Below are 41,943 nucleotides of genomic sequence, written 5' to 3'. Positions count from 1 at the left end.
CGCACCATCCCGGACCTCTGGGCCGCCATCGCCGATGCGCTCCCGCAGTTCACGCCCGCCGAGTGCGCCAACTACTTCACCGCGTGCGGATATGAGCCGGAATGACCGGAAACTGCTCTAGGTCAGCTGCAGCGCTGCCAAGTGGCCCGGAGCACCTTGTCATCCCGGCTTGTAGCTCCTGTATCTCCCGATTGCCGTCCTTGGTGGCTCAGCGAGGGTGGCAGCGGCCGGGAGCCCGTCAGGCCCTCGGGTGGATATGCCGAGCCAGGACGACGTTCCGCCAAGCACGCAGCTAGGAGGCGCGACACCGGTGGCGCTTAAAGCACTTCCTGCTTGTACGGACTCATACCGACCCTCAGCTCAACCACCTGCCGTCGTGTTGCCATGCCGAACTATGCCCACGATCAAAGGCGGCGCAAAAGCTACAACAGAGTCGCCTTACGCTCACCGCGGCCTAAACTTTGTGCGAACGCTTACAGATTAGGCGTGCCGATCTCAGCTTCTTGGTTTTTCAAACAACTTGCATGGTGATCGGGCATGCGGCACTACTAAAGGGGTGTTCCGCTTAGCAGAGATACGCTGCTCATCTGTCGACCGCCGCCTCCGCGACGCGGCTGCGGGGAACTATGCGTAACCGCGACGGCCGCTGGCGGTCGCAATCCTGTCGTCAGTTTGTGACGATGCTGGCATCCACCGAACGCACCTGGGGCTAAACCGGCGCGGGTGCTTGGCGCTCGCCGCATGATCGGTCTAGCCATGTCGCCAGCCGCATCGCACCAGCTTGGAAGGGCCTGCCACTCCCCGCCGCACGTTCTTCCTCGTCCAGCACCCGTTTCCATTGGAAGCACTCCGTGCGCATCACCCGACGCCAGTTCCTTGCCGGAACTTTCGGTAGCCTCGCCTCTGCGACGCTAATCCGTCCCACTGCCGCTACTGCGCAAACCGCGCGCGAGCTGGTGGTCATCAGTTATCCCGGCCAATTGAGCGAGCCGCATCGTTGGCTCGCGGACCGGATGGAGGCGCGTCATCCCGGGCTGCGCATCCGCCTCGTGCCCTCCGACAGCCAGGACGTCGTGGCGCAGATCAAGGCGGGGCAGGGCTATTCGCCCTACGACGTCATGCCCAACGACGAGCCGCCGCACCTGATCGGCATGGGCGAGAACTACCTGCTGCGTCGTGAAGACGCGGCGCTGCCCAATCTCGGCAACGTGGTGCCGGAGCTGCTGGCGAAGAGCGGCGGCTACGGCGTGCCGGCGACCTACTCGCTGATCGGCATCGCGTACAACACGCAGCTGGTGCGCACGCCGCCGCGTTCCTGGGCCGATCTGTGGCGCCCGGAATACCGCGGCAAGGTCGGCATCGCCCGCACCTCCTCCAACCTCGGCCTCGCGACGCTGGTGCAGGCGGCCAAGACCTTCGGCGGCTCGGAGGACGCACTGGACGTGGGCTGGGCGAAGCTGCGCGAGATGGAGCCGCGCGCGGCGCGTTCTCCCGCGGCGCTGACTCAGATGCTGGAGCGCGAGGAGATCGCCCTGGCGCCGCTGTGGAACAACAACACTGCCGCCGCGGCCGGCAAGGGCCTGCCGATCGGCTTCGCGAAGCCCGAGCCGGGTGCCATCGCCATCCTGTCCTTCTTCTCGACCATCGCCGGCACGCGCGAGCCGGCGCTGGCCAACGAGTGGCTGAACGGCATCATCGGTGCCGACTATCAGGCGCGCGCCGCTGCCGCCCCCTACTACTTCGGCCCCACCGTGCGCGGCGTCAGCGTGCCGGAGGATGCGCGCCCCTACACGCCGGCGACGCCGGCGGAGGTGGCCGCGCTGCAAACCGTCGACTGGACCAAGATCGTGCCGGTCCGCGGCCAGCTCGTGGAACGCTTCGACCGTAGCTTCTCGATGTGAGCCGGATCATGGAGAACCGCATGTCCCTGTCCAACACGACCCGCCGCGCCCTGCTCGGGGGCGCCGCCACGACGCTGGCCCTGCCGTCCCTGCTTCGCGCGCAGGAAGCGCGCGAGCTGGTGATCGTGAGCTTCGCTGGCGAACTGCAGCAGCCGCACCAGTGGCTGGCCCGCCGCATGGAGGCGGCGCATCCCGGGTTGCGCATCCGCCTCGTGCCGTCCGAGAGCCAGGACATCGTGGCGCAGATCAAGGCGGCGCAGGGCTACTCGCCCTTCGACGCCATGCCCAATGGCGAGCCGCCGCACCTGACCGCGATGCGCGAGGGCTACATCCAGCGCCTCGACCCCAGCAAGGTGCCCAACACCGCCAACCTGATCCCCGAGCTGGCGGCGAAGAGCGGCGGCTACGGCGTGCCGGCCTCCTACTCGCTGATCGGCATCGCGTACAACGAGAGCATGGTGCGCGAGGCGCCGCGCGCCTGGACCGACCTGTGGAAGCCGGAATACCGCGGCAAGGTCGCCATCCCGCGCGCTTCTTCCAATCTCGGGCTGGGCGTCCTGGCCATCGCCGCCAAGGTGTTCGGCGGCGCCGAGGATCGGCTCGACCCCGCCTGGAGCAAGCTGCAGGAGCTGAAGCCGCAGGTCGGCCGCTCGCCCACGCAGCTGCTGCAGATGCTGGAGCGCGAGGAGGTGGCGATGGCGCCGCTGTGGAACAACGACGCCGCCACCGCCGCCGCCAAGGGCCTGCCGATCCGCTTTGTGCAGCCCGATCCTGGCCCGGTGTCGCTGATCTCCTTCATGTCGGCGATCAGCAACACCCGGCACCCCGAGCTGGTGAACGAGTGGATGAACGGCATCCTGTCGCCGGAGTACCAGGCGATGGCGGCGGGGGCGCCGTACTTCTTCGGCCCCACCGTGCGCGGCGTGGCGATCCCCGACGCGGCCAGGCCTTATACGCCGAACACGCCGGCGGAGGTGCTGCGCCTACAATCCGTGGACTGGGGCAAGATCGCCCCGGTGCGCGGCCAGACCCTGGAACAGTTCGACCGGGTGATGGGCGGATGAGCGAGGCCGCCGATCCCGGCCCGATGGGGCGCGACGTCGCGCGGCAGCCCGAAGTGCTGCGCGCCCTGGCGGCGCGGGCAGAGGCGTTCATCGCGGCCGGGCAGTCCGTGCTGCGGCCGGGACCGGGCGGGCGCCTGATCGTGTGCGGCTGCGGCGACGGGGTGTTCGCCGGTGCCGCCGCGGCGGGCTGGGCGGCGACGCTGGGGCTGGACTGGCGCGCCGCCGGCGCGCTGGAGATGGTGCTGGGCGCCGAAGGCCTGCGCGAAGCGGACCGGGTGATCGCGGTATCCATGTCCGGCAACGTGGACCGCACGGTGGAGGCCGCGCGGGCGGTGGAGGCGCGCGGCGTGCCGATCCTGGCGCTGGTGAACGGCGAAGGCGGCCGGCTCGGCGCCATCGCCGCGGCCAGGGTGTCGCTGGACTTGCCCGACGTGGCGCCTTTCCTGTGCGGCACCTCCTCCTACACCGCGACACTGGCGGCGCTGATGCTGCTGGCCTGCGGCGCGGCCGGCAGCGATACGCGCCCGGACCTCGGTGCCGTGGCCGCCGCGCAGGAAGCGGCGCTGGACGCCGCCGCGGCGGTGCTGCCCGCGATCGGGCTGCCCGCCGGGGTACGCGTGCTCTCGGCCGGAGCGGAGCTGGGCACGGCGCAGTACGGCGCGGCGAAACTCGTGGAGCTAACCCATATCCCGGCTTGGCACGGCGAGCTGGAGGAGTTCGCCCACAGCCAGTACTGGGCCATGCCCGCGGGCGACCTCGTGGTGGTGGTGGCCAGTGATCCCGTGCTGGCCGGCTACGCCGACGAGAGCTGCCACGCCCTGGAAGGGCTGGGGGTGCAAACCCTGGCGGTGGACACCGCCGCGGCGCCGGTAACGCGCGCCACCCACCGCATCACCCTGCCGGCGATCGGCCCGGCCCTGGCGCCGCTGGCCACGGCCCTGCCGCTGCAGCTGCTGGCGGCCTCGCTGGCGCGGCGCGGCGGGCTGGACCCGGACACCCGCGCTCACCTGAAGCAGGATGCCGTGCGCTTCCGCGTCAGCCGCCAGCTCACCCGCCGTTCTCTCCTGGGGACGGGGCAGTGAGGCGGGCTGGCGGGGACGGGCTGCGGTGAGGGACGCGCCGCGCCTGCTGGTGGTGGGCTACCTGTCCATCGACGCCCTGGCCGTGCCGGGCGCGCGCTGGGACAGCATGCCGGGTGGGGCGGCGCTCTACGCCGCGCTGGGCGCGCGCCGCGCCGGGGCGCGGGTGACACTGGCCGCCGCAGTGGGGGAGGACTTCCCGCCCGCCTGGTTGGACATGCTGGCGGCGATGGGCCTGGACCTGTCCGGCGTGCAGCGCCGCCCCGGCGCCACCCGCCGGGCGCGGCTGCAGCACGGGACGGCGGGTGAGCGCGCTTCCCCGCACCACGGGGATCCCGCCTGGCACGAGCGCTCGGAGGCGATGCTGCCCTGCCTGCCGGCCTCGCTGGACGGCTTCGACGCGGCAGTGGCGGGGCCGGTGCCGCCGGTGCTGCTGCCGCAGCTGCTAGCCGCGGCCACCTGCCCGGTGGTGGCGGATACCAGCGAGGTCTTCGCCGCGCTGGAGTGCGAGGCCGTGCTGGCGGCGCTGCCCGGCCTTACGGCTTTCGCCCCCAGCATCGCGGAAACCCGCCTGCTGCTGCCGGAACTGGACGACGACGCGGCGGCGCGCTCGCTGGCGGCGCGCGGCCCATGCGTGCTGCAGAAGCGCGGCGCGGCTGGCGCCTTGGCGGTGGCGGGCGGCGTCGCCACCGCCATCCCCGCCCCGCCCGCCCGGGTGGTGGACCCGACCGGCGCCGGCGACGCCACCGTGGGGGCGCTGGCCGCCCTGCTGGCCGCCGGGCTGCCCTTCACCGCCGCGGCGCGGCAGGCGATGGAGGTCGGGGCCGCGGCGGTGTCGGCCCCCGGCCCGGCGGCGCTGGGCTTCGCGCCATCCCCCCGGAACCCCGAACCGACCGGCCGGAGGCCCGCATGAGCCACCTCCTCGTGGATGCCGTGAGCCTGAGCTACGGCCCGCTGGCGGTGCTGCGCGCGTGCAGCCTGTCGGTGGAGCGCGGCACCGTGCTGACGCTGCTGGGCCCTTCGGGCTGCGGCAAGACCACGCTGCTGCGCGCCATCGCCGGCTTCGTGGAACCCGGGGCGGGGCGCATCCGCGTCGCCGGGCACGACATCACCACCCTGCCGCCCGAGCGGCGCCAGGTCGGCTACGTGTTCCAGAACTACGCGCTGTTTCCGCACCTGACGGTGGCGGACAACGTCGCATACGGGCTGCGCATCCGTCGCCGTCCGCGCCGCGAGGTGGCCGAGCGCGTGGCCGCGGCGCTGGAGTTGGCGGCGCTGGGCCGCTTCGCGGACCGCTACCCCGCGCAGCTCTCGGGCGGGCAGCAGCAGCGCGTGGCGGTGGCCCGCGCCCTGGTGCTGGAGCCCTCCGTGCTGCTGCTGGACGAGCCGTTCAGCGCGCTCGACGCGCAGCTTCGGCTGACCATGCAGGTCGAACTGCGCAAGCTGATCGAGCGCGTCGGCATCACCGCCGTATTCGTGACCCACGACCAGGGGGAGGCGATGGCGCTGTCCGACACCGTGGCCGTGATGCGCGACGGTCGGGTGGAGCAGGTCGGGCCGCCGCTGGAGATCTACGACCGGCCGCGCACGGACTACGTGGCGGGCTTCATCGGCCAAGCCAACCTGCTGCCAGTGCGGGTGCGCGGCGGCGCGGTGCTGGAGCTGGGCGGTCTCGCCACGGCGCTGCCCGATGGCGCGGCGACCCTGGTGGTGCGGCCTGAGAACCTGCGCCTGGAGCTAGGCGAGGGCGCGGGCTGGCCGGGCACGGTGAGCTTCAGTACCGCGCTCGGCCCCACGGTGGAATACGAGGTGCTGCCGGGCGGCCCCCTGGCCGGCGCGCCGCCGCTGCGCGCCGCGGTGCCGCGCCGCGCCGGGCAGCCCCCCATCCCGGCCGGCACCGCCGTGCGCGCGGTGCTGGCCGACCCGACGGCGGCGGTGTTGCTGCCGCGCGACGCGGCGGGGGTGCCAGCATGAGCGGCGCGGCGAGCGCGGGACCGGGCGCGCTATGGCGCCGGCCGCTGCGCGGCGGCGGGTTGTGGCCGGCGGTGCCGGCGCTGCTCTACCTCGCGGTGTTCCTGGTGCTGCCGATCGTCACGCTGCTGCTGTTCGGCTTCGTGCGGATCGAGCGCGGGCGCTTCGCCGGCGGCGGGTTCACGCTGCAGCCGCTGCTGGCGGCGCTGGGCGACCCCCTGGTGTGGCGTCTGGGCTGGCGTTCCTTCTGGGTGGCGGCGGTGTCCTCCGCGCTGACGCTGGTGCTCGCCTACCCCGTCGCCTTCTGCTACGGCGCGCTGCGCGGCTGGGCGCGCACGCTGATCCTGGTGGCGGTGATCTCGCCGCTGCTGACCAGCGCCCTCGTGCGCGCCTATGCCTGGCTGGTGATCCTGGGCGGGCGGCGCGGCATGCTGAACCAGGCGCTGCTGGGCCTGGGCGTGATCGACGAGCCGCTGCGGCTGCTCAACACCGACCTCGCCGTGCTGATCGGCATGACGCAGATCCACCTGCCCTTCATGGTGCTGCCGCTGCTGGCGGTGCTCAGCGAGCGCGACCGGCGGCTGGAGGAAGCGTCGCGCAACCTCGGCGCCTCGCGCACCGGGACCTTCTTCCGCGTCACCGTGCCGCTCAGCCTGCCGGCCATCGTGGCCGGGCTCGCGCTGGTGTTCGCCGTGTCCTACACCAACTTCATCGTGCCGCAGCTGCTGGGCGGCGGCGCCTATTCCACCCTGGCGGTGCAGGTGTACGAACAGACGGTGGTGGTGCTGGACTGGACCCGCGGCGCGGTGCTGGCGACGCTGCTGCTGGGGTCGTGCTTCCTGTTCGTGCTGGCGATCGTGGCGGCGGGCGCACGTTTCTCGCGCTGGAACGAGCCGCGCCGATGAGCCGCCGCGCCCCCTTGTCCGCCCTGGACCGCTTCGGCCTCGCCGCCCTGGTGCTCGTCACCGGCTTCTCGCTGCTGCTGCTAGTCGGGCCGAGCCTGATCGTGGTGGCGATTTCCTTCGAGCCGCGGGCCTATATCTCCTTCCCGCCCTCCGGCTTCTCCTGGCGGTGGTACGAGGCGCTGCTGGGCCGGCAGCAGCTGATCGACGCCGCGCTGGTGTCGCTGCGCATCGCCGCGATTACCGCGATGGTCTGCCTGGCCCTGGGCGTGCCGGCGGCCTTTGCCGGCGTGCGGGGTCGCTTTCCCGGCAAGGCGGCAATGAACGCCTTCCTGCTGGCGCCGCAGATGATGCCGGGCATGGTGATCGGCATCGCCACGCTGTTCTTCGGCGCCTACTTCGCCTTCCGCGCCTCCGACCTGATGCTGGTGACCAGCCTGTCGGTGTTCTGCATGCCCTTCGTGATCCGGGTGGTAATGGCCCGCCTCGCCGGGCTGGACCCGAAGCTCGACGAGGCCAGCGCCAATCTCGGGGCGCGGCCGCCGGAAACCTTCCTGCGCGTCACCCTGCCGCAGCTGGCGCCGGCGCTGCTGGCCGCCGCCGCCTTCACCTTCATCGAGGCCTTCGACAACGTCACCGTGGCGCTGTTCACCTCCGACGTGCGGGCGCGGCCCTTGCCGGTGGAGCTGTACTACCTCGTGCAGTCCGACGGCTCGCCGCTGATCGCCGCCATCTCGGCGCTGGAGATCGGGCTGTCCTTCCTGGCCCTGCTCGCCATCGCCGCCACCGTGGGGCTGGAGCGGCTCGGCCGCTGAGCGCCCCCCATCACGCCCGGGATTCCATGACCGACTTTTCCGCCCGCACCGCGGCGCTAACCGCCGAGCCTTCGCGCGACGACGCGCACGACCCCGCCCGCCTGGCCCGGGTGGGCCGCACGCGCGAGGAGATGCTGCGCCAGGGTGCGGCGGTTTCCGACACCCTGGCGCGCGAGGCCGGTGCGGTGCGCGCCCTGGCCGGGCGCATCGCGGGGCGCGGCATCGAGCGGGTGGTGATCGCCGGCTGCGGCGACAGCTGGTTCTGCGGCGCCGGCGTGCGGCACGCCTGGGAGTTGCTGCTGGGCTGGCCCACGGAAGCGGCGCAGGCGCTGGACTACGCCTGCTACGGCGCGGCCGCGGCCGACCGGCGGACCCTGGTGCTGGGGCTGAGCTCGGGCGGCAACACGCCGGCGGTGATGAAGGCCCTGGCCGCGGCGCGGGCGCGCGGCGCCATGACGGTGGGCGTGTCCAACACCGCCGGCAGCCCGGTGCTGGCGGAGTCCGAGGCAGGGCTGGTGGTGCACGCCACCCGCAAGGGCTGGCCCACCCAGTCCTCCACCGCGACCATGGCGCTGCTGGCGGCGGTGGCGGTGGCGGTGGCGGACGCGCTGGGGCGCGACGCCGCGGCACTGCGCGACGAACTCGCGCGCCTCCCCAACCTGCTGGACGCCGTGGCCGCGGGCCATGATGCGGCGATGCGGGCGGCCGCGGAGGATTTCGCGGCCGCGCAACTGGTGCTGTTCACCGGGTTGGGCCCGAACGGTGCCGCCGCCAGCTTCGGTGCCGCCAAGCTGCGCGAGTTGTCGCCGATCCACGCCGTCGCGCAGCCGCTGGAGGAGATGCACCACTACCGCGCCCAGAAGCGCGGCGACCCGCTGCTGCTGATCGCCACCGACCCCGCCAGCCGCGAGCGGGCGCTGGACACCGTGCTGGTCAGTGCCGCGCGGGGCGGCCGCACCGTGGCGCTGCTGGCCGCGCCCGACGCGGAGATCGCTGCGCGGGCGGAACGCACGGTGATCCTGCCCGCCGTGCACCCGGCGCTGGCGGCGCTGGTGTCGTCGGTGCCGCTGCACCTCTTCGCCTTCCACTTCGCCACCGCGCGCGACGCCCTGGGGCTGGGCTATCCCGGCGCTTTCCCCGGAACCTGACGTCCGATGGTGGAAGCCTTCGCCGCCGGCGGCATGATCGTGGACAACGTCGTCGCCGCCGACGGCACCGTGCGCACCGGCAGCATGGGCGGCAATGCCGTCTACGCGGCGGCGGGCATGCGGGTCTGGCTGGACCGCGTCGGCATCGTCGCTCTGGTGCCGCGCAACTACCCGCCGGCTTTCCTGGAAGCGCTGGCAGCAGCGGGGATCGACACCGCCGGGCTGCGGGTGATGCCGGAGGACGTGGACCGCTCGGAATGGTTCTTCTACCGCCCCGACGGCAGCCGGGTGGACGGGCTGCACGCGGCCGAGGGCGCGCTGGCACGGCACGGGTTGCACCCGGGACGCCTGACGCCCAACGAGGCCCGGCGCTTCGAGGCGCAGCTGCGCGACGCGCCCGAGGCCGGCCGCTCCTTCGGCGCTTTCCGGCGCGAGCATCCCGTTCAACCGGAACACCTGCCCCACAGCTTCCGCGCGGCACGCAGCGCGCATCTCGGCCCCAACCGGGCGGATGCTGCCTTCGCCCTGGCGACGGCGCTGCGCCGGCCGGGCTTCCGGCTGACGCTGGATCCCGGCGGGCAGGCGGCGGCGCTGCTGCCCTTGCTGCCGGAACTGCTGCCAAGGCTGGACGCCATCCTGCCCAGCGAGAAGGAACTGGCCGTGCTGGTGCCGGAGCGGCCGGCGGAGGCCGCGCTGGCCGCGCTGCGGGCCGGCGGCGTGCCGGTGGCGGCGGTGAAGCGGGGCGGCCGCGGCGCGCTGCTGGATGCCGGGCAGCCCGTGGCGGTGCCGGCGCTGCCGGTGCGGGCGGTGGACCCGACCGGCGCCGGCGACGCCTGGTGCGGCGGCTTCCTGGCGGGCTGGCTGCGCAGCGGCGACCCGCTGCTGGCGGCCTGCTGCGGCACCGTGTCCGCCTCCTTCGCGGTGGAAGCCTTCGGGCCGCTGCACCTGCTGCGGGTGGACCACGCCGCGGCGCTGGCACGGTTGGAACAGCTGCTCGCCCTCCTGCCGCCCGGAACGGCGCCGCGCAACATCGACCTCCTCCGATCGGGAACCATCACGGCATGACACCGGACACCCTCGAAGCACTCGGCGCGAAGCACGGCCCGGTGGTCATCGCCGCCCTGCACCTGCCCGACCTCAGCGTGCGACGCGAGCTGTCGATGGGGTTCCTGGAGGACTACGCGCTGCGCAACGCCGCGGTGTTCGCCGAGGCCGGCGTGCCCGCACTCATGCTGCAGGATCAGACGCGGCAGGTCGGCCCGGCCAGCCCGGCTACCGTGGCCGTCACCGCCGCGCTGGGGCGGCTGATCCGGCGGGAATTCCCGGCCATGGCGCTGGGCATCATCGTGCAGGCACACGACGCCGTCGCGCCGCTGGCCATCGCCCATGCCGCGGGCGCGTCCTTCGTGCGGCTGAAGGTCTTCGTGGGCGCCGCCATGACGGCGGAAGGGCCGCGCAACGGCTTGGCGGTGGAAGCGCGCAGCTATCGCCACGAGCTACGGCGCGACGACGTCGCCATCCTGGCGGACGTGTTCGACCGCACCAGCCGGCCGCTGCTGGACGTGCCCCCCGCCGAAGCCGTGCTGATGGCGGAGAAGCTGGGCGCCGACGGGCTGATCCTGACCGGCGGCTCCTTCGCGGACTCGCTGGACCGCGTGCGCGCCGCCCGCGCCGCCGGGGCGCGCCGCCCGGTGCTGATCGGCGGCAGCGTCACGGAAGCCAACCTAGCCGAGGCGCTGGCCGTGGCTGAGGGCGCGGTGGTGTCCACCTCGCTGATGCGGCCCGGCGCGTCGCCGGAGGACGTGCTGCAATGGGATGCCGACCGCACGCGGCGCTTCATGGACGCGGTGCGCGCCCTGCCGCCGCGCCGCGCGGCGTGATGGCCGGCACGGATCGCGACCTCGCCGGCTATCGCGGCCGTCCCCCGAACATCCGCTGGCCCGGCGGGGCGCGGCTGGCGGTGTCGGTGGTGGTCAACGTCGAGGAAGGGGCGGAACTGTCGATCGGCGCCGGCGACGAGCGCAACGAGCACATCTACGAGGCGGTGGAGCGGGTGGAGGGCGCCCGCGACCTGTGCATGGAGAGCCACTTCGCCTACGGCACCCGCGCCGGCTGGCCGCGCATCCGCGCCCTGCTGCGGCACTACGGCGTGGCGGCGACGCTGAACGCCAATGGCCGCGCCCTGGCCCTGTCGCCCTGGATCGCGGCGGAGGCGGTGGCCGACGGGCACGAGGTGTCCTCGCACGGCTGGCGCTGGGAACGGCACGTCCACATGGCGGAGGCGGAGGAGCGCCGCGTCATCGCCCGCTCCGTGGCGGCGATCGCGGCCGCCGCCGGCACGCCGCCGGTGGGCTGGCACACGCGCTCCGCGACCTCGCTCAACACGCGTCGGCTGCTCGCGGAACATGGCGGCTTCCTGTACGACAGCAACGCCTACGACGACGACCTGCCCTACGTCGTGCAGGAAGCGGGGCGGCCGCACGTGGTGCTGCCCTACAGCTTCGACACCAACGACATGCGCTTCTTCAACAACGGCGGCTTCGTGCAGGGCGACGACTTCGCGCGCTACTGCATCGCCGCCTTCGACCGGCTGCTGGCCGAGGGGGCGGACGCGCCGCGCATGCTGTCGGTGGGGCTGCACCTGCGCATCATCGGCCGGCCCGGCCGGATCGCCGGGCTGGAGCGCTTCCTGGCGCACGTCGCGGCCGCGCCTGGTGCCTGGTTCGCGCGGCGCGACGGCATCGCCCATGCCTGGCGGGACGGGATGGGCCTGCCGCGCTGGGTGCCTAGCCCGACGCCCACGGATTTCGCGCCGGATGCCGCGCCGCCCGGCAGCGCCGTGCCCGCCGCGGGTGACGTGGCGTGAGCCGGCGCGCCGCGAAGGGGGTAGCGCCGTGAGCGGCCGCGACCTGCTGGGCTATGCCGGCCAGTGGCCCGACCTGCGCTGGCCCAACGGCGCGCGGCTGGCCGTGTCCGTGGTGGTGAACTTCGAGGAAGGCGCCGAGCAGCAGGTGGGCGACGGCGACCCGCGCAGCGAGCGCATGGGCGAGGTGCTCAGCGTCGTGCCCGACGGCGTGCGCGACCGGGGGCAGGAGGGGATCTTCGGCTACGGCATGCGCGCCGGGCTGTGGCGCATGCTGGACGCGCTGGACGACGCCGCTATCCCCGCCACCTTCTTCTGCTGCGGCCGCGCGGTGGAGCGGGTGCCCGAGCTGGCGCGCACCGTGGCCAGGCGCGGCCACGAGATGGCGGTGCACGGCTGGCGCTGGCGGCCGCACGCGGACTATGCCGATCCCGCCACGGAAGCCGCCGACCTCGACCGCTGCGTCGCGGTGATCCGCGATGCCACGGGCGAGGTGCCGACCGGCTTCTTCTGCCGTGGCGGCGAGAGCCCCTGGACCCGCGGGCTGCTGCGCGAGCGCGGCTTCCTGTACACCTCCAACGGGCTGGACGACGACCTGCCCTATTACGACCGCGACGGCGGGGCGCCGCTGCTGGTGCTGCCCTACGCCTTCGACAGCAACGACATGAAGTTCTTCCACCCCAACGGCTTCGTCCGCGCGCGCGAGATGGTGGACTACGTGGCCGACGCGCTGGCGGTGCTGGAAGCGGAAGCGGCGCGTGGCCGGCCGCGGCTGCTCAATATCGGTTTTCACCTGCGGATCTGTGGCCGCCCCGGACGCTTCGCCGCGTTTCGCGACGTGCTGCGGATACTGGCCGACCGCGGTGACGCCGTCTGGGTGGCGCGGCGCGACAGCATCGCCCGCGCCTTCCTGGTGGCGCAGCCGCCCGGGGGCTGAGGGCGCGCGCGATGCGGCTGCTGCTGCTGAATCCCAACACCTCGGCCAACACCACCGCGGCGATGCTGGCGATCGCGCGCGACGCGGCGCCGGATGGCGTCACGCTGTCGGGCGCCACCGCTCCGCACGGCGCGGCGCTGATCACCGAGGCGGCGGCGCTGGCCACCGCGGCCGGGGCCGTGCTGTCCCTGGTTCCGGCGCTGCGTCAGGACCCGCCCGACGGGGTGGTACTGGCCGCTTTCGGCGACCCGGGGCTGGAGGAACTGCGCGCGGCGCTGCCCTGTTCCGTCACCGGCCTGGCGGAAGCCGGCATGGCCGAGGCCGCCGCCTTCGGCCGCGGCTTCGCCGTGGTCACCACCACCCCCGGGCTGGTGGACAGCATCACCTGCCTCGCGGCCGGCTACGGCCATGCCGCGGCTTTCCGCGGCGTCTACCTGACCCCGGGCGAGCCGGCGGCAGTGATGGCCGACCCGGCGCGGCTGCGGGAGGCGCTGGCCCAGGCCTGCGAGGCGGCGGTCGCGGCCGGCGCCGGGGCGCTGGTGATCGGCGGCGGTCCCCTGGCCACCGCGGCCCGCGCCCTGGCCGGCCGCTTTCCCGTGCCGCTGGTGGAGCCGGTGCCGGCGGCGATCCGGCTGGCCCTGGTGCGTGCAGGGGGCTGATAGCGCCGGGCCTTCGACGCGGGAGAAACAGTAGAGCCGGAGGGAGGTATCCTCCCGGACTCTCTTCTATCGTCGTGAGTCCTGGGGTGCGCTCATGGCCAGCGGTGTTCTCCTCAGACTCCCGAAAAAAGGAGGGGGTCCGGGGGAGTTCACTCCCCCGGCCTTTCCCGCCGCTTCAGGCGCGTCCGCTCGGGCGGTAATGCGGCTCGTCGCCGAGTCCGTCGAGGTAGCCGTCGTAGAAGCGGCGCACATGCGGCATCACCGCCGCCGCCATCACGCGCCGCGCTTCTTCCGCCGCGGTGAGCGGACGGGCCAGTTGCGCCGCGAGTTCGGCCAGCACGGCGTCACGGTCGATCCGGGTGAAGCGGCCGTCGCGATACACCACCTCGCCGCCGATCATCACCGCGCGGATGGCGGCGGGCCTGGCGCGCTGCACCAGCACGTCCACCAGCGGCAGATCCGGGCTCTGGTAGGGCCAGGTGACCGCCTTCCAATCCAGCAGCACGAGGTCCGCCGCCATGCCGGGCCGCAGCTGGCCGATGCGGCCGGCGAAGGGCGTGGTGGCGGCGCCGTGCTCGGTGGCCATGCGCAGCACGGCGGCGGGGCTGGGATGCGGCGCGTCGATGCCGGGCTCCCGGTGGGCGCGCAAGACCAGCCGCATTTCCTGCAGCATGTCGCGGTCGTCGTTGATGCCGGCCTCGTCGATGCCCAGCGCCACGGGGATGCCGGCGGCGCGGAAGCGGTTCACCGGCGCCATGCCGCTCTTGAGCCGGAAGTTGGAGGAGCAGTTGTGGCAGAGGCGGGTGCCGGAATGGGCGCAGCGCTCGATATCCTCCTCCGTCATCCACACCCCGTGCCCGAGGGTGAGCTGCGGCCCGGCCAAGCCGAGGCGCTCGATGAAGCGGAAGGCGGAGCCGCCGGTGCGCCGGCGCGCGTAGGCCTTCTGGTAGGGCGTTTCCAGCAGGTGCATGTGCATCGGCGCGCCGGTCTGCGCCGCTAGCTCCGCCGCCGTGTGCAGCGCCGTGTTGGAAAGCCAGTGCAGGTTGGCGGGCGCGAGCTGCACCTGCACCAGCGGGTCTGCGACGTGGCGCGCGCGCAGGGCGTGGAACACTTCCACCTGCTGGGCCAACGGCATGGTGAAGCGGCGGAAGTAGTCGGCCATGTCCGGGCGTAGCGCTTCGGGCAGCCGCGCCACGAAATCCTGGTCGTCGGCGTAGACCAGCCGGTTCTGGTCGCGCAACGCCAGCGAGTAGGAGGCGCGCATCCCGACCTCGCGATACGCGCCGGTCACCGCCGCGGCGGCGGCCAGCACCTGCTCGGGCGAGCCGGGCGCGCGGCTGTGCAGGTGCTGCACGGTGGTCACGCCGCTGCCGATCATTTCGAAAGCGGAGAACAGCGTGTCCAGCCGCAGGTCCACGTCGCGCAGCGCGAGACGGCTGGCGAACCACAGTTCCAGCGGATGGTCGGGCGAGCCCAGCTGCAGCGGCGTCAGCCCGACATGGTGGTGCGCGTTGACCAGGCCGGGCATCACCACCGTGTCCGCGCCGCCCAGCAGGGTGGCGTCGGGGTGGGCGCGGCGCAGCTCCGCCGCCGGGCCGACCGCCTGCACGATGCCGTCGCCCACCAGCACCGCCGCGTCCGCGTGCAGCAGGGGGGCGTCGTCGACGCCGAAGCCTTGCAGTACGGTGCTCCCCTGCACCAAGGTCAGCATGGTGCTGCGCCCAACGCGCCTGCCAGTATCTGTCCCGGCGCAGCCCGTTCCAGTGCTTTCTCAAGGGATGGAGCGGGATGGTCCGGATGCCGCGTGGGAGACTGATCATAGGTGTGTTGATGAAGCATTAGGCCCTCGTTCTCCGGCCGCGTCAGGGACCATCTCAGAAGCCTCGTGTCCAGGAGCATCGTCAAGGCTCTGCCAGGTTTGCGGCCTAATCGGGCCCTGGCAGAATTCTTGCGATGATAAAATCTCCAGCCGCTCATTGCCGTGAGCTCGCGGAGGAACTCCTCCTGTCCCGCCAATAGCGGCTTGCGGTAGCCGCCGATCTGGGCCGGGGCCGTGCTGCCGGTCTCGCGCACCCGCCGCACCAGCTTGATCGCGGCTGATGCGCTGACCGCGAAGCGGGCTGCCGCCTCCCGTGCCGAGGCGCCCTCCTCGACAGCCCGCACCAGGCGCTTGCGTAGGTCCTGCGACAAGGGTGGCATCATCACCAGCCTCGCTGCTCCATCAGCAGCGTCGAATCAGAACCCGTGAGTCCGTGCAAGCAGGAGGTGCTCTAGGTGTTCGTGGCGTCGAAGAGGCGGAACACCGCGTCCGGGTACTGTGTCCAGCGCAGACGGCTGCTGGAAGCTTGCAAAATCGCGTCGAAGTGTAGGAACAGCATCGGCGCGTCCTCCACCAGCTTCGTCTGAGCCTGCCGATACAGCACGGCACGTGCGTCGGGCGAGGCTTCGGAGCGGGCACGCTCCAGCAGCGTCGTGACCTCGGCGCTGTCGTAACCTGCGAAGTTGTTGGGCCCACCCTTGGTGAAGTAGTTGAAGGTGTTGCCGTCCGGGTCGTAGCGGCCGCTCCAGGGCGCCATGCACAGGTCGAAGTCGCGTTGGCGTAGGACGGTGATCAGGCTGGTTGGATCGATCTGACGGATTTCGACCCTAAAGCCTGCCGCGCCGGCCTGCGCCTGAAGAACCTGCGCGATTCGCACGAGTTGGGGCGAGTTCGTGACGGTGATCGTCACCGGGACCGGGGCATTCGCCCCTGCCTCCGCCAGCATGGCCTTGGCGCGTACCGCGTCGAAGGGGATGCCCCTCTGCGCCTCGTCGAAAGCCCAGCCCACGGCTGGCGAGAGCGGGCCGTGCGCGACACGGCCGGTGTTGAAGTAGACGACGCGCTGGATGACCTCCGGATCGACGGCCGCCGTGAAGGCCCGGCGGACGCGCGCGTCGCTGAAGGGCGCGCGGGTACAGTTGAAGGCGAAGGCGTTGAAGCCCAGGCTCGGCATCTGCGCGACGCGGACGCCGGCTTCCCGTGCCAGGCCCGCCACAGCCTGGGGCGGAACGCTGTCGATCAGCTGCAGCGTGCCAGAGCGCAGATTGGCCAACCGTACTGTTTCGTCAGGGAGCGGGCGGTATACGAGGCGGTCGAAATTCCTGGGCGGCCCCTGCCAGTAGCCGGGAAAGCGTTCCAGCACGAGTTCGGCGTTCTTGGTCCAACTCGCGAGCTTCCAGGGCCCGGCGCCCACGGCCTGAGAGGCGAAGTCGGCGCCCAGCCGCTGCACCGCAGTGGGCGACACTATCATGCCCGCGCGGTTGGTCAGCACCAGCGGCAGCGGCGCATAAGGAGCGCTGAGCGCGATCTCGAAGCTGCGCGGCCCGGTTACAGTGACATCCTTCAGCGGGCCGAAATCGGCGCGGCGGATGGAGCCGCTAGCCGGGTCCATGTAGCGGTCAACGTTGGCCTTGACCGCCGCCGCGTCGAGCACCGTGCCGTCGTGGAAAACGAGGTTCTCGCGCAGCGTGAACACGTAGCGCAGCGGGTCGGCCATTTCGTAGCTGGCCAGTCCCGGCACCACGGAACCGTCGGGGCGCGCCGCCAGCAGGGTCTCGTGCAGGTTATAGAGCACCTGGGTTTCGAAGAAGGAGGCGGAAAAGGCCGGGTCCAGCGTGACCGGGTCGGACACCACGCCGATGTTCAGCGTGCCGCCCGCTGCGCCCGGGGTAGCACCTTGCGCGGCGGCTCCCCGGGCCGCGAGCAGGGCGGGGGTGGCAAGCGTGGCGCCGAGCAGTGCGCGTCGTGTGGTGGCCATGGCGGCGTCTCCGTCAAGTCGGTTGCGAAAGGGTCCTAGTCACGCGGGTCCAGGCGGTCGCGCAACGCGTCGCCCAGCAGGTTGAAGCCCAGCACGGTGAGGAAGATTGCCACACCCGGGAACCAAGCCAGCCAGACAGCCTGGTCGAGGAAGCCCACCGCGTCGTGCAGCATGTTGCCCCAACTGGGAGTGGGCGGCTGCACCCCCAGGCCCAGGAAGGACAGGTAGCTCTCGGTGATGATGGAGGAGGCCAGCAGCAGTGAGGCTTGCACCATGATCGGCGACAAGGCGTTGGGCAGCACGCAGCGCAGCAGGATGCCGGCCTCGCCGAAGCCCAGCGCGCGTTCTGCCGTCACGAAATCGAGGTTGCGCAGCGCCAGCGCCTGCCCGCGCGCCACGCGCGCCAGAACCGGCAGGTTCACCGCCGCAATCGCCGCCACCGTGACCGGCAGCGAGGCGCCCAGCGCCGCAGTGATCCCCAGCGCCAGCAGGATGCCGGGAAAGGCAAGCAGAACGTCCATGCAGCGCATCAGCATGCTGTCTGTCCAGCCGCCAAGATAGCCAGCGACGAGGCCGATCGGCGTGCCGAGGAGCAGCGCCGCCGCGACGCTCGACAGCCCTACCAGCAGCGACACACGCGCCCCTTCAAGTATGCGCGCCAGCACATCGCGGCCGAGATCGTCGGTGCCCAGCAGGTGCGTGGCCGAGGGCGGCGCCAGGGTCGCGAGGAAGTCTGGCGCGGCCGGGTCGTAGCCGCTCGCTCCCGGACCGAGCAGGCCGGCCAGGAGCACCGCCGCCACCAGCACCAAGCCGAGCAGGCTGCGCGGCTCGCGCAGCAGCCGCCACCAAGCCGAGGCATCGCCCCGTGCCGGCGCTACGGCGCTCACCGCCGGGTCCTCAGCCGCGGGTCGAGCACGGCGTAGAGCAGGTCGGTGGCGAGGTTGATCAGCACGAACAGCGTGGCGGTCACCAGGATCGCGCCCTGCACCACGGGGAAGTCGCGCGCGAAGATCGCGTCCACCGTCAGCTTGCCGATGCCAGGCCAGGAAAAGACGCTCTCGGTGATCACCACGCCGCCCAGTAGCTGCCCCAGTTGCAGCCCCACTAGCGTCACTACCGGCAGCAGGGCGTTGCGAAGGCCGTGCCGCCACACGACGCGCCGGCGCGACAGCCCCTTCGCGCGGGCGGTGCGGATGTAGTCGGTGGCCAGCACCTCGATCATAGCCGCGCGCGTCATGCGCATGGTGGAAGCCGCCATCGCCGCGCCCAGCGTCAGCGCTGGCAACACCAGGTGCGCGAAGGCCGCGCCCGGGTCCTGCAGGAAGGGTGCATAGCCGGAGGATGGCAGGAGCGGCACGCTGATCGACAATCCCAGGATCAGCAGGATGCCCAGCCAGAAGCTCGGCAGGGACAGGCCGAACAGCGCAATCACCGAAGCCGCGAGGTCGGCCAGGCTGTTGCGCCGCGCCGCTGCCACGATGCCGGCGGGAATGGCGATCAGCAGCGAGACCACGGTCGCGGCCAGCCCGAGTTGCAGTGTTGGCACCAGCGCCGCACCCACGGTGGCCGTGACCGGCCGCCCGGTCTGGATGGAGCGGCCGAGATCGCCCACCAGCACCTGACCGAACCAGGCCAGGAAGCGCACCGGCAGAGGGTCGTCCAGCGCGTATTTTGCGCGCAACGCGGCGATCGCGGCAGGATCGGCTTCCATCCCCAGCATCGCCGTGACCGGGTCGCCTGGCACCAGCGACAGCAGCACGAAGGATAGCACGCAAAGGCCGAACAGCACCGGCAGCAGCGACAGGAGGCGGCCCAGGATCATCCGCACGGCAAGGCCTCCTCGCTCATGAGTCCTCCGCCGCCGGCACGCGGTCCCGCGCCCGACGATACGCGGCGATGCGCGCCGCGACCGGCCCGACTTCCAACCCAGGCGTTGCCATCTCCGGCAGGGAGGGCAGCACTTCGGCGAACAGGCAGGCCGATCGCTGCCCCGGCGCCACGGGGCGTAGCGGCGGGTGCTCGCCCTCGCGGCATACCGCGCGCGTCTCCGGGCAGCGCCCGGCGAAGCGGCAGCCGGGCAGCGGGGCCGCGGGGTCGGGCGGCTCGCCCCCGAGCGGCGTGTGGTTCCGCGCGCCAACCTCGGTGCGCGGCGCCGCGGCAAGCAGGGCGCGGGTGTAGGGATGCCGGGGATCGCGGAAGAGCCGCTTGGCGGGCGCGGTTTCCACCAGCCGCCCCGCGTACATCACCGCCACCCGGTGGGCGAGATGACGCACCACCGCCAAGTCGTGCGAGATGAACAGCAGCGCCACCCCGGTGTCGCGCTGGAGGTCCTGTAGGAGGTTCACCACCTGCGCCTGCACTGACACGTCTAGCGCCGAGACCGGCTCGTCGCACACGATCACCTCGGGCTGCACCGACAGAGCCCGAGCGATGGCCACGCGCTGCCGCTGCCCGCCGCTGAACTGGTGCGGAAAGCGGTCGAGCTGGGCGGGCGACAGGCCCACCTGCTCCATGAGAAGGGCGGCGCGGCGCAGGGCCTCCCGCCCGTCGCAGAGGCCGTGCAGGCGCATGGGCCGCACCAGCACGTCCCGGATGCGCTGCCGCGGGTCGAGCGAGGCGAAGGGGTCCTGGAACACCACCTGGATGCGGTGCCGCATCGCCCGCAGCGCCCCGCCCCGCAGCGCCCGCAGGTCGGTGCCGCCGAGGCGCAGCGTGCCCGCATCGGCCTCCTGCAGGCGCAGGATCAGCCGGCCCAGCGTGCTCTTGCCGCAGCCGGATTCGCCCACCACCGCCAGGGTTTCGCCGCGATCGAGCTGCAGGTCCACGCCGTCCACGGCCAGCATCCGGCGGTTGCCGGGCAGCGGGAAGCTTTTCCGCAGCCCCGCGGCGACCAGCAGGGGCTCAGCCGTGGCGTCCCGCGGCCCTGCCGCACCGTCCCCGACCGGCACGGTGCCGGCGGCCCGTGGCGCGGCAGTCACGCTGCCATCCCCGCGGCCAGATCCTCGACCGGGGCGCGCCAGCAGGCGGCACGGTGATCCGGCCCCATCTCGCGCAGCGGCGGCTGCTGCGCGCAGACCGCCGCCACGAAGGGGCAACGCGGGGCGAAGCGGCAGCCGGGCGGCGCGGCGCCGGGTGCCGGCATGCGGCCGGGGATCGGTTCCAGCCGCTCCGCCGTGCCGGACAGCGAGGGCATCGCGGCCAGCAGCGCCAGCGTGTAGGGGTGCTGCGCGGCGCGGAACAGCGTGGCGGCGGGCGCCTGCTCCACCACGCGGCCGGCATACATCACTGCCACCTCGTCGGCGATCTCGGCCACTACGCCGAGATTGTGGGTGATGAAAAGGATTGCGGCGCCGGTGCGCTCGCGCAGTTCCAATAGCAGGCGCAGGACCTGCGCCTGGATCGTCACGTCCAGGGCTGTGGTGGGCTCATCGGCGATCAGTAGGCGCGGCTCGCAGGCCAGCGCCATGGCGATCATCACGCGCTGGCGCAGGCCGCCCGACAGCTCGTGCGGGTAGGCGTCGAGCCGGCGCTCGGGGGCGGGCACCTGCACCTGGCGCAGCGCTTCCAGCGCGCGGGCCCGGGCGGCCGCCGCGCCTAGGCCGCGATGCACGCGCAGCGTTTCGCCGATCTGGTCGCCCACGGTGAAGACCGGGTTGAGCGAGGTCATCGGCTCCTGGAAGACCACCGCCATGCGGTCGCCGCGCAGGCGCGTCATGGCGCGCTCGTCGAGGCCGCGCAGGTCCGTTCCCTCGAACTCCAGGGCCTCAGCGGCCACCTCGTGCGCACCTTCGGGCAAGAGGCGCATCAGCGCCATGGCGGTGACGCTCTTGCCCGAGCCGGACTCACCCACGACGCAGAGGATGCGGCCGGGGTCGAGACGCAGCGACACCTCCTGCACCACGGGAACGCGGCGGCCGGGTGGGCCGAGCGAGACGGTCATCCGGTCCAGGTGCAGGACGGGGTGCGGCCGGGTGGCAGCCGGGGGGCTGCCCGGGGCAGGGGGCGGGTCCTGTGCCGCCGTCATGTCGCCACCAGGGCGCGGAGCTCGGCCGTGCTGGGCAGCGCCGCGAAGGCGCCTGGGCGGGCCACGCTCAGCGCCGCGGCGTGCTGCGCCGGCACCACGGCGGCCTCCAGGCTCCGGCCCGCGGCCAGCAGGGCCGCCAGGAGGCCGCAGAAGGTGTCGCCCGCCCCCGTGGTGTCCACCACCCGCGCGGCAGGCGCCGGGATGTGCCGCGCCGCCTCGCCCTCGTCGAGCAGGCAGCCTTGGCCGCCCAGCGTCACCACGGCGCGGGCGGCGCCGAGGCGGCGCAGCGCGAGCACCGCGGCGGGGCCATCCTCGCCGGTCAGGGCACGGGCTTCCACGCCGTTGGCCACCACCACCGCGCAGCGCGCGAGCAGGCTGCGCGCCCCGGCGCCGAGGAGCGCGGGCTCCAGCGGCGCGGTATTGAGCATCACCCGCGCGCCGCGCGACGCGGCAGCCTCGAGGGCCGCGAGCGTGGCCGCAGCGCCCAGGTTGCCCTGGAGCAGCAGCCAGTCACCGGCCGCGAGCCCCGCTGCGAAGGCCGCCGCTGCCCCAGGGGAGAACCCTGCCGCGCAGCCGCCGGAGGTGACGATGCTGTTCTCCCCATCGGGGGACACCAGCAGCACCGACAGGTCCGTCGCCGCCGCCGTCGCCGGCAGATTCAGCACGGCGAAATCCTCGGCGCGGAGCCGGCGCGCGATCTCCCGGCCCTCGCCGTCCTCGCCGACGGGGGCGCAGAATCCCACCGGCACCAGCCCGCTGCGCGCCGCCACGGTGGCCTGGTTCAGCCCCTTGCCGCCCGGCGCGCGCACCGCCATCCCGCCCACCAGCGTTTCCCCCGGTCCCGGCAGGCGTGGCACCGGCAGGCTGATGTCCAGCCCCGCATTGCCGAGAACGAGGAGACGGCTCACGCGTCGGGCTTGCACGCGGGCCGGGCACGGTCCGCTTCGCGCATGAAGGCGCGCAGGCGCTCCGGGTCCACCGGGTTCCACCACACGCCGTCGTGCTTGAGGGAGCTCGCCACGATCACGCCGTCGGCGGCTTCCAGGATGTCGCCCACATTGTCGGGGGTGACGCCGGACCCGATCACCACCGGCAGCGCCGTGCCGTCGCCGATGGTGCGGATCTCCTCCATGGTAGCAGCGTCGCCGGTTCGCTGCCCTGTGGCGATGGCCACGTCGGCGTCGAAGAACTCCACGTCGCGCGCCAGTTCGGGGATCGAGCGGTCCGCGGTGATGGCGTGGGCGCCGTGCTTGACGTGAACGTCGGCGAAGACCTTCACGTCGCGGGCGTGCAGCTGCGCGCGGTAGCGGGTGGCGAGGGCCGCCGGGCCTTCCACGAAGCCCTCGTTGGCGACGTAGGCGTTGGCCCATTGGTTGACGCGGATGAAGCTGGCCCCGGCCGCTTTGGCCACCGCGATCGCCTGCACCGCGCCGTTGGCCAGCACGTTGACGCCCACCGTCAGCCCGGCGGCGCGGCGCACCGCCTCGGTCATCACCGCCATGCAGGCGGCGGTTTCGGGGCCGAGGTGCTCGGGCTTGCTGAAGGGGATGTCGCCGTGGTTCTCGACGATCAGCCCGTCCACGCCGCCGTCGCGGTAGCGCAGCGCCTCGGCCACGGCGAAGGCGGTGATCTCCGCCATCGGCTGGCCGTCATAGCCGGGGCTGCCGGGCAGCGGCAGCGAGTGGATCACGCCGATCACCACCTTGCGGCGGCGGAACAGCGCTTCCAGCGCATGCGGCTTGGGGCGGAAAACGGGCTTGGCCGGCATCAGCGCGCGTCCCCGCCATCCTGCCGCGTCACCCAGGCGAGGGCATTGCGCCAGAGCCGGGCATAGCCGGGCCAGCGCACGAAGTCGTCGGGCAACCAGTGCGGCCCGATATCGGAGGTCCAGGCGAGGGTGCGGCCCTTCCCGTGCCGGCCCGTCACCAGCAGCGGGTGGCCGCCCTGCTCCTCCGGCAGCCGGGCCAGGACTTCCACATCCTCGCGCTCGCGCAGCACCACCTCGTTGGCCCCGAGCAGCAGGGGCCAGTCGCCTTCCAGGCCGCGCAGGATCGGGTGCGCGCGGTCGCTGGTGATGGCGGGGCGGAAGCCTTCCGGCACCTCCAGGCGGTCGTCGAAGGGCAGGCAGGTGACGGGCAGCGCGTCCTCCACCGGCGTGCGGTGCCAGTGGCCGCGGCCGTCGATGCCCTGAAAGGTCAGGTAGCCGCCGATCATCATCAGCCCGCCGCCTTCCGCCGCCCAGTCGCGGATCAGCTTCAGCCGGTTGGGCGTGGGCTTGCCGTGCAGCCAGACCGAGGGCGGCAGCAGCAGCGTGTTGGCGCCGATGTCGGACAGGATGATCGCGCGGTAGCGGCGGAGCGCCTCCACCGTGAAGGGGAAGCCTTCCGCGGCCTCGTGCGCGGTCATGTAGGTCAGGTCGAAGGCGCTGTCGCGCAGCGCCGCCACCAGGGGTTCCGCGCCCTTGTGGAAGGTGACGCTGCCGAACTGGTCGAAACCTTTGTAGTGGGTGGCGGCGCTGACCCAGCTTTCCCCCACCAGCAGGACCTCGGTGCGTGACATTCAGGCGTCTCCCGTTGCGACTTGGTCGTGGCGACCGGTGCGGCGGCGGGGCGGCGGCGCGACGGAGCCGCGCTCCACCAGCACCACCGGTAGGCGTCGCGGCTGCGCCGGCACCGGCAGGCCCGCGATGTAGTCGAGCAGCGTTTCGACGCCGCTGCGGCCGATCTCGGCCACCGGCTGCCGGATCGCGGTGAGCGGCGGGTCGAGCAGGTGCAGCGGCCCGACATCGTCGAAGGCCACCACGGACAAGGCCTCGGGCACCGGCACGGCCAGGGCGCGGGCGGCGGCGAGCACCCCCAGCGCGGTTTCGTCGCTGGTGGCGAAGACCGCCGTGGCGGATGGGACCGCCCGCAGCAGGCGCTCGGCCGCGCTGCGCCCCTGCGCGGCGCTGTAATCGCCGTAATCCTCGAACACGATCCGCGCCGCGGGGTCGGCCGCGTGCACGGCCTCGGCGAAGCCGGCGTGGCGCTCCACGGTGCTGAGCAGCCCGCGCGGCCCGCCGAGAAAGGCCAGCCGGCGGTGCCCGGCGGCCAGCAGGTGTCGGGCGGCCAGCATGCCGCCGCGATGGTTGTCGGCAAAGACCCGTGGCGCCCAAACGCCGGGCACATCCTCGTCCAGCAGCACCACCTTGCCGACGCTGGCGATGGCCTGGGCGAGGGCGCCGTCGTCGGCGTGATTGGTGACGAAGAGCAGCCCGTCGGCGTAGTCGCGCCCCAGCCGCGACAACTCACGCAGTTCGTGGCTGACGCGGTTGCGGGTGGCACAGACCAGGAGGTCGCTGCCCCGCTCCTCCGCCGCGCGCTCCACCGCGTCCACCAACAGGGCGAAGAACGGGTTGGCGATGTCAGGCACGATGAGACCGATCGTGTCCGAACGCCCGCGGCTCAGCCGCCGCGCATGGGGGTTCGGCCGGTAGCCTAGGGTCTTGATAGCTTTCTCGATACGGCCTGCCGTTTCCGGAGGCAGGTCCAGCGTCCGGTTCAGGAAGCGCGAGACAGCAGCCACCGATAAACCGGTCGCACAGGCCACATCCCGCAATCTGACGACTGGTGGCCTTGCTTCTGACTGGGAAGGCTGCCTAGGCACGGGTAATCCTGTAAACCGGTTTACAAACGCTATGCCATAGGGCCGTACCGTCAAGCCGGAAACTGCATCAGCTGCCCACGTCCGACTGGCTCAGCGACGATAGGAAGCAAGCAGAGATCGAGGCCCCATGGCAGGCACACAGCCAGCAGCGGCCAGGCACTCCACCACGCCCCGATTGGCGACGATCAATGTCTTTACTGGAGGGCACGAAGCGCCATCTAGTGCCGCTGGATTACACGCGCGGCACGCGGTTTCGGCGCGACTTTGGGCTACCGGCGCCGCCGCTCACGCATCTCGCGTTGGTGGCGGAGCTGGATCGCTATCCGTCCGCAGCCCTGGGCTTCGCCACCACGACATTGGCGAGAGGCAGCAGCCACGTACTCGCGGCCATCGAGCTGGCGGTAGAGGCCATCTGTATCGGCTGAACGACGGAATCCCGGTCAAGCAGTTCGCGCCATTCTACTATGGAGGCGGACACACCGTTCAAGTCGCCACGCAGGCGCTAACCCAGAACGTCTACGCTCGCCTCTAGATGAGCCGCAGCACACCGCAGATGCCCAGAGTTGGTCTTCATGCGGTGGCTGTTGGTCCTCATCAGGGCTGCCCGCCTCCGTCATGGCCGTGCTCGCAGCGGCTATCGCTCCCTGTTCCTGGTGCCTCCGGCCATGTCCGCGGCATGGCCCAGTTTCGCCAAGGCCGAAACGACGAAAGGCCGGAAGGCCGTGGTGGCCTGGGATAACGGCCTATCGGCGGCCGTCAGCCAGTGGATGGGAAATCGCAGCAGCGGCTCGAAAGGTCGCCACGCCACCTGCTGCAGGTTGGTGCCCGTCATCAGCGTGTCCACCAGGGCGACGCCGCAGCCGCACTGAACGAAGGTGCAGGCGTGAAAGGACAACTCCACCTGGATGGCCGTTTGCCGGCGAACCCCGTGCGCGCGGAACGCCCGGTCCAGGGCACGGCCGAAGATGGTATCCGCCCCGAAGGAGATCAGCGGATAGTTCGCAAGGTCGGAGGGACACAAGACGTCCAGCTCCGCCAGGGGGTGATCCTCCGGCAGCACGCAGACCATGCGGGTCGAGCCGATCCGCTCGGCCATAACCGAAGAGCGCCCGATGGCGGTGAGGGTGAGCCCGACCTCGATGTCGCCCGTTTGCAGCTTGTCGATCAGATCGGCCGCCGGCAGCAGGCTCGCGATCACCTGCACCTTGGGATGCGCGCGCCGGAATGCCGCGGTGGCCAGGGGAAGAACGGAACTCGCGAGACCCGAGCTCGCCCCGATGCGGATCGTACCCTGGTGAAGCGAACGCAATTCCCCTGCTCGATCCTGCAGAGCCTCGATCCGCCGGAAGATTCCCTCCACCTCCGGGAACAGGGCCTCGGCCTCCGGCGAGGGCACCAGCCGCCCGCGGATTCGGTGGAACAGCGTCACCTTCAGGCGGTCCTCCGCCTGCCGGATCGTCTTGCTGATGGCGGGCTGGCTGACATGCAGCAGCTGCGCGGCGGCGGTGACGGAACCGGTGCGCATCACGGCCCAGTAGGCCTCGATCTGGCGAAAGGTCACGGCCCCCGACTCCTATGAGATTCGGTTATGACATCCGGGCCGCATGCTATTGGACGGCGGCCCCGCTGGGCAGCACCCTTCCGTTCCGGACGGGCAGGAGTGGCGGCGCGCATGGGATTCCGGATCGGTGTCGACATCGGCGGCACCTTCACCGACCTCTGCATGCTGGACGAGGACACCGGGGCGGTTCGGGCCCTCAAGGTCCTGTCCACCCCGGCCGAGCCCAGCCGCGACGTCATGGCCGGCCTCGCCGGCCTGTCGGAGCGCCACGGGGCCGGCCTCGCCGAGGTGCGCGCCTTCACCCTCGGCACCACCGTGGGCGTCAACGCCATCATCCAGCGCCGGGGGGCACGGCTGGCGCTCTTCGCCACGGCCGGCTTCGCGGACGTGCTGGAGATCGCCCGGCTGCGCATGCCGCAGACCATGAACCTGTATTCGCGCCGGCCGCCGCCCCTGGTGTCGCGCGACCACGTCTTTGAGGTGCGCGGCCGCATCCTGGCGGACGGCACGGAAGCGGAGCCGCTGAGCGAGGCGGACCTGCGCGACGCCGTCGCCGCCGCGCGACGCTGCGGCGCGGAGGGCGTGGTGGTGGCCTTCCTCAACAGCTACCGCAACCCCGCGCATGAGCGCGCCGCCAAGGAGCTGCTGGCGCGCATCGCGCCGGAGCTCTTCGTGTTCGGCTCCGCCGAGGTCTGGCCGGCCATCCGGGAATACGAGCGCACCACCACCGCGATCCTGAACGGCTACGTCCATCCCCGCGTCAGCGGCTACATCACCGCGCTGCAAGGTGCCCTGGCCGCGGCCGGCATGCCGGCCGAGCTCATGGCGACCAAGTCCAATGGCGGGGTGATGCGGGCCGAGCTGGGCCGCACGGCCTGCGTCAGCATGCTGCTTTCCGGCACGGCGGCCGGGGTGATCGGCGCCAGCCACCTCGCCCGGCGGGCCGGCCACATGGATTGCCTCACCCTCGACATCGGCGGCACCAGCGCCGACGTGGCCTTCGTGCTGGGCGGCCAGCCGCAATACGGCACGGGCGAGCAAGTCGGCGAGTTCCCGCTGCACATCCCCTCGGTGTCCGTCTCCTCCATCGGCGAGGGCGGCGGCTCGGTCGCCTGGGTGGACGAGTTCGGCGTGCTCAAGGTCGGCCCCGACAGCGCCGGCTCCGATCCTGGCCCGGCCTGCTACGGCCGCGGCGGCACCTGGCCCACCGTCACCGATGCCTTCGCGGTGCTGGGCTTCCTCGGCCACAGCCAGCTCGGCTTCGGCGCGGTGCAGCCCGACCGCGCCCTGGCCGAGGCGGCGCTCCGGCCCGTCGCGGCGCGGCTCTCCCTGTCCCTGCAGCAGGCGGCCGAGCAGATCGTGGAGATCGGCCTGTCCGGCATGTTCCTGGAGGTCAGCAAGCTCTTCGCCCAGCGCGGCATGGATCCGGGCGAGCTCGCGCTCTTCGCCTTCGGGGGCGCCGGGCCGATGATGGGGCCGATGCTGGCGCGGGAGCTGGGCATCCGCACCGTGCTCATCCCACCCTCCCCGGGGGTGGTCAGCGCCCTGGGCGGGCTGGTGGCCGCGCCGCAGGGCGACGTGCTGCGGACCGTCTTCGCCCCGCTGGAACCCGCCTCGCTGCCGCAGCTCGCGACGGTGGCTGCGGAGCTCTCGGACACGGCCCTGGCCTGGCTGCGGGACGACCAGAACTATCGCGGCGAGCACCGGCTGCAGCTCCTGGCCGATCTCCGCTATTCTGGCCAGTCCTTCGAGATCGAGGTGCCGCTGGAGGCCACCTGGCTGTCGGGCGGCGACCTCGCCGCGCTGCGCGCGGCCTTCGACAACCGGCACGAGGCGCTCTACGGCTTCGCCGATCCCGCCGCCGCCGCCCAGGTGGTGAACCTGCGCGCCGTGATCTCGGGCAGCCCGGTGCAGCCCGCGCTGGCGGAACTGCCGCCCGCCGAGGGCGTGCTGGCGCCGGTGGCGGTGCTGGAGGTGTTCCTGCACGGCCGCTTCCGCTCCGCGCCCCTGTACCGCCGCAGCGAGATGCGCCAGGGCCACCACTTCGCGGGGCCTGCCGTGATCGCCCAGGACGACACCACCGTCTGCATCCCCGACGGCTTCTCCGGCCTGGTGGACCGCCACGGCAACCTCGTGCTCACCCTGCCCGAAGGAGCCCCGGCATGAGCCGAAATGCCCCGGCCCTGGAGGTCTTCGCCAACCACATGCGCGCCGCCGCCGAGGCGATGGCGCACACGCTGTTCCGAACGGCGCATTCCACCTTTGTCAAGGAAACCGAGGACTTCACCGCCGGCATCCTCGATGCCGAGGGGCGGACGGTGGCCATTCCGCTCGATTTCGGCGTCGCGGCCTATGCCGGCATCGACTACCGCAACGTCCTGGGCTGCATCGACCGCTACGAGGAAGGGGATATCTGCTTCACCAACGACCCCTATAGCGGCTTCGTCGCGACGCATTCCCCGGATATCCACCTGTGGAAGCCGGTGTTCCACGAGGGCGAGCTGGTCTGCTTCGCTTCCGGCCATATCCACAACACCGATGTCGGCGGCGCCGTGCCGGCCAGCCTGTCCCGCGCCCTGACGGAGGTGCACCAGGAGGGCATCCGGTTCCCGCCGGCCAAGCTGGTCCGCCGCGGCGTGCTCAACGACGAGCTGCTGCGGGTCATGATGGCCAATGTCCGCTCGCCCGCGCAGAACTGGGGCGACCTGAAGGCCTTCATCGGCGCCATGACCGTGGGCGAGCGCAAGGTGAAGGCCGTGCTGTCGCATTTCGGCCTGGACGCCTTCCGCCAGGGCACGGCGGCGCTGATGGATTATGCCGAGCGCCAGGCGCGCGCCATTCTCCGCGGCATCCCGGACGGCGAGTACCGCTTCGCCGACTACATCGACGAGGACATGCCGGGCGGGCATCCCTGCCGCCTCGCCCTCACCCTGACGATCCGGGGCGACGAGGCGGTGCTGGACTTCACCGGCAGCGACCCGCAGCTGAACGCCTCCGTCAACGTCCCCACCGGCGGCTTCGAGCAACACACGCTGATCCTCTGGGGCGTCTATTACGTGCTCTGCACCCTCAGCCCCGGCATCCTGCTCAACGGCGGGCTGGTGCGGCCCTTCCGCTGCATCCTGCCCGAAGGCAGCATCCTGAACCCCGCCTTTCCCGCCGCGGTGGGCATGCGCAGCCTGACCTGCGGCCGGGTGCGCAGCCTGATCATCGGCGCCTTCACCCTGGCCATCCCCGACCGCATGCCGGCCGCCTCGGCCGGGGCGACCACCATCGTCAACGTCGCCACCACCGACGAGCGCACGGGCAAGCGCATCATCGCCGCCATCAACCCGGTGGTCGGCGGCGCCGGCGGCCGGCCGCACGAGGACGGCTCCGATGGATCGGGGGCCGATGCCGGCTACCTCAAGAACACGCCGGTCGAGATCAACGAGGCGGAAACGCCGATCCGCATCCTCCGCTACGCCCTGAAGCCGGATTCCGGCGGCCCCGGGCGGCACCGCGGCGGCCTGGGCACCCTGCTGGAGTTCCAGGTCTTCTCACCTGGCACCAGCATCACGGCGCGCAACCGCGACCGGCACCGCTTCGAGCCCTGGGGCATCCTGGGCGGCAAGGCCGGCGCCACCTGCGATTTTATCATCAATCCCGGCACGCCCGGGGAGCGCAGGTTGGGCAACACCGACTTCGTGGTGCTCGCCCCCGGCGACATCGCGCATCTCTACGCCCCCGGTGGTGGAGGCCGCGGTCATCCCTTTGAGCGCGAGGCGGGGCGCGTGCTGGCCGATATCCGCCGTGGCTTCGTGTCGGAAGCGGCCGCGCGCCGGGACTACGGCATCTGCCTACGCGACGGGCAGCTGGACGAGGCAGCCACCGCGCAGCTGCGGCAGCGCATGTGCGAGGAAGCCGTACAGGACCATTTCGACCTCGGCCAGACGCGCCGCGCTTTCGAGCGGGTCTGGACGGAGGAAGCCTATGCCGCCCTGACGGAGATCCTGGCGACACTGCCGGTGCACTGGCGGCACTTCGTGAAGACCAGCCTCTTTGCCACCGTCGCGGAGCAGGGCAGCGAGGAGGGCGAAACCGCGGAAAGCGTGCGCAGCGCCTTCGCCGGCCTGGCCCGCAAGCATCCCGTGCTGTGCGCGTGAGGGCCGTGCCCGGTTCCGTGCGTGAGGCCGGATGCCGCCGGGCGGCCTCGCCCGCGCCCGGCCGTCCGGGTCTAGAGCTGCCGCTGCATCGGCAGGTTGCTGATGATCCAGAGCACCTTGGCCGCGGCACGGCCGGGATTGCGGAAGCTGTGCGGCGTGGCGCCGTCGAACACGAAGCTGTCGCCTTCCGACAGCTTCGCCTCGACTCCGCCCACCGTCAGCACCACCGCGCCCTGCAGCACCAGCCCGCCCTTCTCGGACGGCGAGGCCAGCGGCTGCTCGCCCGAGGAACCCCGCACGGGGATGTGCAGCAGCAGCATCTCCAGGTTCTGGGAGGCTTCCGCCGTCAGGAGTTCCTTGGTGAGCGTCCCGAGGTCGCACAGAACCCGCCGGTCCTTGCGGCGAACGAAGCCCGGGTCGGGAAAGGCGGCCTGGGGATCGTCGAACAGGGCGCTGGCACGCGCGCCCAAGGCCAGCTGGATCTTGGTGAGCAGGCGCAGCGACGGGTTGGCGAGGTTACGCTCGATCTGGCTGAGCATGCCGACGGACACGCCGGAGGAGCGCGACAGCTCTTGCAGCGACAGGCCGCGATCCGTGCGGAGCCGCCTGATCGCGGCCCCCACGCGCGAGCTCTGCTGCTCGGCCGCTGCGGCCTCCGTGTCATCGCGTGCGAGGGATTTCTGGGCTTCCACTGTGTGTGCTGTCTTTGATCGTGTTGCCGTGATGGACGTTCAATATGGTGAACCATCATGGATGACAACGCCGTTGGCAGGTCGTTCGTGCCTTTCGCATGGGCAGGCCGTGCCGCGCAGGCACACAAACTGTGTGAACGCCGTAAAGCGATGTGCCAAAGCCGAAAATAATGCGTGGCTCGGTGTTTTCTCCTACGAGTATCGTGGCGCACCCCAGCGCCGAACCATGGCTCCTGCACTCTTGCAATCCGTTCAGTATGATGATCGTCTCGTTTCAGTACGACTAACGCCGCAGGCCCTCTCGGGCCGCCCGGGACAGGAGGCAGGCTGAGATGGGGAAGTATGTCCTCCAGCGCATCGTGCAGAGCCTCATCGTCCTGGCCGGTGCGCTGGTGATCTCCTTCGTCATTCTCCGCGTCGTGCCCGGCGATCCCGCCGTGCTGATGCTGTCCGACATGGCGACGCCCGACGAGATCGAGCAGATGCGCGTGACGCTCGGCGTGCATGAACCGGTCTGGACGCAGTTCGGCATCTACCTCCAGCAGATCGCGACGGGTGATTTCGGCATCTCCTACCGCCGCGGCGCGCCGGCGCTGCCGCTGGTGATGTCCTACCTGCCCGCGACTTTCGAGCTGGCGCTGGCGGCGCTGCTCATCACCCTCGTGGTGGCCGTGCCGCTCGGCGTCCTGGCCGCGCGGCGCAAGAACAGCTGGATCGACAACGCGTTGAGCATGGGGGCGCTGCTCGGGCAGTCGCTGCCGGTGTTCTGGCTGGGCATCATGCTGATCCTGCTGGTGTCCGTGCAGCTGCGCCTGCTGCCCACCTCCGGCTATGGCGAGTTCCGCCACCTGGTCCTGCCGGCGGTCACGCTCGCCTTTTCCCACATTGCCCTGGTGGCGCGCATCACGCGGTCGAGCATGCTGGAGGTCATCCGCCAGGACTACATCCGGACCGCCAGGGCCAAGGGCCTGCCGGAGCGCACCATCCTGCGGCGCCATGCCTTGCGGAACGCGCTCGCCCCGGTGGTCACGGTGTTGGGGCTGCAGGTCGGGACACTGCTGGGCGGCGCCATCATCACCGAGACCGTCTTCGGCTGGCCCGGCGCCGGCGCCCTGCTGGTGAGCTCCATCACCTACCGCGACTACCCCGTGGTGCAGGTCATGGTGGTGGTCTCCGCCCTGATCTTCGTGGTCACCAACTTGCTGGTGGACGTCATCTACGTGATGCTCGATCCCCGTGTATCGGTGAGCTGAGGTCGCGGATGGCGCGCCTGCTCAGCACCTTTCGGGCACGGCCCGCCTTTGCCCTGGCCTGCCTGATCCTGGCGGTGCTGATCGTGGTGGCCCTGCTGGCGCCCTGGATCGCCCCCGGCGACATCGACGCGCAGGATCTCGGCCGCCGCCTGAAGCCGCCGGGGTGGATGGACGCGGAGGGCAATCTCTTCCTCGCCGGCACCGACAACCTCGGGCGCGACATCGCCGGGCGTCTGGTGCATGGCTCGCGCATTTCGCTGACCGTGGGCGTGCTCGCCGTGCTGTTCGGCGGTGGCCTCGGCCTCACGCTCGGCCTGCTGGCCGGCTATTACGGCGGTCGGCTGGACGCGGCGATCATGCGCTTTACCGACATGCAGCTCGCCTTTCCCTTCCTGCTGCTCGCCCTGGCGCTGGTGACGATCCTGGGGCCAGGCGTGTTCAACGTCATCCTCGTGCTGGCGATCACCAGCTGGATCAACTACGCCAAGGTGATCCGGGGCGACGTGCTGCAAATCCGCAACCGCGAGTTCATCCAGGCCGCGGTGGCGCTCGGCCTACCCAGCCGCCGGATCATCTTCCGGCATGTGCTGCCCAACGTGTTCCCCTCCTTCCTGGTGGTGGCTTCTTTCCAGGTGGCAGCCCTGATCATCGCAGAATCCTCGCTCAGCTTTCTCGGCCTGGGCATCCCGACCTCGGTGCCGAGCTGGGGCAGCATGCTCGCGGATGGGCGCGAATACGTCACCGATGCGTGGTGGCTCTCGGTGTTTCCCGGCTTGGCCATCATGCTCGCGGCGCTCAGCTTCAACATCCTGGGCGACGGGCTGCGCGACCTGATGGACCCGACCCAGCGCATCTCGCGGCGGCGAACCCCGTCGCGCCCGGTGCCGGCGCGGCACCCGCCCGCAACGGAGCCGGGCTTGGTGCAGCCCCCGCTTCCCGCGCCGGCACCGCGGCCGGTTCAACCGCAGGAGGCTTCCCTGGACCTGGAAGCTTCCGCCAGAGCTGGCCGCCTCGGCGGCTGAGAACAACCGAAGGAGCATTCACCCGATGGGCATCGAGATCGGAACGGCGGCAGCGAAGCCAGGGGCGGTGACGCGCGGGGAACTCCGCGTCGGCAGCATGGCCGATGGCTCTCCCATCGTGCTGCCGGTGTTCATCGCCTCGGGCCGCGCGGACGGGCCGACCGTCTGGCTGGAAGGCTGCATCCACGGCGAAGAATACGGCGGCGCGGCCTCCATCATCAACTTCATGCGGAAGGTCGATCCCGTGACGCTGCGAGGTACGGTGATCGGCGTTCCCGTCGCCAACCCGCCCTCCTTCAACTTCCGCTCGCGCGTCTCCTCCATCGACGGGGCGAACCTCAACCGCATCTTTCCCGGCAGCCCCGGCGGCAGCTACAGCTTCCAGCTCGCCGCCGTGCTCGGCGAGCAACTGGGCAAGCACGCGAACTACCTGATCGACCTGCACAGCGGCGGCATCGGCGCGGAGGTTCCCTTCTACGTCATCTACAAGGATGACGGATCGGACAGCGTGGCCGAGGCCAAGCGGCTGGCCAAGCGCGTCGGCTGCGACACGCTCTGGCGCGCCAAGGAAGGCCAGGGCCTCGGCAGCACGGTGACGGCGGAAGCGCTGCGACGCGGCATTCCCTCCGTGACGGTGGAATGCGGCGGCGGCACCTTCACGCCCCGGCACCTCAGCGATTACCTCGTGTCCATCGAGAGTTTCCTCAAGGCCGTCGAGGTGCTGCCGGGCGAGGCGCCGGTGCAGGAAAGCTACACGATCATCAGCGATGGGGCCTTCCTGCATAACCGCGAGGGCGGGCTCTTCGTGCAGGAATGCAAGGTGGCCGACATCCTGCCCAAGGGCGGGCTGATCGGGCGGCTCATCAACCTGCACGGTGACACGGTGGAGGAGATCCGCTCGCCCTACGCCGACGCTTACATCGCCGCGCTCCGCTGCCACTACTACCCCGTCCACAGCGGCGAGATCGTCGCCGAGGCCATTCCCGTGGAGTCCCGCGAAGCCTTGTAGGGCGGCGGAACCGCGCCCCCCCGGCACCGCCGCCAGCCCGAACGCCCCACCCCTAGCCAAGGAGCTACACCGTGCCAACACCGAGCCTTTCCCGCCGGACGGCCCTGACGCTCGCCCTGTCCGCGCCCTGGGTCAGCCGCCTCGCCCATGGCCAGGGCAGCGCCGGGGCGGATTTCGAGCTGAGCATCGCGGCGGGCGCCGATCCCGTCAGCCTGGACCCGCGCAAGACCTGGGTAGCCCAGGGCTACAGCATGAACGCCCATGTCTTCGAGCCGCTGGTGTTCCGCAAGGAGCAGGACGGCAACGTCCAGCTCGTCCCCGTGCTGGCGGAATCCTGGACCCAGACCGGGCCCACCACGCTGGAGATCAAGATCCGCCAGGGCGTGAAGTTCCAGAACGGCGAGCCGCTCGATGCCGCGGCCGTCGCCTATACCCTGACCAGCATCATGGACCCGGCCTTCGTCACCAACCTGAAGACCTGGACCAGCGACATCGAATCCGTCGCGGTGAAGGACCCCTCGACGCTGGTGATCACCACCAAGTACCGGACGCGCGGCCTGCTGAACTCGCTGGCCCAGGTGCCCATCGTGGCGCCCAGGGCTGCCCAGGAACAGGGCGCGGCTTTCGAGCGGCGCCCGGTCGGCACGGGCCCCTATCGCTACACCAACTACGTACCGAGCAGCCTCGTGGTGGTGGAGCGGTACGACGGCTACTGGGGCAGCCCGGGCAAGGCGAAGAAGCTCACCTTCCGAATCATGCCGGAGAATTCCGTCCGCCTCGCCGCGCTGCAGGCGGGCGAGGTGCAGCTGGCCGAGAACCTGCCGCCCGACAAGATGGACGCGATCCGCTCTACCTCCGGCCTAGCGGTGGTCTACACCGCCACGCTGCGGGTGGACTACCTCGTGCTGAACTTCCGCAACCCGATCATGGCGAACAGGGCCTTCCGCGAGGCGCTGTCGCTGGCCATCGACCGGAACTCGCTGGTGAAGAACCTGCTGGGGGGAACGACGCGGGTCGCCAATTCCATCTCGCCGCCCGGCACCACCGGCTACGATGCTTCCCTGCCGGATTACGAGTTCAACCTGGCCCGTGCCAAGGAACTGCTGAAGGAGGCCGGCTACACCGGCCAGCCTATCACCATGGGGGCGCCGGTCGGCCGCTATTCCATGGACAAGCAGGTCAACGAGGCGATCGCCGGCATGTTCAGGAATGCCGGGCTGAACATCCGCTTCGAGGCGCTGGCCTGGGCTTCCTATTCGCCGAAATACACGGCCGGCGGCTACGACATCGCCTTCGTGGGCCAGACCGACTTCACGGTGAACCCGCACAAGCACTGGGCCTCGCTGTTCTACTCCCCCTCGGCCATCAACAAGTACAGCAACCCCGAGATGGACCGGATCATCGAGGCGGTGCGCGAGGAGCTGGACGACGCCAAGGCGGTGGAGCTCTACAAGCAGGGCCAGGCGCTGGAGCGCCGGAACTGGGGCGGCGCCCTGCCGCTCTACTACGAGCCGCAGCTGATCGCCGTCAGCTCCAAGGTCCGCGATTTCCAGCCCCGCCTCGACGAATACATCATCGTCAAGGACGTGACGCTGGCACGCTGACCCGGCCGCGCGCGGGCGGCTCCTCGCCCGCGCGCCACCCTTCCTGCTGCGCGAGGATAGCATGGCCAAGTACATCAAGTGCGGGACGCTGATCGACGCCACCGGCGCGGGGCTGGCCCGGAACAAGCTGCTGGTGGTCGAGGGGGACCGGATCGCCGCGGTGCTCGACCAGGCGGACACGCCACTGGGTGCCGAGGTGATCGACCTTGGCGGATACACGGTGATGCCAGGCATGATCGACTGCCACGAGCATCTGAGCCTGGATGTGGGCGACGAGGCGGCGCAGATGAGCCAGCCCGTGCCGTACCTCTCCATGATCGCCGTAGTGAACGCCGAGAAGATCCTGCGCGCCGGCATCACCACCATGCGCGACGTCGGCGAGAAATATTTCATCGACGTGGAGATCAAGCGCGGCATCGAGGCCGGCCTGATCAAGGGCCCGCGCCTGCTGACCAGCGGGCACCCGCTGATCCGCACCGGCGGGCATGCGCATTTCCTGGGCCGCGAAACGGACGGCGTCAGCGACATGCGCAAGGCGGTGCGCGAGCAGCTGAAGCAGGGCGTGGACCTGATCAAGATCATGGTCAGCGGCGGCATGTCCACCAAGGGCTCCCTGCCGGACTCGCAGGAATTCTCCGACGAGGAGATCTTCGCCTGCATCGACGAGGCACGTCGCAACGGCCGCAAGGTCGCAGCGCACCTGCATGGCGGCCCCGGGCTGAAGCCGGCCGTGGCCGCCGGCGTGCACACGGTGGAGCACGGCATCCTCTTCACCGAGGAGGACGTGAAGCTGGTGGCGGAATCCGGGACCTGGCTGATCACCACGGTGGGCGTGGGCGAGGTAGCGGAGCTGGACCCGGCGACGCCGCCGCACTACCGGGAAAAGGCCTCGCGCTCCAACGCCAACGGACTGCAGGTCCGCAAATGGGCGAAGCAGTACGGTGTCAAGGTGGCGGTCGGCAACGACACCAACCATTGCCGCATGGATATGGAGGCGCGCGCCCTGGTAGAGGCGGGTTGGTCGCCGATGGAGGCGCTTCAGGCCCTGACCATCCGCGGTGCCGAGGTTTGCGGCATGGCGGAGCGGACCGGCACCCTGGAAGCCGGCAAGCTCGCCGACATCATCGCCGTGGACGGCGATCCGCTCACGGATCTGGCGGCGTTGCGCTCCGTACCCTTCGTGATGAAGGCCGGCGTGGTGGAATTCTCCGAGATCGGGCAGGCACGATGAGCGACGCGACGGACCAGGTCTTCACGGTCGGCACCGCGCTGGCCGCCCGCGGCGAGATCGCGACCGGGCTGCTGCCCATCGCCATCGGCATGGATGCGCGGGAGGTCGCCATTCCCGTGGCGGTGGCGCATGGCGCGGAGCCGGGCCCGACGGTGCTGATCGAGGGCGGCCTGCACGGCATCGAGATCGTGACGGTGGAGATCTGCCGCAAGCTGATCCAGGAGCGCCTCGACCCCCGCACGCTGCGGGGCACGGTGATCGTGGCGCCGCAGCTCAACCCCTGGGCCTTCCTGGCCTCCAGCCGCTTCACGCCGCAGGACGCGCAGGACATGAACCGTGTCTTTCCCGGCACAGCGGGGGGAACGTTGTCCTTCCAGGTGGCGCGCGTGGTGACGCGCGAACTGCTCGACCGTGCCGACTACGTGATCGACTGCCATTCCTGCAATCCGCCCTCCCTGCACTTCACCATCGTGGGGGAGGAGGGCGCGCCGGAGGTGCGTGCCCGGGCGCTGGCGATGGCCAAGGCCTTCGGCTATCCCGTGGTGAACGCCAACACGGCCTATGCCGGCACCCTGTCGGGCTACTGCCTGTCGCAGGGCAAGCCGACCATCACGCCGGAGTTCGTGTTCTCGCGCCGCTTCGACGCGGTGTCGCTGGAAACCGGCGTGACGGGCATGCTCAACGTCCTCAGGCATCTCGAACTGCTGCCGGGTAGCCCGGAGCCGGTGGCGGTGCCCGGCGCCTTCCCGGAAGCCATGACCTACGTGTCGGTCGGGGCTACCCGCGGCGGCTACTGTTTCTTCACGCGCAACTGCGGCGACCACGTTCGCAAGGGGGATTCCCTGGCCGTGCTGCGCGACGTCTGGGGGCAGGAGATGGAAACGATCACGGCGCCGCGGGACGGCATCGTCATCGCCTATCCGCTGCAAGGCAACCAGGCCGCGGGAACCGGGGACAAGATCGCCTATCTCGCCTACTGATCCGGTGCGGCCGCCGCGGTGGCCGCGCCGCCCCAGCCGCCTCCGGCGGCGCATCGAACCACCGTCGAGGAGCCCAGCGTGCCGCCCCTGCTGGAGGTCACTGATCTGAGGACGCAGTTCCGCACCCCGGACGGGATGCTGGACGCCGTGAACGGCGCGTCCTTCAGCGTGGAAAAGGGGGAAACGCTGGGCATCGTCGGCGAGTCCGGGTCGGGGAAGTCGGTCACCGCCCTCTCGATCATGCGGCTCCTGCCGCAGCCGATCGGCCGCATCGCCGGCGGCAGCATCCGCTTCAACGGCAAGGAACTCGTCGGTGCCAGCGAGCGCGAGATGCGCGGCATCCGCAGCCGCTCCATCGCCATGGTGTTCCAGGACCCGATGACCTCGCTCAACCCGGTGCTCACCGTCGGACGGCAGATCACGGAGACTTTGGAGCTGCACCTGGGCTTCAGCCCCCGCCAGGCGCGCAGCCGGGCGGTGGAGCTGCTGGCCCTGGTCGGGCTACCTTCGCCGGAACAGCGCCTGGACGACTACCCCCACCAGTTCTCCGGCGGGATGCGCCAGCGCGTGATGATCGCCATGGCCCTGTCCTGCGAGCCGCAGCTGCTGATCGCGGACGAGCCCACCACGGCGCTGGACGTCACCATCCAGGCGCAGATCCTGGAACTGATCGGCCGGCTGCAGCGGGAACTCGGCATGGCCGTGATCATCATCACGCACGATCTCGGCGTCGTGGCCGGCATGGCAGACCAGCTGCTGGTGATGTATGCGGGCCGCGTCATCGAGCGCGGCCCCACCGAGACGATCTTCGCCGATCCGCGCATGCCCTACACCATCGGCCTGCTGCAATCCGTGCCCCGGCTGGACGAGGAGCGGGGCCACCGGCTGACCCCCATCCCCGGCATGCCGCCCGACTTGATCCGCCAGCCCGTGGCCTGCCCCTTCGCGCCGCGCTGCGACTTCGTGCAGCCCGTCTGCCGGACCCGCGTGCCGCCGCTGCGCGCCGTCGCGCCGCAGCAGGACGCAGCCTGCCTGTTCGACGTCCACGCACCCTGGCTGCTGGGCGCCGGCGGCGCGCCGCAGGCCCAGACCGCCGGGCAGCCCGTCATGGCGGTGCTGCCATGAACGCCGTTCCGCTGGGCGGGCCGGTCGCGGTGCCGCCGGCTGCCGAGCCGCTGCTGGAGGTGCGCGACCTCCGGATGCACTTTCCCGTCACGGAAGGCGCGGTGCTGCGCCGCCAGGTCGGGGCGGTGCGGGCGGTGGACGGCATCAGCCTTTCCATCGCGCGGGGGGAAACCCTGGGCCTCGTCGGCGAGTCCGGCTGTGGCAAATCCACCGCGGGACGCGCGATTCTGCAGCTGCACAGGCCGAGTTCGGGCAGCGTGCGGTTCCGGGGAACGGAGCTGACCACGCTCGGCCCCGAAGAACTCCGGCGCCATCGCCGCCACATGCAGATGATCTTCCAGGACCCCTACGCCTCGCTCAACCCGCGCATCGCGGTGGGGGATGTCCTGGCGGAGCCGATCGCGGTGCACGGGCTGCGCCGCGGCCGCGCCGCCATCCAGGAGCGCGTGGAGGAGCTGCTGGAACTGGTCGGGCTCAACCCCGGCTTCGCGGACCGCTATCCGCACGAGTTCTCCGGCGGCCAGCGCCAGCGGATCGGCATCGCGCGCGCCCTGGCCGTGGAGCCGGATTTCGTGGTCTGCGACGAGCCGGTGTCCGCCCTGGACGTCAGCATCCAGGCCCAGGTCATCAACCTGCTGGAGGAGCTGCAGGATCGGCTGGGCCTGACCTATCTCTTCGTGGCGCACGGGCTCAGCGTGGTGAAGCACATCTCCGACCGCGTGGCGGTGATGTATCTCGGCAAGATCGTGGAGCTGGCGCGGAGCGAGGACCTCTACCGCCAGCCCCTGCACCCCTACACGCAGGCCCTGCTGAGCGCCGTGCCGGTGCCTGACCCACAGGTGGAGAAGCGCCGCAAGCGCGTCATCCTGCAGGGCGAGGTCCCGAGCCCGATCCATCCGCCCTCGGGCTGCCGCTTCCACACGCGCTGCCCAATCGCCGTGGCCAAGTGCCGCGAGGAGGAGCCGCCCTTCGCGGAACTCCGCCCGGGCCACCACACGGCCTGCTGGCGGGCAGGCGAGGTCAACACCCTCCTGCCCAACCAGGCCGCGGAGACGGCCGCGGTGCACCAGACGAGCACCCCGACGGGTTAGCAGCTGAGCGCTGATCGAGCCGGCATTATCCCCACTGCACCCTCCCCTGTGACCATGCCCACCACGGCCCTCGATCGCCTCCGGGCGCAGGCAAGCTCAGCTACGCTGTTCGCGCCGACGACCCTCGCGGACGCCATGAACCGCCTCGGCTTCGTGCAGGCGGACCCAATCCGGGCGCCTTCCCGTGCCCAGGACCTGATCCTGCGCCACCGCGTGCGCGGCTACCGCGCCGGCGACCTGGACCGGAGCTTCGCGCGGCTCGGGCTGGAGGAGGACTTCCTCTATGCCTACGGCTTCATGCCGCCCAACACCGCCCGGCTGCTCCACCCCCGCCCCGATCCGGACTGCGAGGCGGGCGTTCATGCCCCGGCCGGGCTGGCGGCGGAGGTGCTGGCCTTCGTGCGATCCCATGGCCCCACCCACCCCAGGGACCTGGAGCAGCGCTTCGGCCGCGAGCGGGCGGTGAATGGCTGGGGCGGCTTCTCCAAGGCGACCACGCGGGCGCTGGAGGAGCTGCACCACTACGGCCTGCTCCGCGTGGCGCAGCGCCGCGACGGCATCCGGGTCTATACGGCCGTGCCGCCATCGCCGGCCAGGATGGAGCTGGAGCCGTCGGAGCGGGCGCGGCAGCTGGTGATGCTGGTGGCCCGCCTCCTCGCCCCGGTCTCCGCGGTGAGCCTGCGTGGCGCGCTGGCGCTGATGGCGCGGCGCAACCCGGGTCTCGGCCCCTTGGGGCCGGTCGTCGCCGCGGCACTCCGGCGCGGGGAACTGGAGCAGGAGGCGGTGGAGGGCGAAACCTATCTCCGGCCGGCGGCTGGCAGTGGCTGGCAGCACGACCCGGCGCCGTCCGGCGTTCGCCTACTGGCCCCCTTCGACCCGGTGGTCTGGGACCGCCGCCGTTTCGAGCATCTGTGGGGCTGGGCCTACCGGTTCGAGGCCTATACGCCCCCGCCCCAGCGGCAGTTCGGCTACTACGCCCTGCCGCTGCTCTGGCGCGGCGCAGTCATCGGCTGGGCCAACCTCACGCTGCCCGGGGGCAAGCTGGATGCTGCAATCGGCTACGCCCACCGTGCGCCGATGAGCATGGAGTTCCGTCGCGCCCTGGATGCGGAGCTGGCCCGGGTAGAACGCTTCCTGACACCCACGGACGCGGTGCACCGCAGGCCCGGTCGCGTTGGAGTTGGTAATAGTGCGACCTAGTAGCCTTTTTGGGCGCGAACTTCGTTCGTAACCACAAGCGACCCACGAAAACCACCGTTTCCGAAAGACTTGATGCGCAGCATCCTGACCCTGGCTAACGGGGTAAGCGTCCGGTGACGCGGGGACCGACTGTCAGGTTGCTGCGGCTTCGGCGTCGCTTGACAGGTTCCACGGCAGGAGTTCAGCGACCCGGCTGACGGGATGGTCGGCGATGCGCTCCAGCAC

38 protein-coding genes and 1 pseudogene are annotated in these 41,943 nt (G+C 71.4%); 26 read left to right on the top strand and 13 right to left on the bottom strand.

What is annotated here, in order from left to right; translation table 11 throughout:
* The 14 genes and pseudogenes from ACLIBK_RS21770 to ACLIBK_RS21705 all read left to right on the top strand — a co-directional run.
* A pseudogene (locus ACLIBK_RS21770) lies at nt 1-105 on the top strand (IS630 family transposase); the annotation flags it as partial.
* A gap of 746 nt (nt 106-851) precedes the next feature.
* Nucleotides 852-1,901, top strand: a complete 1,050-nt coding sequence (locus ACLIBK_RS21765) for an ABC transporter substrate-binding protein (protein ID WP_415389409.1) — start codon at nt 852-854, stop codon at nt 1,899-1,901.
* A 20-nt stretch (nt 1,902-1,921) separates the two neighbouring features.
* Nucleotides 1,922-2,965, top strand: coding sequence for an ABC transporter substrate-binding protein (locus ACLIBK_RS21760; protein WP_415389408.1), 1,044 nt, complete (start codon nt 1,922-1,924; stop codon nt 2,963-2,965).
* Nucleotides 2,962-4,047: an SIS domain-containing protein gene (locus ACLIBK_RS21755; RefSeq protein ID WP_415389407.1), complete on the top strand. Its 1,086-nt coding sequence runs from the start codon at nt 2,962-2,964 to the stop codon at nt 4,045-4,047. Before ACLIBK_RS21760 ends, ACLIBK_RS21755 begins: the two co-directional genes overlap by 4 nt.
* 25 nt (nt 4,048-4,072) lie before the next feature.
* Nucleotides 4,073-4,957 carry a carbohydrate kinase family protein gene (locus ACLIBK_RS21750; protein WP_415389406.1) on the top strand — a complete coding sequence of 295 codons (885 nt, stop codon included), beginning with the start codon at nt 4,073-4,075 and terminating at the stop codon, nt 4,955-4,957.
* A complete protein-coding gene (locus ACLIBK_RS21745; RefSeq protein WP_415389405.1) occupies nt 4,954-6,018 on the top strand; it encodes an ABC transporter ATP-binding protein in 1,065 nt (354 codons plus the stop codon). The genes ACLIBK_RS21750 and ACLIBK_RS21745 overlap by 4 nt, the downstream gene beginning before the upstream one ends.
* Nucleotides 6,015-6,920, top strand: a complete 906-nt coding sequence (locus ACLIBK_RS21740; protein ID WP_415389404.1) for an ABC transporter permease — start codon at nt 6,015-6,017, stop codon at nt 6,918-6,920. Before ACLIBK_RS21745 ends, ACLIBK_RS21740 begins: the two co-directional genes overlap by 4 nt.
* Nucleotides 6,917-7,732, top strand: coding sequence for an ABC transporter permease (locus ACLIBK_RS21735; protein ID WP_415389403.1), 816 nt, complete (start codon nt 6,917-6,919; stop codon nt 7,730-7,732). Before ACLIBK_RS21740 ends, ACLIBK_RS21735 begins: the two co-directional genes overlap by 4 nt.
* Nucleotides 7,733-7,758: 26 nt before the next feature.
* Nucleotides 7,759-8,880: an SIS domain-containing protein gene (locus ACLIBK_RS21730; RefSeq protein WP_415389402.1), complete on the top strand. Its 1,122-nt coding sequence runs from the start codon at nt 7,759-7,761 to the stop codon at nt 8,878-8,880.
* Nucleotides 8,881-8,886: 6 nt separating this feature from the next.
* Nucleotides 8,887-9,945, top strand: a complete 1,059-nt coding sequence (locus ACLIBK_RS21725) for a carbohydrate kinase family protein (protein ID WP_415389401.1) — start codon at nt 8,887-8,889, stop codon at nt 9,943-9,945.
* Nucleotides 9,942-10,760 carry a BtpA/SgcQ family protein gene (locus tag ACLIBK_RS21720; RefSeq protein WP_415389400.1) on the top strand — a complete coding sequence of 273 codons (819 nt, stop codon included), beginning with the start codon at nt 9,942-9,944 and terminating at the stop codon, nt 10,758-10,760. Before ACLIBK_RS21725 ends, ACLIBK_RS21720 begins: the two co-directional genes overlap by 4 nt.
* Nucleotides 10,760-11,746: a polysaccharide deacetylase family protein gene (locus ACLIBK_RS21715; RefSeq protein ID WP_415389399.1), complete on the top strand. Its 987-nt coding sequence runs from the start codon at nt 10,760-10,762 to the stop codon at nt 11,744-11,746. The genes ACLIBK_RS21720 and ACLIBK_RS21715 overlap by 1 nt, the downstream gene beginning before the upstream one ends.
* A gap of 28 nt (nt 11,747-11,774) precedes the next feature.
* Nucleotides 11,775-12,680: a polysaccharide deacetylase family protein gene (locus ACLIBK_RS21710; RefSeq protein ID WP_415389398.1), complete on the top strand. Its 906-nt coding sequence runs from the start codon at nt 11,775-11,777 to the stop codon at nt 12,678-12,680.
* A gap of 11 nt (nt 12,681-12,691) precedes the next feature.
* Nucleotides 12,692-13,339, top strand: a complete 648-nt coding sequence (locus tag ACLIBK_RS21705; RefSeq protein ID WP_415389397.1) for an aspartate/glutamate racemase family protein — start codon at nt 12,692-12,694, stop codon at nt 13,337-13,339.
* 175 nt (nt 13,340-13,514) lie between these two features.
* Here the strand turns inward: ACLIBK_RS21705 and ACLIBK_RS21700 are convergent, their stop codons facing one another.
* The 11 genes from ACLIBK_RS21700 to ACLIBK_RS21650 form a co-directional block, all read right to left on the bottom strand.
* Nucleotides 13,515-15,050, bottom strand: coding sequence for an amidohydrolase family protein (locus ACLIBK_RS21700; RefSeq protein WP_415389396.1), 1,536 nt, complete (start codon nt 15,048-15,050; stop codon nt 13,515-13,517).
* Nucleotides 15,044-15,538, bottom strand: coding sequence for a hypothetical protein (locus ACLIBK_RS21695; protein ID WP_415389411.1), 495 nt, complete (start codon nt 15,536-15,538; stop codon nt 15,044-15,046). Before ACLIBK_RS21695 ends, ACLIBK_RS21700 begins: the two co-directional genes overlap by 7 nt.
* A 71-nt stretch (nt 15,539-15,609) precedes the next feature.
* Complete coding sequence (locus ACLIBK_RS21690; protein ID WP_415389395.1) at nt 15,610-17,136, bottom strand: ABC transporter substrate-binding protein; 1,527 nt, start codon at nt 17,134-17,136, stop codon at nt 15,610-15,612.
* A gap of 35 nt (nt 17,137-17,171) precedes the next feature.
* Complete coding sequence (locus ACLIBK_RS21685; protein ID WP_415389394.1) at nt 17,172-18,023, bottom strand: ABC transporter permease; 852 nt, start codon at nt 18,021-18,023, stop codon at nt 17,172-17,174.
* A complete protein-coding gene (locus ACLIBK_RS21680) occupies nt 18,020-18,958 on the bottom strand; it encodes an ABC transporter permease (protein ID WP_415389410.1) in 939 nt (312 codons plus the stop codon). The genes ACLIBK_RS21685 and ACLIBK_RS21680 overlap by 4 nt, the downstream gene beginning before the upstream one ends.
* A gap of 22 nt (nt 18,959-18,980) precedes the next feature.
* Nucleotides 18,981-20,114, bottom strand: a complete 1,134-nt coding sequence (locus ACLIBK_RS21675; protein ID WP_415389393.1) for an ABC transporter ATP-binding protein — start codon at nt 20,112-20,114, stop codon at nt 18,981-18,983.
* The gene (locus ACLIBK_RS21670) at nt 20,111-21,160 is read right to left on the bottom strand and encodes an ABC transporter ATP-binding protein (protein WP_415389392.1); all 1,050 of its coding nucleotides are present in this window, start codon (nt 21,158-21,160) and stop codon (nt 20,111-20,113) included. Before ACLIBK_RS21670 ends, ACLIBK_RS21675 begins: the two co-directional genes overlap by 4 nt.
* The gene (locus tag ACLIBK_RS21665; protein WP_415389391.1) at nt 21,157-22,068 is read right to left on the bottom strand and encodes a PfkB family carbohydrate kinase; all 912 of its coding nucleotides are present in this window, start codon (nt 22,066-22,068) and stop codon (nt 21,157-21,159) included. Before ACLIBK_RS21665 ends, ACLIBK_RS21670 begins: the two co-directional genes overlap by 4 nt.
* The gene (locus tag ACLIBK_RS21660) at nt 22,065-22,928 is read right to left on the bottom strand and encodes a BtpA/SgcQ family protein (protein WP_415389390.1); all 864 of its coding nucleotides are present in this window, start codon (nt 22,926-22,928) and stop codon (nt 22,065-22,067) included. The genes ACLIBK_RS21665 and ACLIBK_RS21660 overlap by 4 nt, the downstream gene beginning before the upstream one ends.
* Nucleotides 22,928-23,719, bottom strand: a complete 792-nt coding sequence (locus ACLIBK_RS21655; protein ID WP_415389389.1) for a glutamine amidotransferase — start codon at nt 23,717-23,719, stop codon at nt 22,928-22,930. Before ACLIBK_RS21655 ends, ACLIBK_RS21660 begins: the two co-directional genes overlap by 1 nt.
* The gene (locus ACLIBK_RS21650) at nt 23,720-24,748 is read right to left on the bottom strand and encodes a LacI family DNA-binding transcriptional regulator (RefSeq protein ID WP_415389388.1); all 1,029 of its coding nucleotides are present in this window, start codon (nt 24,746-24,748) and stop codon (nt 23,720-23,722) included. It lies immediately after the preceding gene.
* 278 nt (nt 24,749-25,026) lie between these two features.
* Here ACLIBK_RS21650 and ACLIBK_RS21645 point away from each other — a divergent pair, with 278 nt between their 5' ends.
* Nucleotides 25,027-25,230: a hypothetical protein gene (locus ACLIBK_RS21645; RefSeq protein ID WP_415389387.1), complete on the top strand. Its 204-nt coding sequence runs from the start codon at nt 25,027-25,029 to the stop codon at nt 25,228-25,230.
* 209 nt (nt 25,231-25,439) lie between these two features.
* Here the strand turns inward: ACLIBK_RS21645 and ACLIBK_RS21640 are convergent, their stop codons facing one another.
* Complete coding sequence (locus ACLIBK_RS21640) at nt 25,440-26,366, bottom strand: LysR family transcriptional regulator (RefSeq protein WP_415389386.1); 927 nt, start codon at nt 26,364-26,366, stop codon at nt 25,440-25,442.
* 111 nt (nt 26,367-26,477) lie between these two features.
* On the opposite strand from ACLIBK_RS21640, the gene ACLIBK_RS21635 reads away from it, so the two are divergent.
* A complete protein-coding gene (locus tag ACLIBK_RS21635) occupies nt 26,478-28,532 on the top strand; it encodes a hydantoinase/oxoprolinase family protein (protein ID WP_415389385.1) in 2,055 nt (684 codons plus the stop codon).
* Complete coding sequence (locus ACLIBK_RS21630) at nt 28,529-30,511, top strand: hydantoinase B/oxoprolinase family protein (RefSeq protein ID WP_415389384.1); 1,983 nt, start codon at nt 28,529-28,531, stop codon at nt 30,509-30,511. The genes ACLIBK_RS21635 and ACLIBK_RS21630 overlap by 4 nt, the downstream gene beginning before the upstream one ends.
* 71 nt (nt 30,512-30,582) lie before the next feature.
* Here ACLIBK_RS21630 and ACLIBK_RS21625 read toward each other — a convergent pair whose 3' ends face one another.
* Nucleotides 30,583-31,134: a helix-turn-helix domain-containing protein gene (locus tag ACLIBK_RS21625; RefSeq protein ID WP_415389383.1), complete on the bottom strand. Its 552-nt coding sequence runs from the start codon at nt 31,132-31,134 to the stop codon at nt 30,583-30,585.
* 401 nt (nt 31,135-31,535) lie between these two features.
* On the opposite strand from ACLIBK_RS21625, the gene ACLIBK_RS21620 reads away from it, so the two are divergent.
* From ACLIBK_RS21620 to ACLIBK_RS21580, 9 genes are all read left to right on the top strand, one after another.
* Nucleotides 31,536-32,456, top strand: a complete 921-nt coding sequence (locus tag ACLIBK_RS21620) for an ABC transporter permease (protein WP_415389382.1) — start codon at nt 31,536-31,538, stop codon at nt 32,454-32,456.
* Between the two features lie 8 nt (nt 32,457-32,464).
* Nucleotides 32,465-33,478, top strand: a complete 1,014-nt coding sequence (locus ACLIBK_RS21615) for an ABC transporter permease (protein ID WP_415389381.1) — start codon at nt 32,465-32,467, stop codon at nt 33,476-33,478.
* Between the two features lie 25 nt (nt 33,479-33,503).
* Nucleotides 33,504-34,487, top strand: a complete 984-nt coding sequence (locus ACLIBK_RS21610; protein WP_415389380.1) for a succinylglutamate desuccinylase/aspartoacylase family protein — start codon at nt 33,504-33,506, stop codon at nt 34,485-34,487.
* Nucleotides 34,488-34,558: 71 nt separating this feature from the next.
* Complete coding sequence (locus ACLIBK_RS21605; RefSeq protein ID WP_415389379.1) at nt 34,559-36,091, top strand: ABC transporter substrate-binding protein; 1,533 nt, start codon at nt 34,559-34,561, stop codon at nt 36,089-36,091.
* Nucleotides 36,092-36,152: 61 nt separating this feature from the next.
* Nucleotides 36,153-37,322 (top strand): amidohydrolase family protein, encoded by a 1,170-nt coding sequence (locus ACLIBK_RS21600; RefSeq protein WP_415389378.1) that lies wholly within the window; start codon nt 36,153-36,155, stop codon nt 37,320-37,322.
* Nucleotides 37,319-38,302, top strand: a complete 984-nt coding sequence (locus ACLIBK_RS21595; RefSeq protein ID WP_415389377.1) for a succinylglutamate desuccinylase/aspartoacylase family protein — start codon at nt 37,319-37,321, stop codon at nt 38,300-38,302. The genes ACLIBK_RS21600 and ACLIBK_RS21595 overlap by 4 nt, the downstream gene beginning before the upstream one ends.
* A 78-nt stretch (nt 38,303-38,380) precedes the next feature.
* The gene (locus ACLIBK_RS21590) at nt 38,381-39,427 is read left to right on the top strand and encodes an ABC transporter ATP-binding protein (protein WP_415389376.1); all 1,047 of its coding nucleotides are present in this window, start codon (nt 38,381-38,383) and stop codon (nt 39,425-39,427) included.
* Nucleotides 39,424-40,518, top strand: coding sequence for an ABC transporter ATP-binding protein (locus tag ACLIBK_RS21585; protein ID WP_415389375.1), 1,095 nt, complete (start codon nt 39,424-39,426; stop codon nt 40,516-40,518). Before ACLIBK_RS21590 ends, ACLIBK_RS21585 begins: the two co-directional genes overlap by 4 nt.
* 135 nt (nt 40,519-40,653) lie before the next feature.
* Nucleotides 40,654-41,718, top strand: coding sequence for a DNA glycosylase AlkZ-like family protein (locus ACLIBK_RS21580; protein WP_415389374.1), 1,065 nt, complete (start codon nt 40,654-40,656; stop codon nt 41,716-41,718).
* Nucleotides 41,719-41,943: the final 225 nt, after the last annotated feature.

This window comes from Roseomonas sp. BN140053, from assembly GCF_047690175.1.
Classification (GTDB): Bacteria; Pseudomonadota; Alphaproteobacteria; order Acetobacterales; family Acetobacteraceae; genus Roseomonas.
This window is presented reverse-complemented; position numbering and strand designations above follow the sequence as displayed.

What these genes read in the sequence shown, in the direction of transcription:
- ACLIBK_RS21760 (WP_415389408.1), top strand. Translation starts at nt 1,922, where the DNA reads ATGTCCCTGTCCAACACGACCCGCCGCGCCCTGCTCGGGGGCGCCGCC.
- ACLIBK_RS21755 (WP_415389407.1), top strand. Translation starts at nt 2,962, where the DNA reads ATGAGCGAGGCCGCCGATCCCGGCCCGATGGGGCGCGACGTCGCGCGG.
- ACLIBK_RS21745 (WP_415389405.1), top strand. Translation starts at nt 4,954, where the DNA reads ATGAGCCACCTCCTCGTGGATGCCGTGAGCCTGAGCTACGGCCCGCTG.
- ACLIBK_RS21740 (WP_415389404.1), top strand. Translation starts at nt 6,015, where the DNA reads ATGAGCGGCGCGGCGAGCGCGGGACCGGGCGCGCTATGGCGCCGGCCG.
- ACLIBK_RS21735 (WP_415389403.1), top strand. Translation starts at nt 6,917, where the DNA reads ATGAGCCGCCGCGCCCCCTTGTCCGCCCTGGACCGCTTCGGCCTCGCC.
- ACLIBK_RS21730 (WP_415389402.1), top strand. Translation starts at nt 7,759, where the DNA reads ATGACCGACTTTTCCGCCCGCACCGCGGCGCTAACCGCCGAGCCTTCG.
- ACLIBK_RS21725 (WP_415389401.1), top strand. Translation starts at nt 8,887, where the DNA reads ATGGTGGAAGCCTTCGCCGCCGGCGGCATGATCGTGGACAACGTCGTC.
- ACLIBK_RS21720 (WP_415389400.1), top strand. Translation starts at nt 9,942, where the DNA reads ATGACACCGGACACCCTCGAAGCACTCGGCGCGAAGCACGGCCCGGTG.
- ACLIBK_RS21715 (WP_415389399.1), top strand. Translation starts at nt 10,760, where the DNA reads ATGGCCGGCACGGATCGCGACCTCGCCGGCTATCGCGGCCGTCCCCCG.
- ACLIBK_RS21705 (WP_415389397.1), top strand. Translation starts at nt 12,692, where the DNA reads ATGCGGCTGCTGCTGCTGAATCCCAACACCTCGGCCAACACCACCGCG.
- ACLIBK_RS21700 (WP_415389396.1), bottom strand. Translation starts at nt 15,050, where the DNA reads ATGCTGACCTTGGTGCAGGGGAGCACCGTACTGCAAGGCTTCGGCGTC.
- ACLIBK_RS21695 (WP_415389411.1), bottom strand. Translation starts at nt 15,538, where the DNA reads ATGCCACCCTTGTCGCAGGACCTACGCAAGCGCCTGGTGCGGGCTGTC.
- ACLIBK_RS21690 (WP_415389395.1), bottom strand. Translation starts at nt 17,136, where the DNA reads ATGGCCACCACACGACGCGCACTGCTCGGCGCCACGCTTGCCACCCCC.
- ACLIBK_RS21680 (WP_415389410.1), bottom strand. Translation starts at nt 18,958, where the DNA reads ATGATCCTGGGCCGCCTCCTGTCGCTGCTGCCGGTGCTGTTCGGCCTT.
- ACLIBK_RS21670 (WP_415389392.1), bottom strand. Translation starts at nt 21,160, where the DNA reads ATGACGGCGGCACAGGACCCGCCCCCTGCCCCGGGCAGCCCCCCGGCT.
- ACLIBK_RS21660 (WP_415389390.1), bottom strand. Translation starts at nt 22,928, where the DNA reads ATGCCGGCCAAGCCCGTTTTCCGCCCCAAGCCGCATGCGCTGGAAGCG.
- ACLIBK_RS21655 (WP_415389389.1), bottom strand. Translation starts at nt 23,719, where the DNA reads ATGTCACGCACCGAGGTCCTGCTGGTGGGGGAAAGCTGGGTCAGCGCC.
- ACLIBK_RS21635 (WP_415389385.1), top strand. Translation starts at nt 26,478, where the DNA reads ATGGGATTCCGGATCGGTGTCGACATCGGCGGCACCTTCACCGACCTC.
- ACLIBK_RS21630 (WP_415389384.1), top strand. Translation starts at nt 28,529, where the DNA reads ATGAGCCGAAATGCCCCGGCCCTGGAGGTCTTCGCCAACCACATGCGC.
- ACLIBK_RS21620 (WP_415389382.1), top strand. Translation starts at nt 31,536, where the DNA reads ATGGGGAAGTATGTCCTCCAGCGCATCGTGCAGAGCCTCATCGTCCTG.
- ACLIBK_RS21615 (WP_415389381.1), top strand. Translation starts at nt 32,465, where the DNA reads ATGGCGCGCCTGCTCAGCACCTTTCGGGCACGGCCCGCCTTTGCCCTG.
- ACLIBK_RS21610 (WP_415389380.1), top strand. Translation starts at nt 33,504, where the DNA reads ATGGGCATCGAGATCGGAACGGCGGCAGCGAAGCCAGGGGCGGTGACG.
- ACLIBK_RS21600 (WP_415389378.1), top strand. Translation starts at nt 36,153, where the DNA reads ATGGCCAAGTACATCAAGTGCGGGACGCTGATCGACGCCACCGGCGCG.
- ACLIBK_RS21595 (WP_415389377.1), top strand. Translation starts at nt 37,319, where the DNA reads ATGAGCGACGCGACGGACCAGGTCTTCACGGTCGGCACCGCGCTGGCC.
- ACLIBK_RS21585 (WP_415389375.1), top strand. Translation starts at nt 39,424, where the DNA reads ATGAACGCCGTTCCGCTGGGCGGGCCGGTCGCGGTGCCGCCGGCTGCC.
- ACLIBK_RS21580 (WP_415389374.1), top strand. Translation starts at nt 40,654, where the DNA reads ATGAACCGCCTCGGCTTCGTGCAGGCGGACCCAATCCGGGCGCCTTCC.